This is a genomic window from Mycobacterium sp. NPDC003449 (assembly GCF_053588415.1).
Genome location: NZ_JBSFPX010000041.1, coordinates 1 through 41,801, shown reverse-complemented (window position 1 = coordinate 41,801; position 41,801 = coordinate 1). Strand labels below are relative to the sequence as shown.

General features: G+C 69.2%; 40 protein-coding genes. 24 read left to right on the top strand and 16 right to left on the bottom strand.

Annotated elements, in window-relative coordinates; genetic code table 11:
* The coding region (locus ACWDTP_RS13600; protein WP_450020433.1) for a LysR family transcriptional regulator at positions 1–199 on the bottom strand (199 nt) is incomplete at its 3' end.
* A 160-nt stretch (positions 200–359) separates the two neighbouring features.
* On the opposite strand from ACWDTP_RS13600, the gene ACWDTP_RS13595 reads away from it, so the two are divergent.
* Positions 360–749, top strand: coding sequence for an STAS domain-containing protein (locus ACWDTP_RS13595; RefSeq protein ID WP_450020431.1), 390 nt, complete (start codon positions 360–362; stop codon positions 747–749).
* Between the two features lie 32 nt (positions 750–781).
* Complete coding sequence (locus ACWDTP_RS13590; protein ID WP_450020429.1) at positions 782–1,240, top strand: ATP-binding protein; 459 nt, start codon at positions 782–784, stop codon at positions 1,238–1,240.
* Here ACWDTP_RS13590 and ACWDTP_RS13585 read toward each other — a convergent pair.
* The 8 genes from ACWDTP_RS13585 to ACWDTP_RS13550 all read right to left on the bottom strand — a co-directional run bounded on the left by ACWDTP_RS13585 (position 1,207) and on the right by ACWDTP_RS13550 (position 10,018).
* Entirely contained in the window at positions 1,207–1,659 is a 453-nt protein-coding gene (locus ACWDTP_RS13585) for a response regulator (protein ID WP_450020427.1), read from the bottom strand. The genes ACWDTP_RS13590 and ACWDTP_RS13585 overlap by 34 nt on opposite strands.
* Positions 1,656–3,197, bottom strand: coding sequence for a sensor histidine kinase (locus tag ACWDTP_RS13580; RefSeq protein ID WP_450020426.1), 1,542 nt, complete (start codon positions 3,195–3,197; stop codon positions 1,656–1,658). Before ACWDTP_RS13580 ends, ACWDTP_RS13585 begins: the two co-directional genes overlap by 4 nt.
* Positions 3,194–4,363 (bottom strand): PP2C family protein-serine/threonine phosphatase, encoded by a 1,170-nt coding sequence (locus ACWDTP_RS13575; RefSeq protein ID WP_450020424.1) that lies wholly within the window; start codon positions 4,361–4,363, stop codon positions 3,194–3,196. Before ACWDTP_RS13575 ends, ACWDTP_RS13580 begins: the two co-directional genes overlap by 4 nt.
* A 246-nt stretch (positions 4,364–4,609) precedes the next feature.
* Complete coding sequence (locus ACWDTP_RS13570) at positions 4,610–5,875, bottom strand: glucarate dehydratase family protein (protein WP_450020437.1); 1,266 nt, start codon at positions 5,873–5,875, stop codon at positions 4,610–4,612.
* On the bottom strand, positions 5,872–6,795 hold the full coding sequence (locus ACWDTP_RS13565) for a 5-dehydro-4-deoxyglucarate dehydratase (RefSeq protein ID WP_450020422.1): 924 nt from the start codon (positions 6,793–6,795) through the stop codon (positions 5,872–5,874). The genes ACWDTP_RS13570 and ACWDTP_RS13565 overlap by 4 nt, the downstream gene beginning before the upstream one ends.
* Positions 6,796–6,818: 23 nt before the next feature.
* A complete protein-coding gene (locus ACWDTP_RS13560; RefSeq protein WP_450020420.1) occupies positions 6,819–8,417 on the bottom strand; it encodes an aldehyde dehydrogenase (NADP(+)) in 1,599 nt (532 codons plus the stop codon).
* A gap of 157 nt (positions 8,418–8,574) precedes the next feature.
* The gene (locus ACWDTP_RS13555) at positions 8,575–8,982 is read right to left on the bottom strand and encodes a hypothetical protein (RefSeq protein ID WP_450020418.1); all 408 of its coding nucleotides are present in this window, start codon (positions 8,980–8,982) and stop codon (positions 8,575–8,577) included.
* 67 nt (positions 8,983–9,049) lie between these two features.
* Entirely contained in the window at positions 9,050–10,018 is a 969-nt protein-coding gene (locus ACWDTP_RS13550; RefSeq protein ID WP_450020416.1) for a TerC family protein, read from the bottom strand.
* Positions 10,019–10,246: 228 nt separating this feature from the next.
* Here ACWDTP_RS13550 and ACWDTP_RS13545 point away from each other — a divergent pair, with 228 nt between their 5' ends.
* From ACWDTP_RS13545 to ACWDTP_RS13525, 5 genes are read left to right on the top strand one after another with little or no spacing between them, the layout of a single operon-like run.
* On the top strand, positions 10,247–14,179 hold the full coding sequence (locus ACWDTP_RS13545; protein ID WP_450020414.1) for a Pls/PosA family non-ribosomal peptide synthetase: 3,933 nt from the start codon (positions 10,247–10,249) through the stop codon (positions 14,177–14,179).
* The gene (locus tag ACWDTP_RS13540) at positions 14,176–15,513 is read left to right on the top strand and encodes a M1 family metallopeptidase (protein WP_450020412.1); all 1,338 of its coding nucleotides are present in this window, start codon (positions 14,176–14,178) and stop codon (positions 15,511–15,513) included. The genes ACWDTP_RS13545 and ACWDTP_RS13540 overlap by 4 nt, the downstream gene beginning before the upstream one ends.
* Complete coding sequence (locus ACWDTP_RS13535) at positions 15,510–16,802, top strand: hypothetical protein (protein ID WP_450020410.1); 1,293 nt, start codon at positions 15,510–15,512, stop codon at positions 16,800–16,802. Before ACWDTP_RS13540 ends, ACWDTP_RS13535 begins: the two co-directional genes overlap by 4 nt.
* A 12-nt stretch (positions 16,803–16,814) precedes the next feature.
* Positions 16,815–17,516: a glycosyltransferase family 2 protein gene (locus ACWDTP_RS13530; RefSeq protein WP_450020408.1), complete on the top strand. Its 702-nt coding sequence runs from the start codon at positions 16,815–16,817 to the stop codon at positions 17,514–17,516.
* Positions 17,513–17,869, top strand: coding sequence for a DUF2304 domain-containing protein (locus ACWDTP_RS13525; RefSeq protein WP_450020406.1), 357 nt, complete (start codon positions 17,513–17,515; stop codon positions 17,867–17,869). The genes ACWDTP_RS13530 and ACWDTP_RS13525 overlap by 4 nt, the downstream gene beginning before the upstream one ends.
* Here the strand turns inward: ACWDTP_RS13525 and ACWDTP_RS13520 are convergent.
* Genes ACWDTP_RS13520 through ACWDTP_RS13510 form a run of 3 tightly spaced genes read right to left on the bottom strand, consistent with a single transcriptional unit; the run spans position 17,859 to position 21,191 of the window.
* Entirely contained in the window at positions 17,859–18,440 is a 582-nt protein-coding gene (locus ACWDTP_RS13520; protein WP_450020404.1) for a TetR family transcriptional regulator, read from the bottom strand. The two genes, ACWDTP_RS13525 and ACWDTP_RS13520, sit on opposite strands and share 11 nt — an antisense overlap.
* 1 nt (position 18,441) lies before the next feature.
* Positions 18,442–20,223 (bottom strand): N-acyl-D-amino-acid deacylase family protein, encoded by a 1,782-nt coding sequence (locus ACWDTP_RS13515; protein ID WP_450020402.1) that lies wholly within the window; start codon positions 20,221–20,223, stop codon positions 18,442–18,444.
* A gap of 29 nt (positions 20,224–20,252) precedes the next feature.
* A complete protein-coding gene (locus tag ACWDTP_RS13510; RefSeq protein ID WP_450020400.1) occupies positions 20,253–21,191 on the bottom strand; it encodes a GDP-mannose 4,6-dehydratase in 939 nt (312 codons plus the stop codon).
* Positions 21,192–21,215: 24 nt separating this feature from the next.
* Between ACWDTP_RS13510 and ACWDTP_RS13505 the strand changes: the two genes are divergently transcribed.
* Positions 21,216–22,964: a hypothetical protein gene (locus ACWDTP_RS13505; RefSeq protein ID WP_450020398.1), complete on the top strand. Its 1,749-nt coding sequence runs from the start codon at positions 21,216–21,218 to the stop codon at positions 22,962–22,964.
* Here ACWDTP_RS13505 and ACWDTP_RS13500 read toward each other — a convergent pair.
* Positions 22,961–23,863 (bottom strand): oxygenase MpaB family protein, encoded by a 903-nt coding sequence (locus ACWDTP_RS13500; protein ID WP_450020396.1) that lies wholly within the window; start codon positions 23,861–23,863, stop codon positions 22,961–22,963. The genes ACWDTP_RS13505 and ACWDTP_RS13500 overlap by 4 nt on opposite strands.
* Before the next feature lie 77 nt (positions 23,864–23,940).
* Here ACWDTP_RS13500 and ACWDTP_RS13495 point away from each other — a divergent pair, with 77 nt between their 5' ends.
* Positions 23,941–24,555: a TetR/AcrR family transcriptional regulator gene (locus ACWDTP_RS13495; RefSeq protein WP_450020394.1), complete on the top strand. Its 615-nt coding sequence runs from the start codon at positions 23,941–23,943 to the stop codon at positions 24,553–24,555.
* Positions 24,552–25,367 (top strand): helix-turn-helix domain-containing protein, encoded by an 816-nt coding sequence (locus ACWDTP_RS13490; RefSeq protein ID WP_450020392.1) that lies wholly within the window; start codon positions 24,552–24,554, stop codon positions 25,365–25,367. Before ACWDTP_RS13495 ends, ACWDTP_RS13490 begins: the two co-directional genes overlap by 4 nt.
* Here ACWDTP_RS13490 and ACWDTP_RS13485 read toward each other — a convergent pair.
* Positions 25,351–26,760, bottom strand: a complete 1,410-nt coding sequence (locus ACWDTP_RS13485; protein ID WP_450020390.1) for a carboxylesterase/lipase family protein — start codon at positions 26,758–26,760, stop codon at positions 25,351–25,353. The two genes, ACWDTP_RS13490 and ACWDTP_RS13485, sit on opposite strands and share 17 nt — an antisense overlap.
* Entirely contained in the window at positions 26,753–27,661 is a 909-nt protein-coding gene (locus ACWDTP_RS13480) for an MBL fold metallo-hydrolase (protein ID WP_450020388.1), read from the bottom strand. Before ACWDTP_RS13480 ends, ACWDTP_RS13485 begins: the two co-directional genes overlap by 8 nt.
* Positions 27,662–27,761: 100 nt before the next feature.
* Between ACWDTP_RS13480 and ACWDTP_RS13475 the strand changes: the two genes are divergently transcribed.
* Both ACWDTP_RS13475 and ACWDTP_RS13470 read left to right on the top strand, forming a co-directional pair.
* A complete protein-coding gene (locus ACWDTP_RS13475) occupies positions 27,762–28,643 on the top strand; it encodes a helix-turn-helix transcriptional regulator (RefSeq protein WP_450020387.1) in 882 nt (293 codons plus the stop codon).
* A 7-nt stretch (positions 28,644–28,650) separates the two neighbouring features.
* On the top strand, positions 28,651–29,478 hold the full coding sequence (locus ACWDTP_RS13470; protein WP_450020385.1) for an SAM-dependent methyltransferase: 828 nt from the start codon (positions 28,651–28,653) through the stop codon (positions 29,476–29,478).
* Here the strand turns inward: ACWDTP_RS13470 and ACWDTP_RS13465 are convergent.
* Positions 29,448–30,047: a VOC family protein gene (locus ACWDTP_RS13465; protein WP_450020383.1), complete on the bottom strand. Its 600-nt coding sequence runs from the start codon at positions 30,045–30,047 to the stop codon at positions 29,448–29,450. The two genes, ACWDTP_RS13470 and ACWDTP_RS13465, sit on opposite strands and share 31 nt — an antisense overlap.
* A gap of 109 nt (positions 30,048–30,156) precedes the next feature.
* Here ACWDTP_RS13465 and ACWDTP_RS13460 point away from each other — a divergent pair, with 109 nt between their 5' ends.
* The 12 genes from ACWDTP_RS13460 to ACWDTP_RS13405 all read left to right on the top strand — a co-directional run bounded on the left by ACWDTP_RS13460 (position 30,157) and on the right by ACWDTP_RS13405 (position 41,712).
* Complete coding sequence (locus ACWDTP_RS13460) at positions 30,157–30,786, top strand: TetR/AcrR family transcriptional regulator (protein WP_450020381.1); 630 nt, start codon at positions 30,157–30,159, stop codon at positions 30,784–30,786.
* On the top strand, positions 30,783–31,925 hold the full coding sequence (locus tag ACWDTP_RS13455; RefSeq protein WP_450020379.1) for an alpha/beta hydrolase: 1,143 nt from the start codon (positions 30,783–30,785) through the stop codon (positions 31,923–31,925). The genes ACWDTP_RS13460 and ACWDTP_RS13455 overlap by 4 nt, the downstream gene beginning before the upstream one ends.
* 11 nt (positions 31,926–31,936) lie before the next feature.
* The gene (locus tag ACWDTP_RS13450; protein ID WP_450020435.1) at positions 31,937–32,881 is read left to right on the top strand and encodes a 2-hydroxyacid dehydrogenase; all 945 of its coding nucleotides are present in this window, start codon (positions 31,937–31,939) and stop codon (positions 32,879–32,881) included.
* 86 nt (positions 32,882–32,967) lie between these two features.
* Positions 32,968–35,199: an acyl-CoA dehydrogenase gene (locus ACWDTP_RS13445; RefSeq protein ID WP_450020377.1), complete on the top strand. Its 2,232-nt coding sequence runs from the start codon at positions 32,968–32,970 to the stop codon at positions 35,197–35,199.
* A gap of 120 nt (positions 35,200–35,319) precedes the next feature.
* Positions 35,320–36,072, top strand: coding sequence for a GntR family transcriptional regulator (locus tag ACWDTP_RS13440; protein WP_450020375.1), 753 nt, complete (start codon positions 35,320–35,322; stop codon positions 36,070–36,072).
* The gene (locus ACWDTP_RS13435) at positions 36,072–36,992 is read left to right on the top strand and encodes a carbohydrate kinase family protein (RefSeq protein WP_450020373.1); all 921 of its coding nucleotides are present in this window, start codon (positions 36,072–36,074) and stop codon (positions 36,990–36,992) included. The genes ACWDTP_RS13440 and ACWDTP_RS13435 overlap by 1 nt, the downstream gene beginning before the upstream one ends.
* 14 nt (positions 36,993–37,006) lie before the next feature.
* The gene (locus ACWDTP_RS13430; protein WP_450020371.1) at positions 37,007–37,846 is read left to right on the top strand and encodes a BtpA/SgcQ family protein; all 840 of its coding nucleotides are present in this window, start codon (positions 37,007–37,009) and stop codon (positions 37,844–37,846) included.
* The gene (locus ACWDTP_RS13425; protein ID WP_450020369.1) at positions 37,839–38,558 is read left to right on the top strand and encodes a hypothetical protein; all 720 of its coding nucleotides are present in this window, start codon (positions 37,839–37,841) and stop codon (positions 38,556–38,558) included. Before ACWDTP_RS13430 ends, ACWDTP_RS13425 begins: the two co-directional genes overlap by 8 nt.
* Positions 38,555–38,872 (top strand): hypothetical protein, encoded by a 318-nt coding sequence (locus tag ACWDTP_RS13420; protein WP_450020368.1) that lies wholly within the window; start codon positions 38,555–38,557, stop codon positions 38,870–38,872. The genes ACWDTP_RS13425 and ACWDTP_RS13420 overlap by 4 nt, the downstream gene beginning before the upstream one ends.
* The gene (locus ACWDTP_RS13415; RefSeq protein ID WP_450020366.1) at positions 38,869–39,648 is read left to right on the top strand and encodes an ATP-binding cassette domain-containing protein; all 780 of its coding nucleotides are present in this window, start codon (positions 38,869–38,871) and stop codon (positions 39,646–39,648) included. Before ACWDTP_RS13420 ends, ACWDTP_RS13415 begins: the two co-directional genes overlap by 4 nt.
* A complete protein-coding gene (locus ACWDTP_RS13410; RefSeq protein ID WP_450020364.1) occupies positions 39,645–40,706 on the top strand; it encodes an ABC transporter permease in 1,062 nt (353 codons plus the stop codon). The genes ACWDTP_RS13415 and ACWDTP_RS13410 overlap by 4 nt, the downstream gene beginning before the upstream one ends.
* A gap of 31 nt (positions 40,707–40,737) precedes the next feature.
* Positions 40,738–41,712, top strand: a complete 975-nt coding sequence (locus ACWDTP_RS13405; RefSeq protein WP_450020362.1) for a substrate-binding domain-containing protein — start codon at positions 40,738–40,740, stop codon at positions 41,710–41,712.
* Positions 41,713–41,801 lie beyond the last annotated feature (89 nt).

The window sequence follows — 41,801 nt, the reverse complement described above, 5'->3', positions numbered from 1 at the left end:
GCAGGAAGGCCACCCCGGCGGGGGTCAGCGTGACCGAGCGGGTGGTCCGGTCGATCAGATGCACCCCGAGTTCGTTCTCCAGTTGCTGGATCTGGCGACTCAGCGGAGGCTGGGTCATGTGCAGGCGTTCGGCGGCCCGGCCGAAATGTAATTCCTCTGCCACGGCGATGAAGCAGGACAGTCTCGACAGTGAGAACACCGGAGCAGAATAGCGGCAACCGCCCGGATAAATGCGCGAACCGCATGAATAGCGGGTACCAGCGGCGGGCCAAGCATCTAATCGCCATACCGCCGTCGGCGGTTCGGCTACTATCGGGGCGACTACCACCCAATGCTGCACCGAGACGTCGGAGGTGACAATGACCCGCCAATCAGACGCGGCCCGCGGCCCCGGCGCTGCGGCCGCACCCCCCTGCACGGTCGAGGAACGCCGCATCGGTGAGGTCAGCGTGGTGTCGGTGGCCGGAACACTGGACATGCTCACCGCCCCGCAACTGGAAGCCGCCATCGGCGCCGCGGCCAAGAGTTCACCCCAAGCCGTGGTGGCCGACCTGACCGCCGTGGAGTTCCTGGCCTCGGCCGGGATGGGCGTGCTGGTGGCCGCACACGGTGAACTCACCCCGGCCGTCCGGTTCGCCGTGGTCGCCGACGGGCCGGCCACCAGCCGGCCGCTCAAACTGGTGGGGATCACCGATGTGGTGGACCTGTTCGCCACCCTGGACGAAGCGCTGACCGCAGTCACGACATAGAACCGGCTGCGAGCGGGTAGTCAACAGGCGATATGACAGAGCCAGCGCATTCAGCCACCTTCACCAAGGCCGGGGTCACGGCCGCCCCGGAGCGCGCCGCGCAGGTGCGATACGAATTCTCCGACTGGTTACGCAGGCACTTCACCCTCGACGAGGTCAAGGCCAGCGACGTCGTGCTGGCGGTCAACGAGGCACTGGCGAACGCGGCCGAGTTCGCGTACCTGAGCGCGCCGCATCCGGGCCCGATGCATCTGTGCGCCGACTACGACGGGCACGCGGCGGTCCTGACCGTCGACGTCACCGACGAGGGCGTGTGGCGCAGCGCCGATCACGACATCGACAATCCGGCCCGTGGCCGCGGCATCCCCCTGATGCGAGCCCTCACCGACCGGGCGGTGATCGACTCGTCGCCCACCGGAACCCATGTGCGGTTGCAGTGGGACCACATTCACGCGGCTCAACCCCAGGACTGCGGCAGCCGCACCACCTGAACGAAGAACTGGTCGATCTGGCGGACCGCACTCATGAACTGGTCGAGGTCGACGGGTTTGGTGACGTAGGCGTTGGCGTGCAGTTTGTAGCTGCGCAGGATGTCCTCCTCGGCCGACGAGGTGGTGAGCACGACGACCGGGATGTGGCACAGGTTGCTGTCGGACTTGATCTGCTCCAGTAACTGCCGCCCGTCGTATTTGGGCAGGTTCAGGTCGAGCAGGATCAGATCCGGCCTCGGGGCGTTTTCGAAGGCGCCGCGCTGATAGAGGAAGTCCAAGCCCTCCTCGCCGTCGCGGGCCACGTGCAACGTGTTTTTGATCTTGTTGTGCTCGAAGGCTTCCCGGGTGATCAGTTCGTCACCGGGATCGTCCTCGACCAGCAGTACGTCGATGGCTCGGCCATCCGAGGGAGTTGTCATTCGGCGGTTCCTTCCGATCTGGCGGGCAGCGTGAACACGAAGCGGGTTCCGCCGGAGTAGGAGGTGTCGATCGAGATGGTTCCGCCGTGGTATTCGACGATCTTCTTGCAGAGGGCCAGCCCGATGCCGGTTCCGCCGTAGGCCTCACGGCCGTGCAGCCGCTGGAAGATCACGAATACCTTGTCCACGAACTCGGCGCCGATGCCGATACCGTTGTCCGACACGGTGAACACCCAGTCACCCACGGCCTCACCGGTACCGGGCGCGCAGTCGATGACGATCCGCGGTGGCACGCCCTGCGCCCGGAACTTCACGGCATTGCCGATGAGGTTCTGCCACACCATCGCCAGCAGGGTCGGGTCCCCGTCCACCTGGGGCAGCGGATCGGACGGCCGGACGATCTCGGCGCCCGATTCGTCGATCGCGGTGGCGAGGTTGCCCACCGCCGAATCCACCACCGCGCCGAGATCCACCTCGGTGTGTGTCGCGTTGAGCCGGCCGACCCGGGAGAACGTCAGCAGGTCGTTGATCAGCATCTGCATCCGTTTGGCACCGTCGACCGCGAACCCGATGTACTCGATCCCACGCTCATCGAGCTCGTCGGCGTAGCGCTTCTCCAGCAGCTGACAGAACGAGGCGACCTTGCGCAGCGGCTCCTGCAGGTCGTGCGAGGCCACATAGGCGAACTGTTCGAGTTCGGCGTTGGACCGGCGCAATTCGTCGGCCTGCTCATCGAGTGCGGCCTGTGCCGTCCGGGACGCGTCGAGTTCGTCGACGATCCGCTGCCGCATATCCTCGACGTCGGCCGCGATGGCACGGATATCCCTGGGGCCCTGCGCGACGATGCGTTCGCCGAAGTTGCCCTCGGTTATCCGACGGCAGGCCGCGGCGAGCGCCCCCAGCGGCCGGGTGACGACGCTGCGCACCATCACCGCGAGCGCGATCGCCATCACGAAGAACGCCACCACCATCGCGACCAACACCCCGTCGCGATAGCCGCGGACCTGGGCGAGTTCGTCGGCCCCGGCGGCCCTTGCCCGGTCCAGGTGGTCGTTCTGCACCTCGAACAGCTCACGGAGACGGTCGAATTCGCTGCTGCCCTGTTCGGTCGAACGGTCCGGGCTCACCGGGGGCGAGCCTGGGGTGATGCTCGCGATGAGCGGCTCGGCGTAGCCGACGCGCCACTGCTCGGCGGCCCGCTCGATCGCGTCGAGGTCGGCCAGGAGTTCGCGGTGACCGCCAAGGTGGTCGCGAATATCCTGGGCCGCAGCGGTTTCAGCCTCCTGGCCGGCATCGTAGGGCTGCAGGAACCGGGGGTCGGCGACGATGGCATAGCCACGCACCGCGGTTTCCTGATCGCGCAGGACGGCCTGTAACCGGTACGCCGCCACCCGGGCCGGTTCGATCTGGTCGATCAGCTCCCGCGATACCGCGTCGGTCCGGCTCATCAGCAGCGCCCCGCCCACGGCACCCGACAGCACCACCACACCCATGATCGACAGCACCAGGTTCTGCCAGCCTTGGACCGTGAGCCTCATCGCGGCGCGCGCTCCACCCGGATGACCGCGATGTCGTCGGACAGGCCGCCGTGCTCGCGAGCCCGCGATTCGGCCTGGCCGATGAGCGCATCGACGAACTGCGGGCCGGGCAGGGCCGCGAGCGGGCGGGCCAGGGTGAGCAGCCCGGTCTCCCCCAGGCGGGCATCGCCGGGCCCGGCGTGGCCCTCGAACAGTCCGTCGGTGAGCAGCAACAGGCCCTGCCCCCAGTCCAGGTGCAGGTGGCTGACCGGCCATTCGGTGGCGCCGAGGCCGAGGGCGGGCCCGGCGGCCGGTTCGAGCCACTCCACGGTGTCTCGACCGTGCAGCAGCATCCCCGGATGCCCGGCCCGCACCACGGTGACCTGCCCGCTGTCGGGCTCGAGCGCCACGCTCAGCAGAGTCGCGAAGGTGCCCCGCCCGGTCCGTTCGGTGGTGAGCACCTGCTCGAGCTGGCACATCCGTTCGTTTCCCCGCAGCCCCGCGAAAGTCAGTGCGCGCCAGGCGATGCGCAGGGCCACACCCAGCGCGGCCTCATCCGGCCCGTGGCCGGCCACGTCGCCGATCGTCACGTGGACGGCGCCGTCGGAGGTCTGTATGACGTCGTAGAAGTCCCCGCCGATCAGCGCGTCGCGACGGCTCGGCAGCGATTGCGTGACGATCTCGACGCCCGGATCCTCCAGCAGCAGCGGAGACGGCAGCAGCCCGCGTTCCAGCCGCGCGTTCTCCTGTGCGCGCAGCCGGCTGGCATGCAGGGCCACCGACGTGAGCTCGGCGCGTTTGCGTTCGATGGCGTAGAGCAGGGCGCGGCGCAGCATCTCGGCATCCACCCGGCCCTTGACCAGGTAGTCCTGCGCACCGGATGCCAGCGCCGAGGCGCCGAAGTGTTCATCGTTGAACCCGGTCAGCACGATGATCGGGATGGTGGCGTCCAGTTTGCCCAGCCGGTGCAGCGCGTCGATCCCGTTGGCGTCGGGCAGGTTCAGGTCGAGCAGCACGCAGTCCGGCCTGCGGTCGGCAAGCATCGCCTCGGCCTCGGCAAGGGACTGCGCCAACAGGAACTCGATATCGACCGCGGCGTCGGCGATGAGTTCCTCCACGAGCACCGCGTCGGCCCGGTCGTCCTCGACGAGCAGCAGCGACAACCGCTGTGGCGACGGTGCGCGCATCGGATATCACATCCTTCAGGTAAGAAGGCCACCCCGGTCGCGCCTGACCATCTGCTCTCGTGACGACTCTCCGACCATACCGAGTCGGCGGCGTCTATTTGGCCAGGACACCCGTCACCGAATTCTGGCAGTGTCGACACCTGCCCGAACCACCATGCGCGGCCCGTGCGCGAGGGGTCCCCAGCTATCGCGAATCGGCGAAACAATGACCGCGAATCGGCGAGATGGGGTGACCACCCCACTGACCTACCAGCGCGGGCTGAGCGCCTCGAAGGACGGGTCGATGCTGCGCATGTACCCGGTGTCGTCGCGGTCGGTGATACCGCACCGCAGGTACTGCTCGTGCAGCGCGGCCAGGCTGTCGTCGTCGATCCGGACGCCGAGACCGGGCCCGGTCGGCACGGGCACCGAACCGTCCCGGAACCCGATCGCTCCGGGTTCGATCACGTCCTCGGTCTTCCACGGCCAGTGGGTGTCGCAGGCATAGGTGAGGTTGGGCGTCGCGGCGGCCAGGTGCACCATCGCGGCCAGACTGATCCCCAGATGCGAGTTCGAGTGCATGGACAGGCCCAGCCCGAAGGTGTCGCAGATGCCGGCCAGCAGCCGCGAGCGCTGCAGGCCGCCCCAGTAGTGATGGTCGGAAAGCACCACGCGCACCGACTTTTTGGCGACGGCGGGAGCCAGCTGGTCGAACGCGACCACACACATGTTGGTGGCCAGCGGCATCGGCGCCTGGGCGGCCACCTCGGCCATCCCGTCCAGCCCCGGCGTCGGGTCCTCCAGGTACTCCAGGATCCCGGCCAGCCCGGAGGCCACCTTGACCGAGGTCTGCGGGGTCCACGCGGCATTGGGGTCCAGCCGCAGCGGATGCTCGGGGAATGCTGCCCGCAACGCCTCGATCGCCGCCATTTCCTCCTCCGGGGCGAACACCCCGCCCTTGAGTTTGATTGCGGTAAAACCGTACTCGTCGATGATGCGCCGGGCCTGCGCCACGATCCCGTCGGGGTCGATGGCCTGGCCCCAGTCGTCGGGCTCGGCGCCGGGGTGCTGGGCCCACTTGTAGAACAGGTAGGCGCTGAACGGAACCGCATCCCGCACCGCACCGCCGAGCAGATCCGACACCGGCCGTCCGGTCGCCTGTCCCTGCACATCGAGGCAGGCCACCTCGAACGGTGAGAGCACCTGATCGACCGCGCTGGCCGTGGTGATCATGCCCGCGGTCCCCACAGCGGCGTTGTCGCCGCGCAGCCGGTCCGCGATCAAGGCACGAATAGCGTTGAGTGCGAACACATTCTGACCGGTGATCGCCTCCGCGGCGGCGGTCAGCCGGGCCAGGTGCACAGTGTCGGCGTAGGTCTCACCGAGGCCGGTCAGGCCGGCATCGGTGTCGAGCTGGATGATCGCCCGCAGCGCGTACGGCTGATGCACACCGACGGTGTTGAGCAGCGGCGGGTCGGTGAAGGCGACCGGGGTGATGCGGGCGCCGGTGATCCGGATCCGCTCCGCCATCAGTGCACCAGTGCGTCGGCGAGCACGGCACGCCCGGCGGCGAGGATGCGCTGCAGTTCGGCGACGTCCTCGGGGCGGGCATTGACCAGCGGGGGCCGCACCGGACCGGCGGGCAGACCCTCCATCGTGACGCCGGCCTTGATCAGCGACACCGCGTAGCCGGGCACGGTATCGCGCAGCCGCACCAGCGGGTGGAAGAACTCGCGCAGCAGCGCCGCGGTCAGCGGCTCGTTGCCGGTCTCCAGCGCCTGGTAGAAGCCCAGCGACACGTCGGGGGCGAAGGCGAAGGTGGCCGACGAGTACAGCGGCACCCCGATCGCCCGGTAGGCCTGCTGGGACACCTCGGCGGTGGGCAGGCCGTTGAAGAACTGGAACGGCTTCCCGCTGGGCGCCAGCGCATCCGTCACGGCCCGTACGATGCGCGACACCTGGTCGAGATCGCCTGTGCCGTCCTTGAATCCGAAGACGTTTGGCAGCTGGGCGACCTCGACCGCGGACGCCTCGGTGAAACGTGCGTTGTTGCGGTTGTAGACCACCACCGGCAGCTCGGTGACCGAGCTGACCTCGCGGGTGTACCCGACCAGGCCGGCCTGCGGCATCTCCACCAGGTACGGCGGCAGGAGCAGCAGCCCGTCGGCGCCGGCCTCGGCGGCCACCCTGGCGAACGCCTTGGCCGAGGCCACCGACCCGCCCGCGCCGGCGTAGACCGGGACCCGGCCGCCGACCGCCTCGACCGCGGTGCGCACCACGGTGCTCATCTCGGCCGGCTCCAGCGCATGGAATTCGCCGGTGCCGCAGCCGATGAAGACCCCGCCGGGGCCTGCGTCGACACCCTTGGCGACGTGCTGCGCGAGCCGATCCACGTCCACCTCACCGGATGCGGTGAGTGGTGTGACGGGGAAGAACAGGACGCCGTCGAGCATATTCTCTACTCCTCTTGCCTTGATCAGTCTCTGGTGAGTTGGCCGTCGATACGCCGCCACACGCCGTCCGGGTTTCCGTCGGCAATAGCGCTGGGCAGCAAGGACTTCGGTGCATCCTGGTAGCACACCGGCCGCAGGAAGCGTTCGATCGCGCGGGCACCGACCGAGGTGGTGCGCGAATCCGAGGTGGACGGGAACGGCCCGCCGTGCACCATGGCGTGCCCGACCTCGACTCCGGTCGGCCAGCCGTTGAACAGGATCCGGCCCGCCTTGAGCTCGAGCACGTTCAGCAGTTCGCCGGCCTGGGCGTTGTCGGATTCATCGGCGTGGATGGTGGCGGTCAGCTGGCCCTCGACGGCGCCCGCGACGCGGCGCATCTCGGCGGCGTCGGCGCAGCGCACCACGACACCGGATGCGCCGAACACCTCGGCCTGCAACGCTTCTGAGCCCAGGAAGGTGGGCGCGTCACTGCTGAACAGCGCGGCCCGGCCCGCCACGGCGGGCTCCTGCGCCTCGGATCCGCGGGCCACCAGCGTGGCCTCGTTCTGCAGCGCGTCGACGCCGTTGCGGAAGTTCTCGGCGATCCCCGGGGTCAGCATCGCCGTCGGGGCGGCGGCGGCGACCGCTTCCCCTGCGGCGGCGACGAAGGTCTCCAGGTCCGGGCCGTCGACCGCGATCACCAGGCCAGGATTGGTGCAGAACTGTCCGGAACCCAGGGTCAGCGACCCGACGAAGGCCCGGCCCAGGTCGGCGCCGTGGCTGGCCAGCGCGCCGGGCAGCAGGAACACCGGGTTGATGGCGCTCATCTCGGCGTACACCGGGATCGGTTCGGGGCGGGCGGCCGCCGCGGCGACCAGAGCCATACCGCCGCCACGGGATCCGGTGAACCCGACGGCCTTGATCCTGGGGTCTGCGACCAGCGCGGCACCCAGTTCCGGGCCGTAGCCGTACAGCAGCGAGAACGTTCCGGCGGGCAGTCCGGTGGCAGTCACCGCGTCGGCGATGGCCCGGCCGACGAGTTCGGAGGTGCCCGGGTGCGCGTCGTGCGCCTTGACCACCACGGGGCAGCCCGCGGCCAGCGCCGATGCGGTGTCGCCGCCCGCCACCGAGAAGGCCAGCGGGAAGTTGCTGGCCCCGAACACCGCGACCGGGCCAAGCGGCACGCTGCGCTGCCGGATATCGGGGCGCGGCAACGGGGCTCGGTCCGGCAGCGCCGGGTCGATGCGGGCCTGGTTCCAGCTGCCCTCGCGCAGCACGCCGGCGAACAACCGCAGCTGTCCCGCGGTGCGGCCGACCTCACCGGTCAGACGCGGCACCGGCAGGCCGCTCTCGGCGTGCGCCCGCTCGACGAGGGCGGCACTGATCGATTCGAGATTGGCGGCGATGGTCTCCAGGAAGCGGGCCCTGGTCTCGATCGGCGCGCCGCGGTAGGCGGCGAACGCCTCGGCCGCGGCGTGGCAGGCGTCCGCCACATGGGAGGCGTCGCCGTAGGCGTAGGCGGGTTCGAGGGTCGCGCCGGTCTGCGGATCGATGCCGCGGATCTCCTGGCCGGCACCGCGTACCGGCGTCCCCGCGATCAACATCTGTCCGGTCAGGTCTGTCGTCTGCACCATGGATGTCATAGTGGCACCGTACGACCCCAATAAATACATGTCCAAGTCAAAATTACGGCTTATTCATGCACGGGTTGTATCAGCTGATCGCGCGATCGTGGGCCTTATGCACGCGATTCGGGTTGCCGGCGTGCACAAGGCCCACGCTCGACGTGTTGGATCTGTTCTACGAGGCCCTGGCCTGAGCGCGCAACTCCAGACGGCGCAGCACATCGGCGCCGAGCCCGCGCAGGTCCTGGCCCGCCGCGGCCGGAATCAGGGTCACCCCGTCAGCGACGCCCGCGGATTCGATATCGGCGATCAAACCGGTCAGCCCCTCGGCCGTACCGACGTAGCGCACGGCCGGGTCGGCGCCGGCCACCTCGAGGCCCCGGCGCGCGGACCGGTAGTCGGCCCCCACCGCCACGATGACGTCCAGGATCACCGAAATGGACTCGTCGTCGGACCGGATGCCGGCCCGCTGCCTGCGGGCCTGCGCCAGGTCCGGGGCGGAAATCCGGACGGTCGGCCGGGTGCCGTCGGTCAGCTCGGTCCACGATCCGGTGTCCGCGACGAATATCCGCACCCGGTCCACGCTAGGACCGCCGGCCGGGTAGGCACATGGTTGCGCTCACCCCGAATACAACGCACTTTCGCGCGGACTATTTCGCGTCGCGGACCCGGGTCTTGTACAGGCTCGCCGCGGTGGTGATCAGCAGTGTCACGATGATCACGCCCAGGCTGGCCAGCGTCGGGATCTCCGGGACGTGCACCGGTTCGCCGCCGTTGATGAACGGCAGTTCGTTCTCGTGCAGCGCGTGCAGGATCAGCTTCACTCCGATGAAGGCGAGGATGAACGCCAGCCCCTGCGACAGATACACCAGTCGCTTGAGCAGGTCACCGAGCAGGAAGTAGAGCTGACGCAGGCCCATCAACGCGAACACGTTGGCGGTGAACACCAGGTAGGGCTCCTGGGTCAGGCCGTAGATCGCCGGGATCGAGTCGAGCGCGAACAGCAGGTCGGTGGTGCCCAGCGCCACGATCACCAGGAACATCGGGGTCATCAGCCGGGTGCCGTTCTCGTGCACCCACAACTTCAGCCCGTCCCACTTGTCGGTGGCCTTCAGGTGCTTGCGGGCGAACCGCACCACACCGTTGTCGCCGTCGTCGTCGTGATCGGTGTCGCGAACCAGCTTGATCGCGGTGTAGACCAGGAACGCCCCGAAAATGTAGAACACCCAGGAGAATTCGTTGATCGCCACGGCACCCAGCGCAATGAAGATGCCGCGGAAGATCAGCGCAAGGATGATCCCGACCAGCAGCGCCTGCTGCTGGTAGATCCGGGGCACCTTGAAGCTGGCCATGATGATCAGGAAGATGAACAGGTTGTCCACCGACAGGCTGTATTCGGTGAGCCAGCCGGCGAAGAACTCCAACCCGAACTGGCTGCCGTGGAAGAACCACACCCAGATCCCGAACGCCACCGCGAGGCCGATGTAGATCGACAGATAGGTCGCCGTCTCGCGGGTCGACGGCTCGTGCGGCCGACGGCCGATCACGACCACGTCGAACAACAGGACGGCGATCGTCACGCTCAGCGTGACGATCCACTCGAGCTGGGTTACCTGCATCAATACCTCCGGTCGTCGAGAAACGCCGGAGGTCTCTTCCACCGGGCACCAGAGCCCGGCCTGCGGCACCGATCGGTTTGTGGCAACCGACGTGATGACGACACCGCAGCCAAAGGAATACTCCCCTCCGCCGACAAGTGTGCCTGATGGCGGGCGGGATCCGAAATCGAGCGGGCACGCCGTGCCGGCCATCCGGTCCTGGTGCGCCGCAATGAGTAGTTTGTATGCGTGACAGCAGCGGACGGGTCTTCCGGCGGGCATCAGATACCCGCCCAGTACGTGTTATCCCCGCTGGCCTCCGAGTCGCGGACGCTCGTCGACATCCTGCACGACACCGCCCGCCGGTTTCCCGACGCGCCCGCCCTCGACGACGGCGCGGTGCAGCTCACCTACGCCGAACTGCTCGTCGACATCGAGGACAGCGTGGGGTGGCTGGCGGCCCGCGGCATCGGCCGCGGCGACCGGATCGGCATCCGGATGCCGTCGGGCAGCTACGCCCTCTACGTCGCGATCCTGGCCGTGCTGGCAGCCGGCGCCGCCTACGTGCCGGTCGACGCCGACGACCCCGACGAACGCGCGGAACTGGTGTTCGGCGAGGCCGGTGTGGTCGGCGTGATCACCGAACAGGGACTGATCCGCGGGCCCGGATCGTCACGGGGCTGGCGCGCGGCGGCCCCGCTGGGCCGCGACGATGCCTGGATCATCTTCACCTCGGGTTCGACCGGCACCCCGAAAGGGGTCGCGGTGACCCATCGCAGCGCCGCCGCCTTCGTCGACGCCGAAGCCCGAATGTTTCTGCAGGACAATCCGATCGGGCCCGGTGACCGGGTGCTGGCCGGGCTCTCGGTCGCGTTCGACGCCTCGTGTGAGGAGATGTGGCTGGCCTGGCGCCACGGTGCCTGCCTGGTACCGGCCCCACGATCGCTGGTGCGCAGCGGGATGGACCTGGGTCCGTGGCTGGTCAGCCGCGACATCACCGTGGTCTCGACCGTGCCCACGCTGGCCGCGCTGTGGCCGGCCGAGGCCCTGGAGGCGGTGCGGCTACTGATCTTCGGCGGCGAGGCCTGCCCGCCCGAACTCGCGCAACGCCTCGCGGTGGACGGCCGTGAGGTGTGGAACACCTACGGCCCCACCGAGGCCACGGTCGTCGCGTGCGGCGCGAAACTGGACGGGTTGGGACCGGTCAGCATCGGGCTGCCGCTGGCCGGCTGGGATCTGGCCGTCGTGGACAAGGACAGTTTGCCGGTCGCGATCGGCGAGGTCGGCGAGCTCGTGATCGGCGGGGTCGGGCTGGCCCGCTACCTCGACCCCGAGAAGGACGCCGAGAAGTACGCCGCGATGCCGACGCTGGGCTGGCGCCGGGCCTATCGCAGCGGTGACCTGGTCCGCCTGGAAAACGACGGCCTCTATTTCCAGGGCCGCGCCGACGACCAGGTGAAGGTCGGCGGGCGCCGCATCGAACTCGGCGAGGTCGATTCCGCACTGGTCAACCTGCCCGGGGTCAGCGGCGGTGCGGCCGCGGTGCGCAAGACCACCAGCGGAACCCCGCTGCTGGTGGGGTATGTCGCCAGCACCGATCCGTCCTTCGACCTCGCGGCCGCCCGCGCGCAGCTGGCCGAGTCGCTGCCCGCCGCGCTGGTGCCGCGACTGGTGCTGCTCGACGAGCTGCCGACCCGCACCTCGGGCAAGGTCGACCGCAACGCGCTGCCCTGGCCCCCACCGGGCGAACCCGAATCGGACGGCGCCGAACTGGCAGGCACCATGGGCTGGCTGGCCGGCCTGTGGCGCGACGTGCTCGGTACCCCCGTCGACGGGCCGGAAGCCGATTTCATCGCGCTCGGCGGCGGCTCGCTGTCGGCGGCCCAGCTGGTCGCCGCACTGCGCAGGCGCTACCCGCAGGTGACCGTCGCCGACCTCTACGACCACCCCCGGCTCGGTTCCCTGGCCGGATACCTCGACGAGCTCAAGCCACCCCCGCGCGTGCAGACCCGGACGGTCAGGCCGACGCCGCGGTTCACCCAGGCCGCGCAGGTCGCCCTGGCGCTGCCGCTGGCCACCCTGACCGGCGTGCAGTGGGTGGTGTGGCTGGCGCTGCTCAACAACGTCGCGGCGGCCGGGCAGCTGGTGCCGTGGGCGCAGCCGATCAACTGGTGGTGGCTGCTCGGCGGCTTCGTACTGTTCATCACCCCGCTGGGCCGGATGGGCATCGCGGTGCTGTTCGCCAGGATGCTGCTCACCGGGCTGGCGCCGGGCACCTACCGGCGCGGCGGCCCGGAGCACCTGCGGGTGTGGATCGCCGAGCGGCTGGCCGACGCCAGCGGCGCCGAGAACCTGGCCGGCGCGCCGTGGATGGTCTACTACGCCCGCGCGTTGGGCAACCAGGTCGGCAAGGGCGTCGACCTGCACTCCGCCCCACCGGTGACCGGCATGCTCAAACTCGGCCACCGCGCATCGGTCGAGCCCGAGGTGGACCTGACCGGGCACTGGATCGACGGCGACCTGTTCCATGTCGGGCGCATCTCGGTGGGTAACGACGCCACCATCGGGACCCGCACCACGCTGCTGCCGGGCGCCACGATCGGCAAGAACGCGGATGTGGCCCCCGGATCCGCGGTGGTCGGCAAGGTCAAGAACGGCCAGTTCTGGAAGGGCTCGCCTGCAGTGAAATCGGGCAAGGCCCGCCACCCGTGGCCCGACCACCGGCCCGGCCGGGCGCCGCTGTGGGTGGGGGTGTACGGGCTGACCTCGATCCTGCTGAGCGGGCTGCCCCTGGCCGCGCTGGCCGCCGGGCTGGCCGTGATCGGCTGGGCCGTCCGCGGCACCGCCACCCCGGCCGATGCCCTGGTGCCGGCGCTGGCCTGGACCCCGGTCGCGGCCGTGGTGGCCATGGTGGTCTACGCCGCGCTGACCGTGATCGGCGTGCGGGTGCTCTCCCTCGGGCTCAGCGAGGGCTATCACCCGGTGCGCAGCCGGGTCGGCTGGCAGCTGTGGGCCACCGAACGCCTGATGGACGCCGCACGCAACTACCTGTTCCCGATCTACGCCAGCCTGCTCACCCCGTGGTGGCTGCGGCTGCTCGGCGCGAAGGTCGGCCAGGGCACCGAGATCTCGACCGCGCTGTTCACCCCCAAGTTCACCGAGGTGCGGGACGGCGCCTTCCTGGCCGACGACACCATGGTGGCCTCCTACGAGTTGGGCGGCGGCTGGATCCACGTCGCGAAGGCCACCATCGGCAAGCGCGCCTTCCTCGGCAACTCGGGCATCACCCAGCCGGGCCGCAAGGTGCCCGACGACGGCCTGGTCGCGGTGCTGTCGGCCGCCCCGCACAAGGCCAAGGCCGGCTCGTCCTGGCTGGGCAGCCCGCCGGTGCGGCTGCGCCGCAACGCCACCGCCGCCGACGTGCTGCGCACATTCCACCCGTCCGCGCGGCTGAAGATCATGCGGGGCACCGTGGAGACCTGCCGGCTGATCCCGGTGATCGTCACGTTCGCCATTGGCGTCACGGTGCTGGCGGCGATCGAGGCGCTGGCGCTGCGGTTCGGCTACCTGTGGACCGCGCTGGCCAGCGGTGTGGTGCTGCTGGCCGCCGGTGCCGTCGCGGGAATCATCGCGGTGATCGCGAAATGGTTGGTGATCGGGCGGATTCGCGCGGTCGAACATCCGCTGTGGTCGTCGTTCGTGTGGCGAAACGAGGTGTCGGACACGTTCGTCGAGACCGTCGCGGCGCTGTGGTTCGCGCGCGCCGCCAGCGGCACCCCGGTGATGAACCTGTGGCTGCGCGGGCTCGGCGCGTCGATCGGCCGCGGGGTATGGTGCGAAACCTACTGGCTGCCCGAGGCCGATCTGGTGACCCTGGGCACCGGCGCCACAGTAAACCGCGGCTGTGTGGTACAGACGCATCTGTTCCACGACCGCATCATGCGGATGGACAGTGTTGTGTTGGAAGAGGGTTCGACATTGGGGCCGCACTGTGTGGCGCTACCCGCGGCGCGGTTGGGGGCAGGCGCCACGGTGGGTCCCGGCTCGCTGGTGATGCGCGGCGACGAGGTACCGCCGTCGACCCGCTGGCAGGGCAACCCGATCGCACCGTGGAACCTCTTCGGCAAGAAACGTGCCGCCGCAGAACCGACCGAGAAGACAACAGAAGACCCTGCGGCGTGACGAGATCGAAAAAAGCCGCCAAGAAAGCCGGTCCTCGTCCCGTCATCGACCCGTACCTACCCACCACCGGCAACTTCGGTTACCGGGTGTCGCGCTATGAGCTCGACCTCGAATACAAGGTCGCGATCAACCGGCTGGCCGGGTCGGCCACCATCACCGCGGTGACGCTGGCCGCGCTGAGCACCTTCACCCTGGACCTGTCGAATGCCATGACGGTGTCGAAGGTGGCGGTGAACGGGCGCAGGCCCGCACAGTTCCGCAGTGCGAACGGCAAACTGGCGATCACACTGGACTCTGCGCTGCCCGCCGGCGCGGCCATGACGGTCACCGTGCGCTACAACGGCACCCCGCGCCCGACCCAGACCCTTTGGGGCGACGTGGGTTTCGAGGAACTGTCGAACGGCGCACTGGTGGCCGGGCAACCCAACGGGGCGGCGTCGTGGTTTCCCTGCGACGACCACCCCAGCGCCAAGGCCAGCTACCGGATCCAGATCAGCACCGACAGCCCGTACCGGGCGATCGCCAACGGTGAGCTGGTGTCCCGCAAGGTCCGCGCCGGCCACACGGTGTGGACCTACGAGCAGCCCGAACCGACCTCGACCTATCTGATCACCCTGCAGATCGGGATGTACGAAACCCATCGGATGGCGAAATCGCCGGTGCCCATCCACGCGGCCCTGCCGCCGCGGCTGCGCGACGATTTCGACGACGACTTCGGCCGGCAGCCGCAGATGATGAAACTGTTCGTCAAACTGTTCGGCCCGTACCCCCTCTCCAACGGCTACACCGTGGTGGTCACCGACGACGACCTGGAGATCCCGCTCGAGGCCCAGGGCATCTCGATCTTCGGGGCCAACCACTGCGACGGCCACCGCGGCGCCGAACGGCTCATCGCCCACGAGCTGGCCCACCAGTGGTTCGGCAATTCGGTCACCGCACGACGCTGGCGCGATATCTGGCTGCACGAGGGGTTCGCCTGCTACGCGGAGTGGCTGTGGTCCGAGCACAGCGGCGGACCCAGCGCCGAAGAGTGGGCGGCGCACTACTACCCCAAGTTGCGGTCCGCACCCCAGGATCTGCTGCTGGCCGACCCCGGCCCGAAGAACATGTTCGACGACTGGGTGTACAAGCGGGGCGCGCTGACCCTGCACGCACTGCGGAACCGCCTCGGCGACAAGGGTTTCTTCGCCCTGCTGAAGGACTGGACCACGCGCTACCGGCACAGCACGGTGTTCACCGACGACTTCACCGGCCTCGCCGCCGGCTACACCGACGAATCGCTACAACCGCTGTGGCGGGACTGGCTGTACTCGAAAGTGCTGCCGGGGCTGTGACCGACGGCGGCGCCGCTGGGTTTGATCCTCTTCGCGCAAGCGGCTCATCGACGGGCCCCGTCACCCGCGGCAGCGTCGCCCGGGTCGGGGCGGCCACCGCCGTCACGGCCATCTGCGGTTATGCGGTGCTCTATCTGGCGGCCCGCAACCTCGAACCGGAGGGCTTCTCGATCTTCGGGGTGTTCTGGGGCGCGTTCGGGCTCGTCACCGGCGCCGCCAACGGATTGTTGCAGGAGGCCACCCGCGAGGTCCGGTCGGCTCGCGCGGGGCCAGTCGCGGCCCACCCCCGAGGCGGGAGCCCGCGCGCCCACCCCATGCGGGTCGCGGCGCTGGTCGGGATCGTGGCGGCCCTGGTGATCGCCGGCAGCGCGGCGCTGTGGTCGCCGCACGTGTTCGCCGAATCGCGGGCGCTGAGCGTGGTGCTGCTGAGCGTCGGGCTGGCCGGGTTCTGCCTGCATGCCACGCTGCTGGGCATGCTCGCCGGGATCAACCGGTGGACCGAATACGGTGCGCTGATGGTGACCGACGCCGGGATCCGGGTGGCCGTCGCGCTCGCCACGTTCATCCTCGGCTGGGGCCTGGTCGGATTCCTGTGGGCCACGGTGGCGGGCGCGGTCGCCTGGCTGATCATGCTGATCGTGTCGCCCGCGGCGCGGCACGCGGCCCGGCAGGCCACCCCGGGCGGGACCGCGGCGTTCCTGCGCGGGGCCGGGCATTCCATCGCCGCGGCCGGGGCCAGCGCGATCCTGGTGATGGGATTCCCGGTGCTGCTCAAATCCACCACGGGCGACCTCGGCGCGACGGGCGGCGTGGTGATCCTGGCCGTCACGCTGACCCGGGCTCCGCTGCTGGTTCCGCTGACCGCGATGCAGGGCAACCTGATCGCCCACTTCGTCGACCAGCGCGACGCCCGGCTCAAGGCGCTGCTGGCCCCCGCCGCGGTGGTGGCCGGGCTCGGCGCGGTCGGCGTGCTGGCCGCCGGGCTGATGGGTCCGTGGTTGCTGCGCGCGGCGTTCGGCGAGGAGTACGTCGCCGGTGGCGCGCTGCTGGCGTGGCTGACCGCGGCCGCGGTCGCGATCGCGATGCTGACGCTGACCGGCGCCGCCGCCGTCGCGGCCGCGCTGCACCGGGCCTACGCGACGGGCTGGATCATCGCGACGGTGACCGCCGTCGGGCTGCTGCTGCTGCCGCTGCCGCTGGAGGTCCGCACGGTGATCGCGTTGATGTGCGGACCGCTGGTGGGAATCGCCGTACACCTGGGCGCGCTGAGCCGCAGACACCCATGTTGAGCGTGTAGTTTGTTGCCCATCGACACACGCTACGACGATGTCTGGGTCGTCATCCCGGCCTTCAACGAGGCCGACATCATCGGCGACGTCATCTCCGACGTTCGCTCGGTTTTCGGTCACGTGGTGTGTGTCGACGACGGCAGCCGGGACGGCACCGGTGCGCAGGCGCTGGACGCGGGCGCACACGTGGTGCGCCATCCGGTGAACCTCGGCCAGGGCGCCGCGATCCAGACCGGCGTCGAATACGCCCGCACCCGCCCCGGCGCCCAGGTGTTCGCCACCTTCGACGCCGACGGCCAGCATCAGGTCAAGGACGTGGTGCGGATGATCGACCGGCTCGGCGGCGACGTCGACCTCGTGATCGGCACCCGGTTCGCCGGGCCCGAGGTGGTCACCCACACCCCGCCGCTGAAGCGGATCATCCTGCGCGCCGCGGCGTTTCTCAGCCCGCAGAGCCGCGCGCTCGGGCTGACCGACGCCCACAACGGGCTGCGCGTGTTCAACCGGGCGGTGGCCGACCAACTCGACCTCACGATGAACGGGATGAGCCATGCCGGCGAGTTCATCGCGCTGGCCCACGAGAACCGGTGGCGGGTGGCCGAGGAGCCGGTCGAGATTCTCTACACCGACTACTCCAAGTCGAAGGGGCAGCCGCTGCTCAACGGGGTCAACATCCTCTTCGACGGATTGCTACGCAGGAGGCTCACCAGATGAACTGGATCCAGGCGCTGCTGATCGTGTCGGTGCTGGTGCTGCTGGTGTATCTGCTGCGTTCGCGCAGCAGCGCCCGCACCAAGGCCTGGGTGAAGGTCGGCTATGTGCTGTTCGTGTTGGCCGGGGTGTACGCGATCCTGCGGCCGGACGACACCACGGTGCTGGCCAACCGGCTCGGCGTGGACCGCGGCACCGACCTGATGGAATACGCGCTGATCATCGCGTTCGCGTTCGTCACGCTGAGCACCTATATGCGGTTCAAGGACATGGAGTTGCGGTACGCCAGGCTGGCCAGGGCGGTGGCGCTGCAGAACGTGCGGGTGCCGGGCGCCGAACAGTCCGCTAACGGCTGAGCAGTTCGGTCAGCAGCGCGATTCTGCCGTCGTCGAGTTCGGGTTTCGCCAGCACCGGCCGGAAGAGCGCGGCCCCGTCAAAGGTGTTGAGCGCGACGGCGATCGCCGCGGCGAAGTCGGCTTGGGGAATCTGTTCGCCCCCGGGCATCGTCCTGGCGGTTTCGTAGATGTTCACCGCGTACTCGGAGAACACCTGCCTCAGTGCGGCGCTGAGCTTTTCGTCGGTGCGGGCGGCCACCATCAGCTCGTGGATGACGGCGTTGGTGTCATTGCCGGTCAGATCCCGGACGATCGTCAGCACCGCCTGCATCGGGGGCTGTTCGGCCGGGATCTCGGCGACCAGTTTGGCGAACAGTTCCAACTGTCGTCGCGCCACCTCGCGGGCGGTCGCGGCCATGAAGTCGCCCATGGTCGGGAAGTGCCGGAACAGGGCGCCGTCGGAAACCCTTGCCCGCCTGGCGATCACGGCCGCCGAGGAGCGGGCGTAGCCGACCTCGACGATCATCTCGATGCTCGCGTCGAGCAGCCGGGCGATGGTCTCCTCACGGCGCTGTTGCTGCGTCCTGGCCATATCAGACCGGGGCGTTCAGCCGCGCCGGAGCACCGGCACGCAGGTAGCGCCCCGATTTCGCGGTGGTCCCGTAGCCGTCGCGGAACTCGCCGTTGCGGAACACCACGGCGCCGTTGACGGCGGTCGCGACGACGGCGCCGTCGTTGCGGTTCACCATGCGGCTCAGCCCGCCGTAGAACGGGACAGTCTCCTCGTGGTAGGCGTCGACCGCGTCGTCGAGTCCGGCCGGGTCGATCACCACGAAGTCGGCCCGCTCCCCCTCGCGCAGGGTGCCCGCGTCGACCCCGAACCAGTCGGCGACCTCGGCGGTCAGCCGGTGCACGGCGTGGGTCGTGGTCAGGAACGGGCGCCCGGCCAATTGGGCGTCGCGAACCCGCTTGAGCATCCGCAGCGGATAGTTGTAGAACGCCATATTGCGAAGGTGCGCACCGGCATCCGAGAACCCCATGTGCACCGAGGGCTCCTTGGCCAGCTTGTCGAGCTGGCGGGGCCGGTGGTTGGCGACGACGGTGGTCCAGCGCACGTTGCGTTCGCCGTTTTCCACCAGCACGTCCAGGAAGGCGTCGAGCGGGTGGATGCCGCGGTCGTCGGCGATCTCGCCGAAGCTCTTGCCGATCAGGGTCCGGTCCGGGCATTCGACGATGGTGGCGTCGTGAAAATCGCGGTGCCACAAGGTCGGTCCGAGTTTGCGGCGGTCGAACGAGCGGCGGAACCGGCGCCGGTACTCGGGGTCGGCGAGCAGCTTGTTGCGCTCGAGCTGGTCTTTGAGATGCAGGGCCGCGGTGCCCGCGCCGAACTCCTCGAAAACCGGCAGATCGATCCCGTCCGAATACAACACGAACGGCACCGGCAGATGCTGAAAGCGCACCTTGGCGTTCAGGATCCGGTTCAGCAGCCGGGTCCCCCGGCCCAGCACATGCACCGCGGGCGGCGAGGACTTGGCGTCGGCCGAGACCAGCAGGCTGACCCGCACCCCGCGCCTGCGGCCGAACCAGCCGCTGCTCTCCAGAAAGAAGTTCAGCGCTTCCTGCGCCTTGGCGACGTTGGGTGCGCTCTGCAGCACCCGGCCCCGCTTGCGCAGCACCTTGATCAGCCGCTTGCGTTCACGCCAGCTCGCGAACGTCGACGGCAGCGCGCGGGACCGGAACCGGTCACCGTCCAGTTTGTCGATCGCGGCGTCCATCCCGGACATGCCGAGCATCCCGGCGCCCAGCGCCTCGTCGAGTTTGTCGGCCATCGCCTCGAGCTCGGCGTCGGTGGGGGTCACGCCGCGCGTGGTGGCGCGATCCAGCCCGAGCACCGAGGCTCGCAGATCCGAATGCCCGAGCATCGAGGCGACGTTGGGGCCGAGCGGCAGCTCGTCGATGGCCTTGACGTACTCGGCCGGATTCGTCCACGTCCGATGCTGCTGCAGGGCGCCCAGCACATACCTCCGCGGCACCGCCTCGACCCGGCTGAACAGGTCGGCGGCGTCCTCGCTGTCGGCGTACACGGTGGACAGCGAACACATGCCAAGCAGCACGGTGGTGACGCCGTGGCGGACCGATTCGCGCAGGCCCGGATCGAGCAGAACCTCGGCGTCGTAGTGGGTGTGCACATCGATGAAACCGGGGACCACCCACTTGCCCGCGGCGTCGATGACCTCGGGGCAGCCGGTCTCGTCGAGCGGCCCCGCCGACACCGTGGCCACCACACCGTCGCGGATGCCGAGGGTTCTCACCTGCGGCGACCGGCCGGTGCCGTCGAACCAGAGACCGTTGCGCACGATGACGTCGTAGGACATGACGCCACGCTAGCTTAGATAGTGAGTGATCACAATCTTTCTTTGAAGAATGCGACGGTCCGATCCACGCCGGACGCCAGCTCGACGTGCGGCTGCCAGCCCAGCAGCTCGCGGGCCCGGGAGATGTCCAGCTTGGAACGCCGCAGGTCACCGAGCCGCGGCGGATGGAACTCCGGCTCGTCGGGGGCGCCGGCGGCTTTCGCGATCGCGGTGTGCAGCGCCCGGGTCGAGGTTTCGACCCCGGTCCCGACGTTGAACCTCAGGCCGCCGCCCTCGCTGCCCGACGCCTTCACGAAGGCGTCCACGACGTCATCGACAAACACGTAGTCACGGGTGTCGCTGCCGTCGCCGAAGATCTTGGTCGGCCGGCCCGCCAACAGCGCCTTGGCGAAGATCGCCACCACGCCCGCCTCGCCGTGCGGATCCTGGCGCGGACCGTAGACGTTGGCCGGCGCGATGTGCGAGCAGTCCAGGCCGTACAGGTTGCGGTACATGTTGAGGTACACCTCGCCTGCGACCTTGCCCGCCGCATAGGGCGACGCCGGATTGGTCGGGATGTCTTCACTGGTCGGATAGACCGGCGGGGTGCCGTACACCGAGCCGCCCGACGAGGTGTGCACGATCTTGCGCACCCCGGCCTGCCGGGCCGCCTCGGCCAGCCGGACCGTGCCGACCACGTTGACCGTCGAATCGAACGGCGGATCGTCCACCGAGCGCTTCACCGAGATCTGGGCGGCCAGGTGGAAGATCACCTCGGGTTTGACCTCGCCGAGCAGGCCGAGCAGATCGGCGTCGACGATATCGGCCTTGACCAACTCGAAGCCCGCGCTGTTGTCGGCGTCCGCCAGGTTCTCGATTGCCCCCGAGCTGAGATCGTCGAGGCCGACGACGCTGTGCCCGTCCGCCAACAATCGATCTACCAGCGTCGATCCGATGAATCCTGCTGCCCCTGTCACCAGTGTTCGCACGGTCACACCGTACAGTCGGCAAGAGTGAACTGGGTCCCCCGTACCGCCGCGGCACTGATCGTGGTGCACCTCGTGGTCCGGGGTGTGGTGGCTTTCGAGGGCTATTTCTACTGGGACGACCTCATCCTGATCGGCCGGGCCGGCACCCAGAATCTGCTGTCGCCGTCGTTCCTGTTCGACGATCACGACGGGCATGTCATGCCCGGCGCCTTCCTGGTGGCCGGGGCGATCACCCGGCTGGCGCCGTTCTCCTGGGTGCTGGCGGCGTCGAGTCTGGTGGCGCTGCAGCTGCTGGCCTCGCTGGCGCTGCTGCGCGCGCTGTGGGTGATCCTGGGCTGGCGCCCGGTGCTGCTGGTGCCGCTGACCTTCGCGTTGTTCACCCCGCTGGGAGTGCCGGGTTTCAGCTGGTGGGCGGCCGGCCTGAACTCGCTGCCGATGCTGGCGGCGCTGGCCTGGGTGTGCGGTGAGGCCGTCCTGCTGGTCCGCACCGGGGCCCCGCGCCACGTCGTGACGGGTGTGGCGGTGTATCTGGGTGGGCTGCTGTTCTTCGAAAAGGCCGCGGTGATCCCGTTCGTCGCGTTCGCGGTGGTGGCGCTGCTGGGGTATGTGACAGGAACATTCGGAGTCCGCGACGAGTGGCGGCGCGGGCTGCGGCTCTGGGTGGGCTGCCTCGCGCTGACCGTGGCCTGGATCGGCGTGTACCTCGTCGTCGTCGACCAGAGACGGTGGAGTTTCGACCTGGGCATGACCTGGGATCTGCTGAGCCGCTCGGTGACCCACGGCATCGTTCCCGGCCTGGTGGGCGGCCCGTGGTCGTGGCAGCGCTGGGCCCCGGCCTCGCCGTGGGCCACCCCGCCGGGGGCGGTGATGGTGCTGGGCTGGCTGGGTCTGGCCGCCGTGCTGGCGGTGGTGTTGATCCGCAAGCGCCGGATCTGGCCGGTGCCCGCGGTCGCGGTCGGCTATGCCGTGGCCTGTCAGGTGCCGATCTACCTGATGCGCTCATCGCGGTTCACCGCGCTCGAACTGGCCCAGACCCTGCGCTACCTGCCCGATCTGGTGGTGGTGCTGGCCTTGCTGATGGCGGTCGGGTTCTGCGCGCCGAACCGGGCCGTCCCCCGCTTGGACGCTTCGCGCGCCCGCACCGTCGTCGTTGTCGCCGCGGCGATCGCCTTCGTCGCGAGCAGTCTGTATTCGACGGTGACGTATCTGCGGGTGTGGCGCGACAGCCCGGTGCAGGCCTACCTCGACAACGCCCGCGCCGGCCTGGCCGCCACATCCGATGCGCCGCTGCTGGACCAGGAGGTCGACCCGTTGATCCTGCAGCGGGTGGCCTATCCGGAGAACATGGCCAGCCACCTGTTCGCGCTGACCCGGCCGAGACCGGAATTCGCCTCGGCGACAACCGATTTACGGATGTTCGACCGCGCGGGCCACCTGCTCGACGCGAAGGTGACCTGGGTGCGCACCCTGCTCGCGGGGCCCGAACCGCACTGCGGGCACCTGGTGCAGCCCGACGCGCCGGTGGTCATGCCGCTGGACGGGCCGCTGCTGCCCGCCGACTGGACCGCCGAGATCAACTACCTGGCCAACAGCGACGGGTCCCTGACGATGTCGCTGGGCGAGGGCCCGGAGACCAAGGTGCCGGTGCGGCCGGGGCTCAACCGGGTGTTCGTCAGGCTCCCCGGGGCCGGCGACGCGATCTTGGTGCGGGCCAACACCTCCGCGCTGTCGGTGTGCATCTCCCCCGGCCCGGTCGGGTTCCTGGCGCCCTAGACCAGCGGTCTGCCGGTGCGGATCCGCCAGTCCAGGTCCTTGAGCAGGACGTTGAACGGGAACTGCCGCAGGAACGCCGGCATCAGGTGGTTGGCGGTGCGCAACACCCGGATGATCCGGTTGAACCGCCGCTCCCGCTGCGCATCCCAGGGCAGGCGCATCTCGTCGCGGAACCGTTGCGGCAGAAAGCCGGTGGTGATCAGGCCGGCCAGCTCCTCGGACCGGCGTTGCAGCGGGCCGGGCAGGGCCAGCCCCCGCATCCGGGCCACCGCGATCGGATACAGGTACTCGCGCACCGCATCGTCGATGTGGACGTTGTCCAGGTTCCGGTGCCAGTACGCGTCGAAGGCGGCGCGGTCGGCCGGCCACATGTCCTCCGGGACCTGCAGGGTGGTGCCCAGCGCCATCCCCTCGCGGTAGTGCCGGTCGGCCGTCTCGTCGTCCATCTCGCCGATGAACATCCGGTACACGTCGACCCCGCCCTTGTACAGGCAGGCGGCCACCCACATCTGCAGGTCCTTGTCGAAGGCGTGGTATTTCACCGGGCTGTCCTCGGTCGAATAGACCTGGGCGTGGGCCCGGTTGACGGCCTTGCGGAAGGCGGCCTTCTGCTCATCGCTGCCGAGGGTGGCCACCGCCAGGTAGGTGAAGGTGGTCCTGGCCCGTTTGATCGGGTGCAGGTCCACCCGCCCACTCTCGACCCGGCTCTCCATGACGCCGTAGCCGACGCCCGGCCGGGCCAGCTGCATGATCACGTTGGCCGGGCCGGCCAGCAGGGCCACCCCCATCAGGCCGTCGTCGATGCTGGCCCCGCGCCTGCGCCGGCTGCCAGGGCCGCTCGGACCTGCGGATTCGCCCATCGCCCGCTCGACATGCCGAACCGGTTCACTGACCGTCATGGTCACCCCCATCCAAAACTGCGAACGTGTGTTTCCTGATATTGGCCCGCCGGGGTGACGGCTGTCAAGATGTCTGAATGGCGCCTGTGCGCCCCTACCGGGGCATCGAAGCGGCCGACCGCCTCGCCCAGCGCCGCGGCCGGCTGCTGAGCGCGGGGCTGGACCTGCTGGGCGCCGAGCACACCGACCTGACCGTCCGGGCGGTCTGCCGCACGGCCGGGCTGGCCGCGCGGTACTTCTACGAGAGCTTCACCGACAAGGACCAGTTCGTCGCCGCGGTCTACGACTGGGTGATCGGCGATATCGCCGCGTCCACTCAGGCCGCCGTCGCCGCCGTGCCGCTGCGCCAGCAGACCGCGGCCGGGATGGCCAATGTCGTGCGCACTATCGCCGACGACCCCAGGGTGGGCCGGCTGCTGTTCAGCACCGAACTGTCCAACGACGTGCTGGCCCGCAAGCGGGCCGAGTCCATCTCGTTCTTCGCGGCGCTGCTCAGTCAGCACACCGGCGACGCATTGCGGCTGCGGGAGAACGACACCGTCAAGGCCACTTCGCATTTCGCGGTCGGCGGCGTGACGCAGACCATCAGCGCGTGGCTGGCCGGCGAAATCGACTTCACCCCGGAGCGGCTCGCCGAGCATCTGCGGTCGATGCTCGACGATCTGGCCGGACCCCAGGTGCCCCGGCCGTGACCGGACCCGGCCTGTACCGGCCCGGCCCGGCCCTGGCCGGCCACATCGACTTCTTCGGATACTGGCGGCGTTCGGACGGGGTGACCCACCGCAGCCGGGCCCTGCCCCGGGGCGCGGCGACCGTCATCATCGACCTCAGCGACCGCCGCCACATCGACTTCTACGCCGCCGACGGCACCACCCGGCTCGACGTCGCGTCGGCATTCGTCGCGGGTGCGGGCGCCACCTCATACGTCACCCAGATCGACCCGGCGCAGACGGTCATGACGATCCACTTCCGGCCCGGTGGCGCGGCGGCCTTCCTGGCCACGCCGCTGGGGGATTTGGAGAACACCTGCGTAGGGCTCGCCGACATCTGGGGCGGCCGGTGGACCGCCCTGCACCAACGGTTGATCGAGACACCGTCGGTGCGAACGCGTCTCGCGCTGCTCGAAGAGTTCCTGCTGCGGCGGATGCGGCCGCGCGACAGTACCGTCGCGACGGTACTGGACGCGGTCGAGCGGCGGCCGTCGATGCGCGTCGCTGATGCCGGCGCGCTGGTGGGCGCCAACCCGAAGCGGCTGATCGCACTGTTCCGCGACGAGGTCGGCCAGACCCCCAAGACCTACCTGCGGGTCCGGCGGTTACAGGCCGCGCTGCGCCGCCTGGACTCCGATGCGGGGCGCGGAGCCGATATCGCCGCCGATCTGGGCTATTTCGACCAGGCCCATTTCGTCCGGGAATTCCGGGCTTTCACCGCGATGACGCCGACGCAGTACGCCAGGCGCCGGATGTGGCTGCCCAGCCATGTCGGGCTCAGCCCGTCCCGGTGAACCGTCGGAGCGTGGTCGGCGACCAGCCCGGGTCACCGGTGCCGGCATAGCGCACCCAGGCGCCATGCATCTCGGCGGCCAACCCGGCGGGCAGTTCTCCTGGGCCGAGCAGCGCACCGGGGCCGCGCAACACATCCAGGCCGGTATTTCCGAACACGAACGGCAGCTCCATCGCGTGTGCCGCGCCCAACTGTCCGTCCACCGCCCCCGACCGCCAACCGAATTCATAGCGATGGGTCGGCGCCGCAGCGTTCTGCGCGCGCAGTTCGGCCATCCGCCCGCTTCCGGTCCGGAACAACGCGTCACCCAGGACGGCGGCACGCAGTTCGCCGTACCCCGCGCCCGGGTGCCGGGTCCGGTAGCTGTCCACCAGGGCGTCGGGATCGGGGTGCACGTGCGCGGCGACCTCGCGCACATCGGCTGGCGTGGAGGTGTCGAACTTGCCCTGCGGCACCAGGTACAGGTTGCCCTCCTCGGTGGTGGTGCCGATGAGCAGCGCGACCCGGGGATGTGCCGATTCCGCCGGCTGACGCTCGGCCACCAGGCTGAACGGGCTGAGCCCGACCAGCGGGTCGAACCTGTCGCCGGTCCGCAGGTCCAGTCCGGCCAGCTCGGGCACCACATCGGCCAGCTGCGCATCCGAGCGCCCGTCGAAGTCGGCGAGCGTGGGCGCCACCCCGAGGGCAGCGGCCGCCGCGCGGGTGACCCGACCGGCCTGCTCGGCGGAGAACGCGCCGAAACCGTTGCCGCTCTGCATGATCGCCCGCCGCATCAACCGATCCGCCTGCGGGTCGGCGAGAACCCCCGCGGTGATGGTGGCACCCGCCGACTGGCCGAACAGCGTGACATTGTCGGGGTCGCCGCCGAATGCGGCGATGTTGGCCCGCACCCATCGCAGGGCGGCGATCACGTCGAGCAGCCCCCGGTTGGCCGGTGCCCCCGGCAGATCCAGGAATCCGGCGATACCGAGCCGGTAGGTGACCGTCACCAGGACGACGCCGTCGCGGGCGAATGCGGCGCCGTCGTAGAGCGCGGCGTGCGCCGAGCCGGAGACGAAGCCGCCGCCGTGCACGAACACCATGACCGGCGCCTGCCGCACTCCCCGGCGGGCCCACACGTCGACGGTGAGGTAGTCGGGGTCGCGGACCCAGCCGGGTCCGAAGAACGGTGACATGTCCAGGCGCCCGAATCCGCCCCGGCGGGGCTGCGGCGCCGTCGGATACGGCTGCGCCGCAGCCCGCACACCCCGCCACGGCTCATGCGGCGCCGGAGCGGCGAACCGGCCCGACTCGGATGGTGGTGCGGCATAAGGGATGTTGAAGACGGCGACGTCACCGGCGACCTGGCTGCCGCGGACCGCGCCGGATGCGGTGTCGACGACCGGCTCAGACATGGGCGCTCACCCGCTCGAACGGCGCCCACGCCTTGACGGCGAACCGGTTCCCGTCCCGCACCACCTCGGCCCCGCCGTGCCCACCGAGATGCGCGGGAAACACCAGCGTGTTCGTATCGGCCGCCTCGCCGAGCACCCGGTGCCGGGTGGCGCGGGCCTGCCCGGGATCCTCGCAGAAGCAGCTGTTGGTGTCGGGTTCGACGAACTGCAGGGCGGTGTGCAGCATATCGCCGACGAACACCGCACGGTCGGCCCCCGACCCCAGCCGCAGCACCGACGAACCGGGGGTATGCCCGGGGGCCAGCTCCAGCGTCAGATTGGCGTCGATCTGGAAGGTATTGTCCCACAATGTGGTTTGGCCCGCGGCGTGCACAGGTGCGACGCTGTCGGTGAACACGTTGTCGTGCGCAGGGTCCGCGGCGGGCCGGTTGTCCGGATTCCAGAACTCGAAGTCCCGGCGCGGCATGAGGTAATCGGCGTTCGGGAAGGTCGGCACCCAGTTGCCGTCGTCCAGGTAGGTGTTCCAGCCGACGTGATCGACGTGCAGGTGCGTGTTGATCACCAGGTCGACGTCCTCGGGGGCCACGCCGGCCGCGGCGAGGTTCGCCAGGAAGCCGGTGTCGAGGTGGTGCCATACCGGCGTGAGCGGCCGTTCCTTGTGGTTACCCACCCCGGTGTCGACCAGGATGGTCCGGCCTTCGCTGCGCAGCAGCCAGGTCTGGATGGCCGAGATGCACGCATCGGCCGCCGGGTCGTAGAAATCGGGCGCCAGCCAGGGTTCGTTGCGCCGCCACGCCCCCTCGGGGCTCTCCGGGAAGAAGGTCTCCGGCGACATCTCGACGGAGCCGTAGTACTCCATGACCCGGGTGACTGTGACGTCACCCAACACGATTTGGTTCATGTCGCCAGCCTGCGGGTCTGCCGCCGGGGCAACCAGACCTGGGCCTGCCTACCCCTGGCAGGGTCAGGCAGCCGGCGCAGGCACGGCGCATAGTGGTGTGATGACCACTGGACAACTCGGCGAGTTCCTGCGCGCCCGGCGGGCCAGGCTCAGCCCCGAGGACGCCGGCCTGCCCCGGTTCGGTGAACGCCGCCGGGTGTCGGGGTTGCGCCGCGAGGAGCTCGCGCAACTGGCCGGGGTGAGCGCGTCCTACTACACCCGCCTTGAGCAGGGGCAGTCGGTGAACGCATCCGACGCAATCCTGGAGGCGCTGGCCGGTGCCCTGCAGTTGGACGCCCACGAGCGCAGGCATCTGCACGAACTCGCCGCGCAGCGTCCCAGGCCGACCCGTCGACCCCCGGTGGAGCGGGTCGGCGCACTGACCCGGGATCTGCTGCGCTCGCTGGACAACCTGCCCGCCCTGGTGGTCGGGCGGCGCACCGACATCCTGGCCTGGAATCGACTGGGGCACGCCTTGTTCGCCGGTCATCTCGACCCGGCCTCGGTGGACCGCCCAGCCGAGCGGCCCAACCTGGGTCGGCTGCTGTTTCTCGATCCGCACACCCGCGACCTGTACGTGGACTGGCCGCGCAAGGCGCGCGCGGTGGTCGGCAATCTGCGCCTGGTCGCGGGCCGCCATCCCGAGGACGCCCTGCTGGCCGGGCTGATCGGTGAACTGTCCATGCAGAGCCCCGAGTTCGTGTCGCTGTGGGCCGATCACCGGGTCAAGCCGTGCGAGGCGGACACCTACGACCTGCGCCACCCCCTGGTCGGCGGGTTCACCGTCACCCAGCAGAACCTCAGGGTCGCCCGCAACCCCGAGCAGTCCCTGTGCCTGGTGACGACCGCGGAGGGATCCGCCTCCGCCGACACCATGGCGCTGCTGGCCCGCTCGATCGAGGGCAAAAATATCCAAGACCGCCCGGTGGCCGAGCGCGCATGATGGCGCCATGACTGATTCCGGACAAGCCGTCGCCGACACCGGGCTGCTGGTCGCCGCCATCCGGGCCGAGGAATCCCGGCGCGAGGACCGGCTTTTCGTCGATCCGTTCGCCGAGCGCCTGGCCGGGGAGGCCGGCAGGCGCCTGCTCACCGAGGCACTGGCCGCGACCGGCGAGAAGACGACGCTGCAGATCGTCGTCCGCACCAGGTTCTGGGATGAAGCACTGCTGCGCGCGGTAGGCCGGGTGGACCAGGTCGTCATCCTCGCCGCCGGGATGGATGCCCGGGCCTACCGGTTGCCCTGGCCCACCGGCACCACCATCTACGAACTCGACCAGCCCGCCGTGATCGCCGCGAAAGACCGGCTGCTGGCCGGTGACGAACCGCGGACCCGGCGGGTGGCGGTCGGGGTCGATCTGGCCGAGGAGTGGACCGTCGCGCTGCGGGCCGCCGGATTCGACCCGAACCGGCCCGCGGTCTGGCTGATCGAGGGGCTGCTGCAGTATCTGGACGAGCCCGCGGTGCACACCGTGTTCGAGCGCGTCGACGCGATGTCGGCGCCCGGCTCGGTGCTGTTGTACGACATCGTCGGCAAGACCCTGCTGGATTCGGTGCTGCTGGCCGCGGTCCGCACCTCGATGGCCGAGAGCGGCGCACCGTGGCTGTTCGGCACCGACGAACCGGGTGAGCTGAGCGGACGGCTCGGCTGGTCGGCCACCGTCACCGACGTGGCCGAGCCGGGCAACGCCTGGAACCGGTGGTTCGCCCCCGCGGTGCCGCTCGACGTTCCCGGTGTCCCGCGCGGCTACTTCGTCGAGGCGACCAAACCGGCCTGATCCGCGGGCGGCCTGCGGTCGGCCGAGGTCATCGGCGTCGCGTGCGCCTCGTCATCGGTGAATTCCCTGGTCCAGCACGCGAATTCCAGGGTGATGCCGTCCGGGTCGAAGAAGTAGAACGAGCGCACATAGACACCGGGGTGCAGCGTCGCCGAAACCTGCATGGCGCTGTTGTCGTGGTTGAGCACCGGACCCACCCGAACCCCCTTGGCCTTGAGCTTGCCCCGGTACTCGTCGAACTTCTCGGCGGGCACGTGCAGGGCCAGGTGGTTCATCGATCCGGTGGCGCTGACGATCTCACCGATCCCCGGGATAGCGGCCGGCGCCGAGATCCCCGGGACACCGTCGGGCGCATCACGGAACCAGAAGAACGCCACGCAGTCGCCGTTGCCGACGTCGAAGAAGAAGTGCTGGCCGATTCCACCGGGCAGATCCAGCGATTTGATCAGCGGCATCCCCAGCACGTTGCTGTAGAAGTCGACCGTGCGTTCCATATCCGAACACACCAGCGCCACATGGTTGATTCCGCCGAATTCGAATTCGTTGTTGGGATTGTCGGGCTTGATCACGTCGGGACTCCTTCGGTGCGAAAGTGCCGATACCTGGCGCCGCTCCAGAACTGAATCTAACATCAGATTCAGATACGATCAACGTCCGTGCGCGTGCGAGAGGGGTCCGGTGACCGTCAGTCCCCGTGAACAGTTGCCGACCGCGCGCGGGCGCCAGACCCAGGCCGCGATCGACACCGCCGCCCGAACCGTGATCGCCCGCAAGGGCATTCTGGCCGCGACGATCGCCGATATCGCCACCGAGGCGGGCCGCTCGACGGCATCGTTCTACAACTATTACGACTCCAAAGAAGCCATGGTCCGCGAATGGGCGCTGCGGTTCCGCGACGAGGCCCGCGAACGGGCCCGCGCGGTGGCCGTACCCGGCCTGACCGACCGGGAACGGTCCTACCAGGCCGTCTCGGCACACTGGACGACCTACCGGCACCGGCTGGCCGAGATCATCAGCGTGTCGCAGCTCGCGATGATCAACGACGACTTCGCCAGATACTGGGCCGAGATCTGCGAACTTCCCATCGCGCTGATCACGAGTATGGTCGAACACGCTCAGCGGCAAGGGTTCTGCCCCGACGACGACGCTCACCTGACCGCTGTCGCCCTGGTGTCGATGCTCAACCAGTTCTGCTACACCAAACTCTCCGGCGGCAACGCCGACGATGTCGACGACGAGGCGTGCATCACCACGCTGGCCAACATCTTCCACCGGACCATCTACCACAAGGAGGATCCGCGAGCATGAGCAGAACGCCGGGAACATCGGCGGCCGCGGGGGTCATCCGCGAATTCATCGGCGTGGAGTCACCGACCGCACGCCGGGCCGGAGCGGGAGGCCATCCCTGCCAAGGCATCTACTACCGCGGCGTGGGCCGCAAACCCAAGGTGGCGTTGATCGCCACCCACTACCAGATCGACTTCTCCGAGCACTACCTCGCCGACTACATGGCCACAAGGGGCATCGGCTTCCTGGGCTGGAACACCCGGTTCCGGGGCTTCGAGAGCAGCTTCCTCCTGGACCACGCGCTGGTGGACATCGGCGTCGGGGTCCGCTGGCTGCGTGAGGTCCAGGGCATCGAGACCGTTGTCCTGCTCGGCAATTCGGGTGGCGGCTCGCTGATGGCGGCCTACCAGGCCCAGGCCGTCGACCACCACATCACCCCGCTCGAGGGGATGCGCCCGGCGGCGGGCCTGACCGATCTGCCCCGCGCCGACGGGTATGTGGCCAGCGCGGCGCACCCCGGGCGCCCGGAGGTGCTGACCGCGTGGATGGACGCGGCCGTGGTCGACGAGAACGACGCGGTCGCCACTGATCCCGGCCTCGACCTCTTCGACAGCCGCAACGGCCCGCCGTATACCGAGGACTTCGTCACCCGGTACCGCGCGGCCCAGACCGCCCGCAACGAGGCCATCACCGACTGGGCCGAACAGGAACTCAAACACGTTCAGGCGGCCGGATATTCGGACCGCCCGTTCACCGTCATGCGAACCTGGGCCGACCCCAGGATGGTGGACCCGACGATCGAACCCACCCGGCGCCAACCCAACCTGTGCTACGCGGGCGTCCCGGCCAAAGCCAACCGCTCGGCGCGCGGTATCGCCGCGGCCACCACGCTGCGCAACTGGCTCGGGATGTGGAGCCTGCGCCGCGCCCAGACCAGGGCCGAACCCCATCTGGCCAGAATCGACTGCCCGGCGCTGGTGATCAACGCCGACCAGGACACCGGGGTGTATCCGTCCGACGCCCAACGGATCTACGACGCCCTGGCCGGGCCGGACAAAACCCGGTGTTCGATCGACACCGACCACTACTTCACCACCCCTGGCGCGCGCAGCGAACAAGCCGACACCATCGCCAGGTGGATCGCACGGCGGTGGCGGTGAACCCCGGCCCGATGCGGGTGCTGGCCCACTTCGTCCCCGGCGACCGGATCCTGGATCTCATTGCCCCGCACCAGGACTGGCTGGACGTCCGGTTCTGCGCCGAGGACGACGACAAGACCTTCTACCGCGAGCTGCCCGAGGCGGAGGTGCTCTGGCATGTGCTGCGCCCGGTGTCCGGCGACGATCTGCAGCGGGCGTTGCGGCTGCGCCTGGTGCACAAACTCGGTGCCGGGGTCAACACGATCGACGTCGACACCGCGACGCGCCTCGGCATCCTGGTGGCCAATATGCCGGGGGCGAACTCCGCGTCGGTCGCCGAGGGGACGGTGCTGTTGATGCTGGCCGCACTGCGGCAACTGGTCGACCTGGACCGCTACACCCGCGACGGTGCGGGCTGGCCGCCCGATCCCGCACTCGGCGAGACGGTGCGCGATATCGGCGGCTGCACGGTCGGGCTCGTCGGCTACGGCAACGTGGCCAAGCGGGTCGAGCGGATCGTCACGGCGATGGGCGCCGAGGTGGTGCACACCAGCACCCGCGACACCGGCCACCCACGCTGGCGCACCCTGCCCGAGCTGCTGGCGACCAGCGATGTGGTGTCGCTGCACCTGCCGCTGACCGAGGCCACCCGTGGGCTGCTCGGCCCCGAGGCGATCGCCTCGATGAAACCGGGGGCCGTCATCGTCAACACCGCGCGGGGACCGATCGTGGACGAACCGGCGCTGCTCGACGCGCTGGGCACCGGGCAGATCGGGGCGGCCGGCCTGGACGTGTTCGAGGTCGAGCCGATCCCGGCCGGCCACCCACTGCTGGGGCTGGAGAATGTGGTGCTCACCCCGCACGTGGCCTGGTACACGGTGGACACCATGCACCGGTACCTGACCGCGGGGATCGAGAACTGCCGCCGGATTCGCGACGGCCAACCCCTCGAAAACATCGTCAACGAGGCCGGCTAAGCCGCCTAAGTGGTGCAGGTCACCCCGATGTAGGCTCGGGTTCAACCGACCGGTTATTCGGGAGATGGCCCTAACGGAGGAGACGCATGCCCCTCGCAATCCTGTCCGAGCACACCGCCCTGGCCGATTCGGTCCGGTCGTTCGTCGAGCGGGTGGCACCGTCCGAGGTGCTGCACGAGGCACTGGACGCCGATAACGACACCCCGATCACCAATCCGCCGTCCTACTGGAAGGCCGCGGCCGGCCAGGGGCTCTCCGGGGTCCACCTGTCCGAATCCGTCGGCGGGCAGGGGTTCGGCATCCTCGAGCTGGCCATCGTGCTGGCCGAGTTCGGCTACGGCGCGGTGCCGGGTCCGTTCGTCCCTTCGGCGATCGCGAGTGCGCTCATCGCCGCCAACGACCCCGACGCCAAGGTCCTCAGCGAGCTGGCCTCGGGTGACACCGTCGCCGCCTACGCCATCGACTCCGGCCTCACCGCGACCCGGCACGACTCGGGGCTGGTGATCCGCGGCGAGGTGCGGGCCGTACCTGCCGCGGCGCAGGCCTCGATCCTGGTGCTGCCGGTCGCCGGGCTGAACGAGGAAAGCTCCGGTGAGGAATGGGTGATCCTGGACGCCGAGCAGCTGGAGATCGAACCCGTCCGCAGCGTCGACCCGCTGCGGCCGCTGGCACATGTGCGGGCGAACGCGGTGGAGGTCACCTCCGAGGAGGAACCGGCCCGGGTGCTGTCGAACCTCAGCCGGCCGCTGGCCCGTGCCCTGATGGCCACGCTGCTGTCGGCCGAGGCCGTCGGCGTCGCCCGCTGGGCCACCGACACCGCGACCGAGTACGCCAAGATCCGCGAACAGTTCGGCAGGCCCATCGGCCAGTTCCAGGCCATCAAACACAAGTGCGCCGGCATGATCGCTGATACCGAGCGGGCCACCGCCGCGGTCTGGGATGCCGCCCGGGCCCTCGACGAGGTCGGTGAGAACGGCTCGCAGGACCCGCGTTTCGAGTTCGCCGCCGCGGTGGCGGCCACCCTGGCACCCGCCGCGGCGCAACAGTGCGCACAGGACTGCATCCAGGTGCACGGCGGTATCGGCTTCACCTGGGAACACGACGCCAACGTCTACTACCGGCGCGCGCTGGTGCTCGCGGCGAGCTTCGGCCGGGCCGCCGACTATCCGCAACAGGTTCTCGACACCGCGACCAGCACCGGCATGCGGACCGTCGACATCGACCTCGATCCCGACACCCAGAAACTGCGCGACGAGATCCGCGCGGAAGTCGCTGCCCTCAAAGCACTCTCGCGCGGCGCCGAGCGCAACACCGCGATCGCCGAGGGCGGCTGGGTGCAACCGCACCTCCCCAGGCCGTGGGGCCGGGCGTCCGAGCCGATCGAGCAGATCATCATCGCCCAGGAGTTCGCCGCGGGCCGGGTCAAGCGCCCCCAGATGGGCATCGCCGCCTGGATCATCCCGTCGATCGTGGCCTACGGCACCGATGAGCAGCAGCAGCGTTTCCTGCCGCCCACGTTCCGCGGCGAAATGATCTGGTGCCAGCTGTTTTCCGAACCGGGTGCGGGGTCGGACCTGGCCGGCCTGAGCACCAAGGCGACCAAGGTCGACGGCGGCTGGCGGATCACCGGTCAGAAGATTTGGACCACCGGTGCGCAGTACTCGGCGTGGGGCGCGCTGCTGGCGCGCACCGATCCCAAAGCGCCGAAACATCAGGGCATCACCTATTTCCTGCTCGATATGACATCGCCCGGCGTAGAGGTCAAACCGCTGCGGGAACTGACCGGCAACGCGATGTTCAACACGGTGTTCATCGACGATGTGTTCGTGCCCGACGAGATGGTGCTCGGCGAGGTCGACCGGGGCTGGGAGGTCAGCCGCAACACGCTGACCAACGAGCGGGTGTCGATCGGCAGCAGCGAGCCGCCGTTCCTGGCCAACCTCGACCAGTTCGTGGAATTCCTGCGCGACGGCCACTTCGACCAGATCGAGCAGAACCACGCCGGCCGGTTGATCGCCCAGGGCCACGCCGCGAAGGTGCTCAACCTGCGGTCCACCCTGCTCACGCTGGCCGGTGGCGACGCCATGCCCGCGGCGGCGATCTCCAAGCTGCTGTCGATGAAGACCGGCCAGGGCTACGCCGAGTTCGCGGTGGCCTCGTTCGGCACCGACGGGGCGATCGGCGACCCCGAGCAGGACCCGGGTCGTTGGGCCGGCTATCTGCTGGCCAGCCGGGCCACCACGATCTACGGCGGCACCACCGAGGTGCAGCTCAACATCATCGCCGAGCGGCTGCTCGGCCTGCCCCGCGACCCCTAACCTCCTCCAACCTCCTCCCGCGAGCAGACGCAAAACTGTCCATTTCCCCGTGGAAATGGACAGTTTTGTGTCTGCTCGCCGTCTTGACGAATGGGGCGAACGTTCGTACGTTTGTGAACCATGTCATGGTCCACCGAGGATCTCGTCGACGACAACGTGCCGTTGTGGGTGCAGCTCGCCAATCGGTTCCGGGCCGGGATCGACGCCGAGGAGTTCCTCGAAGGCGACGTCCTCCCCTCGGAATCCCAGATCGTCGCACGGTTCCGGGTTAGCCGGTCCACCGCTCGAAACGCGCTCAACCAACTCGAGCACGAAGGACTCGTCCTGCGCAGATCGGGTAAAGGCACCACCGTCCTTCCCCCCAAGGTGGAGCAACCGCTCAACCTGCTCAGGAGCTTCTCCGAGGACATGCGCCACCGCGGCCTAGAACCCGGCTACGGCAGGCTGCGGGTGTACTGCGACGAGATGCCCACCGCCGCGGCGGGTGCGCTCGGCGGTGCGGCAGGCGAACCCACGCTGCGGGTGGAACGTCTGCTGCTCGCGAACGGGTCGGCGATCGCGCTGAGCACGTCGTGGCTCGCGCCGGCGGCGGTGCCTGCCAGGACCCCGGTGGACAATCATCCCCTGTTGGAGAAGTCCCTGTACGGGTGGCTCGAGGCGGTGCACGAGATCCGGATAGCCGGCGGCACCGAGGTCATCGAGGCCGCCGTCACCGACAAACCCCTCGCGGCCGCACTCGACGTCGCGGTCGGCAGTCCGCTGCTGGTCGCGACCCGCACCGCCCGTGCGGTCGACGGGGCGCCGATCGAATACGTGGAGCGTCAGTACCGCGCCGATCGCTATCGCTACCGCATCGAACTCGTGAGACCGTGATGATCCGGGCACTGTTCGTCGGCGACGCCAGCTGGGATACCACCATCGTTACCGGCCACCTCCCGGAAGCCGACGAAAAAGTGGTGGTACCAGAACTTTTCGACGGCCCAGGCGGGGTCGCCGCCAATGCCGCCATGGCCTTCGCGCGTACCGGCGCAGCCGCCGAGATCTGCACCGCCATCGGTGACGACCTCGCCGGCGCCGAGATCGTCGCCGGGTTACGGCGAACCGGCCTGACGGTGACCGCGGAACGATTGTCCGGCCGGTCATCGCGTGCGGTCACGGTGCTCGCCGACGGATGCGGCGGTGAGAAACGACTCTTCCTGGCCCCGGGGCAGGCGATGTACCCCTCGGCCTCGGCGATCCGGTCCATCGACCTGACCGGCGTCGGGTGGGTGCACACCGCGCTCTACGACCTCGTCGCCGGAATCGACCTGGCCGCGCGATGCCGGCAAGCCGGTGTCCGATTCTCCGTCGACCTGGAGCCCGCGACGATTCCTGCCGATGCGTCGGCACTGGCACCGGCGCTGCGCGGATGCGCGGCAGTCATGGTCAACCGCCGGGCGATGACGGCGCTCGGCCCCGACGGCCCGGCCTGGCTGGCCGGTCTGGTTGCCGGCGAGATCGTCGAAACGCTCGGCTCCGACGGGGTACGCATCGCCACCGCCGGCCGGTCATACGACATCGGTGCCCCGGCGCTCGCATACGACCCGGTCGACACCACCGGCGCCGGAGACGCGTTCGCCGGCTGGTACATCGCCGAACTGCTGGCCGGGCACCCACCGGTCGCCGCAGCCGAAACCGCGGTAGCCGCTGCCACATACAGCGTTCAACGTCTCGGCACCTACCCGTCCTACCCGGACCGCAACGAACTCGCCGCCTTCCTCGGCGGCCACCGCAACAGAAAGGCAACACCTTGACCGCCCCTGTCGTTATGCCGGAGAAACCGAGTGCACTCGGAGCGTTGTTCGACGAATCCCACCCGATCATCGGTGTCGTCCACCTGCGCCCGCTTCCGGGCTCGCCGCTCTACGACGGTGAACACGTCGGCGACATCTATGCCGCGGGCGTTCGCGACGCGAAAACCCTTGCGGCCAGCGGGATCGACGGCATCATGATCGAGAATGCCAGCGACCAGCCGTTCCTGCGACCCGACGACATCGGGCCGGAGACCGTTGCCGGCCTGACCGCCGCGGGCTCCGAGATCCGCAATGCGGTCGATGTACCCCTCGGCATCACCTGCGTGGCCAACGGGGCGATTCCCGGCTTCGCTGTCGCGAAAGCTATTGACGCCAAATGGGTCCGAGTCAACCAGTGGGCCAACGCCTATGTGGCCAACGAGGGCTTCCTGAACGGGGACGCGGCCAAGGCACTGCGCTACCGCAACGCGATCGGTGCCCGCGACATCAAGGTGCTCGCCGATGTGCACGTGAAATTCGGCGCCCACGCCATCACCTCAGACCGCAGCATCCCCGAACAGGCGGCCGATGCGGAATGGCACCTGGCCGACGTCCTCATCGCGACCGGCACCCGAACCGGGTCTCCCACCGAGCCCGGGGAAGTCGAGGACGTCCGACGAGGAACTCAACTGCCGGTGATCGTCGGGTCGGGTATGAACCCCGAACAGTTGAACACGTTGTTCGCGGTCGCCGACGGCGCCATCGTCGGCCAGTGGCTCAAAGTCGATGGCCGCTGGTGGAATCCGGTCGACCAGGAGCGTGCGGAGCGGCTCGTCGCCGCGGCACGCGAGTTCCGGAGCGCCTCAGGTGGCTGATCCAACGGTCGGCACCGACATCTTCGACGTCGACGGCGTCGAACAGGCCGTCGTCCTCCTGCTCTGCCGGCGCAGGTACGAGATCCGCGGCGCGATCGCCCGCGATGCGGCGAATAACGTTGTCGCGCTGTTCGATACGCTGCGCGAGGAAGGATGGAGCACCTCGGTCGCCGGGATGTTCGGCGACGCGTGCCCGGCCGAGGTGTATGAGACCGGGTTCGCCCACGACATCGACGTGATCCTCGCGCTCGAGGCCCCGACGATGGCCGCGGCGTACCACGGAGCCGACCGTCTGGAGCAAGCCGGCTGGTCGAGGCTGTTCCGCACCGAATGGAACATCGGGCGACGCGAATTCAGCCCGGTGCCGTCCAGCCGGGGCCGCGACGCCACCGCCCCGTGGAACATGTTCGCCCTGTGGGAATGGAACGACGCATGGCAGGCCGCAACCCCCGAGCAGCGTCGCGAGTACGACATCGAATGCGATCGGGCGTTCCGGTCCGATATCGACTCGGGCGTCAGCATCGCCGGGCGGCACCGGCTCGACGCCCAGTCGACGTGGCATCACCTGGGGATGTGGGAGGCACCGACTTTCGGCCACATCACCGATGGGATTGCCGTCCACGAAGAGGTCGCCGACCTCATGTTCACCACCTCCAGACACTACGTCGGGCACCGGCGCCTGGCAGCCGACTACTTCGGAGCCGTCGCATGAATGACACCCTCTGGATCCACCACGCCCGTCCCAGGAGCGGCTGGTACCGCCTCCCCGAGCAGGAGCGCCGAGCACTGCGGGCGCGCTGGTCGGCGCTCGACGCGCAGGCCACCACCGGTGGTGCCGTGCGGATAGGCGATTACGCGGTACGCGGGCAGAGCGACTTCGCCACAGTGGAGGTCTGGCAGTTCGCCACACCCGAAGACATCCACGGTTTCTGGGAACGGCGGGTCGCCGCCGACTACGCGGTGTGGTTCGCCTTCGCCAACCAGGTCGGCGTTTCCGCGCCGCCAGCTGCCGAGGAGCAGCCATGACCACCCCGCCGACTCTTCGCGCCGAGGCCATCTCGAAGCGCTACGGTCAGGTCACCGCACTGGACGGCGCCGACCTGGAGGTTCGCGGCGGCCAGGTGTGCGCGCTCATCGGTGACAACGGCGCGGGTAAGTCGACCCTGGTGAAAATCCTGTCCGGGGCCGAAACACCGGACGGCGGCGCGATTTATCTCGACGGCGAGGCCGTCACCATGGCCTCGCCCAGCGCGGCCCAGGACCTCGGGGTATCGACGGTGTTCCAGGATCTGGCCCTGGCCTCCGATATCGGCCCGGCCGACAACTTCTACCTGGGCCGCGAACTGCTTAGGGGTGGGCGGCTGGCACGGATGTTCGGGGTCACCGACCGCAAGCGGATGGCCGCCACGGCCCGCGAGGAATTCGCCAGGCTCGGCGTGAATCTCAAGTCGATGAACGTTGCGGTCGGTTCGCTGTCGGGTGGCCAGCGCCAGTCGATCGCGATCGCCCGGGCCGCCGCATGGGCGGACAAGGTCATCATTCTCGACGAGCCGACCGCCGCGCTCGGCGTCGTGCAGACCGACCGGGTGCTGCGCCTGGTACGGACCGTGGCCGACCGCGGGCTGGCCGTGATCCTGGTGACGCACAACATGACACACGTCGTCGAGGTCGCCGACTCGGTACAGGTCCTGCGGCTCGGGCGTCGCGTCGCGACGTTCGACCGGGGCCAGAGCACCGTCGAGAAGCTGGTCGCCGCCATGACCAGCGACACCGCCGCGCAGAAGGAGAGCGAAGGACGATGACGAACAGTGCACCGGCCGCCCCCTTGTCAGCCGTCGTTCCGGACGTCGAAACACCCAGCGCATCAACCCGGTTCAAACATATCCTGGGCAGCGGATGGATTCTGATCCTGCTCGTCGCCATGCTCGCCACGTTCACGATGCTGCGGCCCGGCCAGTTCGCGACGCCGTTCAACCTGACCACCCTGGCCATCGACGCCGCGATCCTGCTGGTCCTCGCGGTCGGACAGGCCTTCGTCATCATGACCGCCGGTATCGACCTGTCGGTCGGATCGGTCCTGGTGTTCTCCTCGGTGGTCTGCACGCTGACCATGCTCGCCATGTCGGGGGATTCGACGGAAACCTACGGCCAGACCGACGCCGGCTGGCTCGTCATCGCCGTCGGGGCACTGGTCGCAGTCGCGGCGGGAACGGTGTGGGGTGTGATCAACGGCCTGCTGGTGTCCCGAACCCGAATACCGGCGCTCATCGTCACGCTCGGCACCATGGGGATGGCACTCGGCGCAGCCCAGTTGCTCACCAACGGCCAGGATGTCCGCGGTGTTCCGGAGAAGCTGGTGAACGTGATCGGCTCCGGGAAGCTTGCCGGCATTCCGGCGCTCGTCGTCATCGCCGCCGTGGTGGCCGTCGTCGCGGGTCTGGTGCTGCGCAAGACCCGATTCGGTACCTGGACCCTGGCGACCGGCTCCAATGCCGAGGCCGCAAGGCGGTCCGGAGTCAAGGTGCGCAATCAGCTGCTGAAGGTCTATGCGATCGCGGGTGCGCTGGCCGGACTGGCCGGCATCATGGCCGTGGCGAGGTTCTCCACCACCACCATCGCGGGCCACACCCAGGACAATCTCGCCACCATATCCGCGGTCGTGCTCGGCGGAACCAGCCTGTTCGGCGGGGTGGGCACCATCCCGGGAACCGTCATCGGTGTCTTCATCCCGGTCGTCCTGCTCAACGGGTTCATCATCCTCGGAATCCCGCCCTTCTGGCAGACGGTGGCGATGGGCGCGGTACTGATCGTCGCCGTGTGGATCGACCAGGCCAAACGGCACAAGAACACCCGTCTGTGAACCGCCTAGCCCCGAATCGTAAGGAACCGCAATGAAAAATCGACTGCTCATCCCGATCACCCTGCTCGCGTCGGGAGCGCTGGTGGCCTGTACCACCGGGACGGGTCCGCAGACCGGGTCCGGCGCACCGGCGAACGGTAACAACGTCGCCCTCGTCCTGGGCACCAGCGGCAGCCCGTTCTACGAGGCCATGGCCTGCGGAGCCAAGGATGAGGCCGGCAAGCTGGGGCTCAACCTGGATGTCAGTGCCGCGGCACAGTTCTCGGGCGACGCGCAGGTGCCGATCATCAACGCGGTCACCGCGAGCAAGCCCAGCGTGGCCGCCGTGGTACCCACCGACGAGCAGGCACTGGGCGCGCCACTGGGCAATCTGGTCTCGAACGGAACGCGGTTGATCACCGTCGATCAGACGTTGAGCCGCAACGACATCGTCGACAGCGCCATCACCACCGACAATGTGGCGGGCGGCGGACTCGCCGCCGGCGAGGTCAATACCCTCATCGGCGGCAAGGGCAAGGTCCTGGTCGTCACGCAGCCACCGGGGTCGAGCGCACAGGATCAGCGGGTCGAAGGGTTCGAGAAGGAGATCGCGACCTACGGCGGTATCGAATACCTCGGGCCCCAATATGCTTCGAACGACCCGCAGAAGGTCGCCCAGATCGTCACCGCGACCCTCGCCGCCCACCCCGACCTGACCGCCGTGTTCGCCACCAACGACCAGGGCGCCATCGGCGTCGTCACCGGGCTGCGACAGGCCGGGAAAACCGGTGACGTCAAGGTCGTCGCGTACGACGCCGCCACCGCCGAGGTCGACGGGCTCAAGAACGGCGCCATCCAGGTGCTCATCGCGCAGGACCCCACCACCGAGGGACGTCTCGCGATGCAGACCGCCAAGAAGATCATCGACGGCCAGGACGTCGACCCCGAGGTGCAGACCGACCTCATCACGATCCGAGCCGGCGAACTCGACAAGGCCGACCAATACGAATACAAGGCCGGCTGCTAGCCCACCTTGCGGCGCGACCCCTCTCACCATCCAGGCCCAGATCCTCGACCTGATCCGGGCCAAGGTCGACGACACCGGTTCGGCCGTCC

Excerpts from the sequence above, each read along its gene's own strand:
- ACWDTP_RS13595 (WP_450020431.1), top strand. The coding sequence starts at position 360 with ATGACCCGCCAATCAGACGCGGCCCGCGGCCCCGGCGCTGCGGCCGCA.
- ACWDTP_RS13590 (WP_450020429.1), top strand. The coding sequence starts at position 782 with ATGACAGAGCCAGCGCATTCAGCCACCTTCACCAAGGCCGGGGTCACG.
- ACWDTP_RS13585 (WP_450020427.1), bottom strand. The coding sequence starts at position 1,659 with ATGACAACTCCCTCGGATGGCCGAGCCATCGACGTACTGCTGGTCGAG.
- ACWDTP_RS13580 (WP_450020426.1), bottom strand. The coding sequence starts at position 3,197 with ATGAGGCTCACGGTCCAAGGCTGGCAGAACCTGGTGCTGTCGATCATG.
- ACWDTP_RS13575 (WP_450020424.1), bottom strand. The coding sequence starts at position 4,363 with ATGCGCGCACCGTCGCCACAGCGGTTGTCGCTGCTGCTCGTCGAGGAC.
- ACWDTP_RS13565 (WP_450020422.1), bottom strand. The coding sequence starts at position 6,795 with ATGCTCGACGGCGTCCTGTTCTTCCCCGTCACACCACTCACCGCATCC.
- ACWDTP_RS13560 (WP_450020420.1), bottom strand. The coding sequence starts at position 8,417 with ATGACATCCATGGTGCAGACGACAGACCTGACCGGACAGATGTTGATC.
- ACWDTP_RS13550 (WP_450020416.1), bottom strand. The coding sequence starts at position 10,018 with ATGCAGGTAACCCAGCTCGAGTGGATCGTCACGCTGAGCGTGACGATC.
- ACWDTP_RS13525 (WP_450020406.1), top strand. The coding sequence starts at position 17,513 with ATGAACTGGATCCAGGCGCTGCTGATCGTGTCGGTGCTGGTGCTGCTG.
- ACWDTP_RS13520 (WP_450020404.1), bottom strand. The coding sequence starts at position 18,440 with ATGGCCAGGACGCAGCAACAGCGCCGTGAGGAGACCATCGCCCGGCTG.
- ACWDTP_RS13515 (WP_450020402.1), bottom strand. The coding sequence starts at position 20,223 with ATGTCCTACGACGTCATCGTGCGCAACGGTCTCTGGTTCGACGGCACC.
- ACWDTP_RS13500 (WP_450020396.1), bottom strand. The coding sequence starts at position 23,863 with ATGACGGTCAGTGAACCGGTTCGGCATGTCGAGCGGGCGATGGGCGAA.
- ACWDTP_RS13495 (WP_450020394.1), top strand. The coding sequence starts at position 23,941 with ATGGCGCCTGTGCGCCCCTACCGGGGCATCGAAGCGGCCGACCGCCTC.
- ACWDTP_RS13485 (WP_450020390.1), bottom strand. The coding sequence starts at position 26,760 with ATGTCTGAGCCGGTCGTCGACACCGCATCCGGCGCGGTCCGCGGCAGC.
- ACWDTP_RS13480 (WP_450020388.1), bottom strand. The coding sequence starts at position 27,661 with ATGAACCAAATCGTGTTGGGTGACGTCACAGTCACCCGGGTCATGGAG.
- ACWDTP_RS13475 (WP_450020387.1), top strand. The coding sequence starts at position 27,762 with ATGACCACTGGACAACTCGGCGAGTTCCTGCGCGCCCGGCGGGCCAGG.
- ACWDTP_RS13470 (WP_450020385.1), top strand. The coding sequence starts at position 28,651 with ATGACTGATTCCGGACAAGCCGTCGCCGACACCGGGCTGCTGGTCGCC.
- ACWDTP_RS13455 (WP_450020379.1), top strand. The coding sequence starts at position 30,783 with ATGAGCAGAACGCCGGGAACATCGGCGGCCGCGGGGGTCATCCGCGAA.
- ACWDTP_RS13450 (WP_450020435.1), top strand. The coding sequence starts at position 31,937 with ATGCGGGTGCTGGCCCACTTCGTCCCCGGCGACCGGATCCTGGATCTC.
- ACWDTP_RS13445 (WP_450020377.1), top strand. The coding sequence starts at position 32,968 with ATGCCCCTCGCAATCCTGTCCGAGCACACCGCCCTGGCCGATTCGGTC.
- ACWDTP_RS13440 (WP_450020375.1), top strand. The coding sequence starts at position 35,320 with ATGTCATGGTCCACCGAGGATCTCGTCGACGACAACGTGCCGTTGTGG.
- ACWDTP_RS13435 (WP_450020373.1), top strand. The coding sequence starts at position 36,072 with ATGATCCGGGCACTGTTCGTCGGCGACGCCAGCTGGGATACCACCATC.
- ACWDTP_RS13430 (WP_450020371.1), top strand. The coding sequence starts at position 37,007 with ATGCCGGAGAAACCGAGTGCACTCGGAGCGTTGTTCGACGAATCCCAC.
- ACWDTP_RS13420 (WP_450020368.1), top strand. The coding sequence starts at position 38,555 with ATGAATGACACCCTCTGGATCCACCACGCCCGTCCCAGGAGCGGCTGG.
- ACWDTP_RS13415 (WP_450020366.1), top strand. The coding sequence starts at position 38,869 with ATGACCACCCCGCCGACTCTTCGCGCCGAGGCCATCTCGAAGCGCTAC.
- ACWDTP_RS13410 (WP_450020364.1), top strand. The coding sequence starts at position 39,645 with ATGACGAACAGTGCACCGGCCGCCCCCTTGTCAGCCGTCGTTCCGGAC.
- ACWDTP_RS13405 (WP_450020362.1), top strand. The coding sequence starts at position 40,738 with ATGAAAAATCGACTGCTCATCCCGATCACCCTGCTCGCGTCGGGAGCG.